Source organism: Sporofaciens sp. SGI.106 (genome assembly GCF_050314255.1).
Classification (GTDB): domain Bacteria; phylum Bacillota; class Clostridia; order Lachnospirales; family Lachnospiraceae; genus Claveliimonas.
The window spans coordinates 57,672-115,342 of record NZ_JBNPMZ010000010.1 but is presented as its reverse complement, the minus strand read 5'-3'; the positions used below and the strand labels follow the sequence as shown (position 1 = coordinate 115,342).

The window sequence follows — 57,671 nt, the reverse complement described above, 5'->3', positions numbered from 1 at the left end:
GTGAAGATTAAGGCCGTTGCCGGCACATCGGTGGGAGCACTGAACGGAGCTCTCGTGTGTATGGGTGATGTGGAAATGGCGGAGAAAATCTGGAGTGAGATGACATTTTCCACGGTAATGGATGTGGATGACAATCTTATGGAGCGGCTCTTTCAGAGGGAACTTTCCCTCAAAGAGGCCTTCGAGGAGGCAGTTCGTATTATAAAGGACGGGGGCGTGGATGTGACGCCGCTGCGCCAGCTGATTCACGACAGGATCGATGAGGATAAGATTCGCAATTCAGGAATCCTGTTCTGCCTGCTGACATTTTCTCTGACGGATTTTAAAGAGCTGGATCTGAGCATTGATGAGATACCGGAGGGACTTCTGGAGGACTTCCTTCTGGCCAGCGCCTATCTGATCGGATTTAAAAATGAAAAGCTTCATGGGAAGACCTACATCGATGGCGGTGTTGTGAATAACGTACCCCTCGGTTCTCTGGTGGAGAGGGGAATACAGAATATTATCGAAGTGCGCATTTACGGACCTGGCAGGGAGCCCAGAGTAAAGCTTCCTGACGGTGCGGTGAAATACGAGGTGGCACCGAGGGTAAAGCTTGGCAGTATTATTGAATTCAGTGCCAAAAGAAGCTGCCAGAATATGAAAATCGGATATTTTGATGCACTTCGGACAATATATGGGCTTTCCGGAACAATTTATTATATTGAAGAAACGCGGGAAGAGTGGTATTATGGAGAGAAAATGAGGGGTCTGACGGAATTTGAGAAGGCCGAAACGGTTCTGACTCTTAAGATTTCACCGGGCGTTTCAGACCGGGAACTGTACCTTGCCATGCTGGAGGCTGCAGCAAAATATCTGGAGGTGCAAAAATACCGGGTATATACTACCGATGAACTGGAAGATGCGGTTTATCAAAAATACGAGGCATGTGAGGAGAAGGAGGGGCTACCCCGGTTTATCCGCATGCTGATGAAGACAGGAAAGGGATACGAGATGGACTTAAAAGGACGCAGCTTTTTGAAACTGAAAGATTTTACACCGGCAGAGATTTTATATCTGGTGGATTTGGCACAGGAACTGAAGGAAAAGAGAAAACAGGGTATCAAGGGAAACAGCCTGGCAGGCAAGAATATTGCATTGATTTTTGAAAAACCGTCTACCAGAACCCGCTGTGCATTTACAATTGGTGCACAGGATGAGGGCGGAACAGCTACATACCTTGCAGGTTCTGAATTACAGCTTGGTGAAAAGGAAAGTATTGAAGATACCGCACGTGTATTGGGACGTATGTTTGACGGAATCGAATTCCGTGGATTTGATCATGAATTCGTAGAGGCACTCTCTGAGTACAGCGGTGTTCCGGTATGGAACGGACTGACCGATCAGTGGCATCCGACACAGGTGCTGGCTACATTCCTGACACTGAAAGAGAACTTCGGACACATTAAGGGACTGAATGTAGTATACCTGGGGGACGGACGTAATAACGTGGCAAACAGCCTTCTGGTTGGATGTGCGAAGGTGGGAGTAAATATTGCCGTTGCAGCACCGAAGCGTCTGTGGCCGGATGCAGAGCTTGTGAAGGAATGCGAGGAGTATGCAAAAGAGGCAGGATCTACGGTTACCATTACAGATAAGCTGGATGTCGTAGAGGGCGCAGATATGCTTTACACAGACGTATGGTTCTCCATGGGTGAGGAAAAGAAGGAGCAGGAGCGTACCAAGCTTGCACTTCCTTATCAGGTAAATGCAGAACTGATGAAGAAGACAGGAAAAGACACTACTATTTTCTCACACTGTCTGCCTGCAAACAAAGGAAAAGAAGTTACAGAGGATGTATTTGAAAGCGAAGCATCCAAGGTATTTGACGAGGCAGAGAACCGTCTGCACACAATCAAAGCAGTTATGGTAGCAACATTAGGTGAATATTAAAAAAATGAAAACAGAGATATTGTCCATACTCAGACAGAGGGATGGGTTTGTGTCCGGGCAGCAGCTGTGCGAGGAATTCCATGTTTCCCGTACTGCTGTCTGGAAGGTAATAGAACAGTTGAAATCAGAAGGGTATCAGATTGAGGCGGTCCGTAACAAGGGCTACCGCCTCACCTGCAGCCCGGATGTGATGTCAAAGGCAGAGATTGAAAGCCTGATGAGAACGAATTGGGCAGGGCACCCGGTCATTTACCATGATCAGGTAGATTCCACGAACACACAGGCAAAGCGATTGGGCGAAGAACTGGCAGCCGGCGGAAATATGGCCTCCGGCGGTAATGATACTTTCGACGGAAATAAGGTGAGGGCAGGTCATGGAACGTTAGTAGTAGCGGATCTTCAGACGGCCGGAAAAGGACGCCGGGGAAGAAGCTGGGAATCCCCTTCGGGAGCAAGCATTTATATGAGTATCCTGCTTAGACCGGAAATATTGCCGGATCAGGCACCGATGCTCACACTGGTCATGGCACAGAGCGTGGCAGAGGCGGTGCAGGAGCTTACAGGAGCAGAAGTGGGAATCAAATGGCCTAATGACATCGTATTAAATGGGAAAAAAATCTGCGGCATTCTGACAGAAATGAGTGCAGAGATTGATTATATAAATTATGTGGTTATCGGTGTGGGGGTGAATGTAAATACGCCGGATTTTCCGGAAGCACTCACAAAGACGGCAACTTCACTGAAAATAGAACTGGGGCAGAGTGTAAAACGCTCAGCGCTGATTGCTGCTGTCATGAAAAGATTTGAAGAAAATTATGAGACATTTACACGGACGGGAGATCTGTCCGGGATGCAGGAGCAGTATAACAGTCTTCTGGTAAACAGGGGTCGGGATGTGCGGGTCCTGGAGCCGGGACATGAGTATAATGGTCATGCGCTTGGAATCAACAGAACCGGAGAACTGCTGGTGGAAAAAGAGGATGGCACCACGGCGGAGATATTTGCCGGAGAAGTGTCTGTAAGAGGAATATATGGATATGTATGATGGAAAAATTGTGCTCTGCGGGGCAAACTCATATGAAGAAAAATATTATCTGAATCCGGATTTTGAACAGCTTCCGGATTCTGTGAAAGATGAACTGAAGATTATGTGCGTGTTATACGTACACGACGTGGGAGGAATCCTGACTCTTGTGTATGAAGAAAATGGGGACCTTTGTTTCGAAGTAACGGCGGAAGAGGGAGACCCAATGTTTGATGACATCGGAAGCCGGCTGAAGATCAAACAGCTGCAGCAGGAAAAAGCAGACCTTCTGGAGGCGCTGCAGATGTATTACAAAGTCTTCTTTCTTGGAGAAGAAATATAAAAAACGGGATTTGATCACAGACCCTGATGGGTAATAGACCAAAATGGAGGAAAGGTGCAATGTTATTAGCAATTGACGTTGGAAATACAAATATTACACTGGGCATTTTTAAGGGAACCGAGCTTGCGGGAAAATTCAGAATGACGGCAAAGCAGCCGCGGACCTCTGATGAATACGGCATTACCCTGAGGGACTTAATCCGTAATCAGGGAGAAAATCCGGCAGAGGTAGATGCAGTAATCATCGCATCCGTAGTTCCGGACATTATGCATTCACTGGGCAGCGCTATCATCAAATATTTCGGCCATAAGCCAATCGTAGTATCCGCGGGAATCAAAACCGGAATCCGGGTAGCCACGGAAAATCCGCGCCAGACCGGACCGGACCGCATCGTGGATGCAGTTGCTGCATATTATCTGTATGGAGGACCTGTCATCGTAGTAGACTTCGGAACCGCAACCACCTATGATCTGGTTGAACCGGACGGAACCTTCGGTGTCGGCGTAACAGCACCGGGAATCCGAACATCAGCCCGTGCTCTGTGGGGCGGCGCAGCCATGCTGCCCGAGATCGAGATCCGTAAACCGGCATCCATCCTTGCCAGAGAAACCGTCTCCAGTATGCAGGCCGGACTGGTATACGGATATATCGGACAGACAGAGTACATTATCAAGCATCTGAAAGAAGAATCCGGCTATACGGACGCCAAAGTAGTAGCAACCGGAGGCCTTGGAAATATCATTGTAAATGAGACAGACAGCATCGATATCTATGATCCGATATTGACGCTGGAAGGGTTGAGATTGATATATGAGAAAAACAAACGTTAGTTGGGGACGTAGCAAAATGCATTTTGCTACGTCCCCAACTAACGCAAAGGGTGTACCCAACCGCAATTTGTGGTGTACCCAATTAACCAGAGAGGTGTACCAAATTGAACATCGGAACATTACAGATTGAGAATCCATACATCCTGGCACCGATGGCGGGCGTTACAGACCTGCCGTTCCGGTTGTTATGCAAGGAACAGGGAGCCGGACTTTTGTGTATGGAGATGATTAGTGCAAAGGCACTGCAGTACGGAAATAAAAATACGAAAGCACTGCTTGCAATTCATCCGGATGAGTATCCGGTATCCTTGCAGCTGTTTGGAAGTGATCCGCAGATTATCAGTGAGCAGGCGAAACGAATTGAAGAACTTCCTTTTCAGATTCTGGATATCAATATGGGCTGTCCGGTTCCCAAGGTGGTGCGGAACGGAGAAGGTTCTGCGCTCATGAAGGAACCGAAGCTTGTATATGATATTGTATATGCAGTATCCCATGCCATTCAAAAACCGGTCACGGTAAAAATCCGAAAAGGATTTGATGACAACAGTGTTAACGCAGTGGAAATTGCGAAAATAGTAGAGGAAGCCGGAGGCGCAGCTGTGGCGGTTCACGGGCGAACCAGAGAACAGTACTATTCAGGCAAGGCAGACTGGGATATCATCCGCCAGGTTAAGGAGGCCGTGTCTATTCCAGTCATCGGAAATGGCGATGTAACTTCCGCGCAGAAAGCTGCAGACATGATGGAACAGACCGGATGCGACGGTGTAATGATAGGAAGAGGAGCACAGGGAAATCCGTGGATATTCCGGGAGTTGCTGGAATATAATGAGACAGGCATAATTCCCGGGAGACCGGATAAACTAACGATTCGGGATACCATGCTCCGTCATGCGGCGCTGCAGATAGAATTCAAAGGAGAATATCTGGGCATCCGGGAAATGCGCAAGCATGTGGCATGGTATACGAAAGGAATGCCGGGCTCGGCAAGGCTTCGGGATGCTATTAATAAAGTAGAAACATACAAAGAACTGGAAGCACTTTTCTATTGACACACAAAGCAGGGCTATGTATAATAATGAAATTGTGAAAGTATCTTTTGCATAAGGACTCCACAGGGCTTCTGTCCTGTAACGATAGAGACATAATGAAAGTAAGAAGAGGAGACGAAAGGGTATGGAAGAAAAGAAAAAAATTCTTACTTATACAGGTTTGAAAGCATTAGAAGATGAACTGGAGAACTTAAAGGTAGTAAGACGTAAAGAGGTTGCCGGAAAGATCAAAGAGGCAAGAGAACAGGGCGATTTGTCTGAAAATGCTGAGTATGATGCAGCAAAGGATGAACAGCGTGATATCGAAGCAAGAATTGAAGAGCTTGAGAAAATCCTGAAAAATGCAGAAGTAGTTGACGAAGACGAAGTAAATCTTGATAAAATCAGCGTCGGCTGTACTGTAACAGTATATGATGTAGAATTTGATGAGGAAATGGAGTTCAAGATCGTTGGTTCTACAGAGGCAAACAGTCTTCAGGGTAAGATTTCCAACGAGTCACCGGTAGGAAGAGCGCTGCTTGGCTGCGAGGTTGGGGAGACCGTAACCGTAGAGACACAGGCAGGAGATATCGCTTACAAAGTATTGAAAATTGAGCGCTCCGTATAACAGGACGCTGTCAAATTAGAGAATAGGAGTGGAAGAAAGTGTCTGAACAACAGAAAAATGTACAGGAACCGGATTTAAATCAGTTAAGAAAAGTTCGCCGTGAAAAACTGGCTGAATTGCAGGCAAATGGAAAAGATCCATATCAGGTCATGAAGTATGATGTGACATGCCATACGATGGATATTAAGAATAATTATGAGGAAATGGAAGGCAAGCATGTGTCTGTAGCCGGACGTATCATGCAGAAGCGTGTGATGGGTAAGGCTTCCTTCTGTAACATTCTGGATCAGTCCGGAAATATTCAGTCATATGTGGCAAGAGACAGTATTGGGGAAGAGTCTTATAAAGATTTTAAGAAAATGGACATCGGAGATATCGTAGGTATTGAAGGTGAAGTATTTAAAACAAAGACCGGCGAAATTTCCATTCATGCAAGTGCTGTAAAACTGTTGTCAAAGAGCCTTCAGATTCTTCCGGAGAAATTCCACGGACTGACCAATACAGATATCCGTTACCGTCAGAGATATGTGGATCTGATCATGAATCCTGAGGTTAGAGATACATTCATCAAACGTTCTCACATCATCAGTTCCATCAGAAGATATCTGGATGGACAGGGATTCCTGGAAGTTGAGACACCGATGCTGGTAAGCAATGCCGGCGGTGCTGCTGCAAGACCTTTCGAGACACATTTCAATGCACTGGGAGAGGACTTCAAGCTTCGTATCTCACTGGAGTTATACCTGAAACGTCTGATCGTAGGCGGTCTGGAGAAGGTATACGAAATTGGACGTGTATTCCGTAACGAAGGTCTGGATACCAGACACAATCCGGAATTCACACTGATGGAGCTCTATCAGGCATACACAGATTATAATGGAATGATGGATCTGACAGAGAACCTGTACCGCCATGTGGCACAGGAAGTTCTCGGAACCACTCAGATTGTATATAAAGGAATTGAAATCGACCTTGGAAAACCATTCGAGAGAATTACCATGGTAGATGCCGTTAAGAAATACGCAGGCGTTGACTGGAATGAAGTAGAAACATTAGAGCAGGCACGCGCACTTGCAGACGAGCATCATGTAGAATATGAAGAGAGACATAAGAAGGGTGATATCTTAAGCCTCTTCTTCGAAGAGTTTGCAGAGGAACACCTGATTCAGCCGACATTTGTTATGGATCATCCAATCGAAATTTCTCCGCTGACCAAGAAGAAACCGGAAAATCCGGACTACGTAGAGCGTTTCGAGTTCTTTATGAACGGATGGGAGATGGCAAATGCTTATTCCGAGCTTAATGACCCAATCGATCAGAGAGAGCGTTTCAAAGCACAGGAAGAACTGCTGGCACAGGGTGACGAGGAAGCTAACACCACAGATGAAGACTTCCTGAACGCACTGGAGATCGGTATGCCGCCAACAGGTGGAATCGGATTCGGAATCGACAGAATGTGTATGCTCCTGACAGGCGCAGAAGCGATTCGAGACGTGCTGCTCTTTCCAACAATGAAGACACAGGGCGCGGCAAAGAATGAGGCAAACAATGCAGCCCGTACTGCAAACGCAGCACAGGCACCAGCTGTAACAGAGAAATGCTGTCCGGAAGAGGGTATCACATGTTGCTGCGGAGAAGAAATTGATTTTTCCAAAGTAGAGATTGAGCCATTGTTCAAGGACGAGGTTGATTTTGATACATTCAGCAAGTCTGATTTCAGGGCTGTTAAAGTAAAAGAGTGTGTGGCAGTTCCGAAGAGCAAAAAGCTCCTTCAGTTCACACTGGATGACGGAACAGGTGAAGACCGCACAATATTAAGCGGAATTCATGCATATTATGAGCCGGAAGAGCTGGTTGGAAAGACATTGATTGCAATCACAAACCTGCCTCCGAGAAAAATGATGGGAATTGACTCCTGCGGTATGCTTCTGTCAGCACTGCACACAGAAGAGGGAGAAGAAAAACTTCACCTCCTGATGGTAGATAATCATATTCCGGCTGGTGCAAAGCTGTACTAGAAGATTGGAAAACTGGATAAAGAGAAATACAAACAACGGGATTGCTGCGGCAGTTTCGTTGTTTTTGTATTTGGGAGAGCAAAACCTATCAGCTTTTGTGATTCCTGAACAGAAGATATGATTATTGTATTTCTTTCTGAAAACCGCTATACTAAGAAAAGAATCTGGTAGAGCGGTTTTTGAATCAGGAGGTATTTTATGGCAAGAAGAGTGGCGATAGGAATACAGGATTTTGGTGATTTGATTCAGAAAAAGTACTTTTATATAGATAAAACATCATTTATCAAAGAATGGTGGGACAGTGGAGACAGCGTGACACTAATCAATCGTCCCCGGCGATTTGGAAAAACGCTCAATATGAGTATGGTAGAGCACTTCTTCTCGGTAGAATATGCCGGGAGGGGCGATTTGTTTGAGGGGCTCTCTATTTGGGAACATGAGGAGTATCGAAATATACAGGGAACTTGGCCGGTAATCAGTCTGTCTTTTGCGAATGTGAAAGAAAAGGATTATCGGACTACGCGCAAAAAAATCTGTCAGCTTCTGACAAAGTTATATGCGGAGAACTCTTTTTTGGTAGACAGCGGAGTGCTTTGCGAATCGGATTTGAGATATTTTAAGCGGGTATCAGAGGACATGGATGACAGTGATGCAACGCTGGCATTGTATCAGTTGTCTGATTTTCTTTCTCGTTATTATGGGAAAAAGGTCATCATTCTTCTTGACGAGTATGATACACCGATGCAGGAGGCTTATGTGGATGGATACTGGGATGAACTTGTGGCATTTACCAGAAGTCTCTTTAATGCCACATTTAAAACCAATCCATGGCTTGAGCGGGGAATCATGACTGGAATTACGAGAGTCAGCAAAGAGTCTGTTTTTTCAGATTTGAATAATCTGGAAGTGGTAACTACGACGTCTAACAAATATGCTGCTTCTTTTGGATTTACAGAGCAGGAAGTGTTTGAAGCTTTAGAAGAATGTGGGCTTGGACAGGAAAAAGCGTCTGTAAAAGAATGGTACGATGGATTTATTTTTGGGGATTATCAGGGTATTTATAATCCCTGGTCAATATTAAATTATCTGGATAAAAAATATTTTACAACCTATTGGGCAAACTCCAGTTCCAATAGTCTGGTGGGGAAACTGATTCGACAGGGCAGCCGCCAGATTAAGGGAAATTTTGAACGTCTTCTTGAAGGAGAATCAATACGAACTCCAATTGATGAGCAGATCGTGTATAATCAGCTGGACAATAATGAGGATGCAATCTGGAGCCTGTTATTGGCAAGTGGGTATTTAAAGGTGCTTTCTTATGACAGATTGGAGTTTTTGGAGCCGGGGGAAAAGCAGATGTATGAACTGGCGCTTACAAATTATGAAGTTAAGTGCATGTTTGAAGGAATGGTGCATGGCTGGTTCTCGGAAGCAATGGGGGATTATAATGACTTTATCAAAGCCATGCTTCAGGATGACCTGGAAGCTATGAATGCATATATGAATGAAATTACTTTGGAGATTTTCAGTTATTTCGATTCGGGGAAAAGGCCATCACGCAGTGCGGCAGAGCGTTTTTATCACGGGTTCGTCCTTGGACTTATTGTAGATCTCCGCGGGAAATATGTGATTACTTCCAATCGTGAAAGTGGATTCGGAAGATATGATGTAATGCTGGAGCCAAAGGATTCTAAAAATGATGCAATTATAATAGAGTTTAAGGTTTTCAATGCCAAGAAAGAGAACTCATTGGAAGAAACGGTTGAATCTGCATTAAAACAGATTGAAGAAAGGAAATATGAGGCAGTTCTGAATGCGAAAGGGATACCGGGAACCCGTATTCGGAAATATGGGTTTGCTTTTGAGGGAAAGAATGTACTGATAGGATAAGTCAATGAGGACAGGTTCCTCGACTCATTGAGTCGCGGAATCTGTCCTCGTTGGCTCTGTCGGCAAAATAGTCTGTCAATATAAAATAAAATTATAATTTATTAAAAAACATATTGACAAATGCAAAAAGATGAGATATTATAATATCAACAAAAGAAAAGAAGAGACAACTTCAAAAAACAGGAGGACGGTCCAATGAAATAATTATAATAATTGGACAAATTCAATAGAAAGAGGGGTTATACAGTGAAACTTCAAGAATATCATTAAAAGAGCTATTTGATTTGTAAAGAAAAATCAAATAGCTCTATTTTTTTGCGTTTTTTTAGATATATGAAATGTGGCAATAAATCAAAGACAGTTTGCTATCTCTCTGAATAAAGGTTATAATTTGCGATAAGAGAATGTGTTTATTGAGAAAGGGTTAAGAGATAAAGATGAATAAGAAAACGATAGAAGAAAAATATGAATTCAGAGAAATACATGCAGATGAAGCTGATCAGGTGGCGCAGATTGAGCTGGCATGTTTCCCATCAAATGAGGCATGTAAACCTGAAATAATGAAAGAGCGTGTAAAGATTTTTCCGGAGACGTTTCTTGTGGCAGTTAGTAAGGAAACCGGGGAAATTATCGGCTTTATTAATGGATTAGCAACGAATGAGATTAATTTGAGAGATGAATTTTATACAGATCCGGCGTTGCACGATCCTGCTGGAAGCAACATTATGATTCTGGGCGTTAATGTTCTCCCGAAATATAGAAAACAGGGGATTGCCAGAGAAATGATGTGTAACTATGTTTGCAGAGAAAATGATAAGGGTAGAAAATCAATCGTTCTCACTTGTCTGGAGGATAAGGTTCAGATGTATGAAAAATTTGGATACAGAGACTGTGGAGAATCTGATTCCGCATGGGGCGGAGAAAAGTGGCATGAGATGGTGTATGCGCTGAATTAGAGAAAGAAGCGGCGGGAAAATTGTATATAGCTGTTATCTATAGATTCTGTTGTTGTTTGAAAATATTAATTTGACAGTTCGTGATAAAAGTTTATATAATGTCTTTAGCATAATATGCAAGAAATTTTCAAAAAGACTAGACTTGAAATCAGGAGGCGATTAAGATGGGTCGATTGGATGGGAAAGTAGCAATCATCACCGGAGGTAATTCAGGTGTGGGTGCTGCAACAGCAAAGTTATTTGCAAAAGAGGGTGCAAAAGTTATTATTACAGCCAGAAGAGAAGGACCACTTGAAGATGTTGCGAAGGAAATTCGCGAAGCTGGCGGTGAGGTACTTCCGGTAGCAACAGACATTTCCAAAAAGGGAGATGCAGATAAACTGGTTGCAAAGGCAGTGGAAGTGTATGGGAAATTAGATATTCTCGTAAATAATGCGGGAGTATTGGAAGAAGGTCTGAAGCCGATTGACCGTTTCACAGACGAAGACCTGGATCGGATTGTTGAAATCAATGAAAAAGGAACCATGTATTGTATGCGTGCGGCATCCGCAGAGATGGCTAAGACAGGATATGGCTCTATTGTAAATGTTGCCTCTATTGCGGGAGTTATGGGCTGTGGAGGAGCTGCCTATGTTGCTTCCAAGGCGGCAATCATTGGTGTGACACGCCATACAGCACTTCGTTTTGCAGGAACAAATATCCGTTGTAATGCGGTATGTCCGGGAACAATTGTGACTCCTATGGTTATGGGAACAAATCCTGCAAGCCTGGATCCGGATATGATGGGACAGATGGCAAAACACAGTGATCTGAAAGTACAGCCTTGTATGCCGGATGATGTGGCAAACATTCTGTTGTTCCTCGCAAGTGATGAATCACGTGCAATTACCGGACAGGCACTTCAGACAGATTTCGGTGGAACATTATAAAAGAGATAATTGACGGGTAATATAGAGCCGTTGCAAAATAGATGCAGAGTTACATACATCTATGGAGCAGGGGCTCTTATTCATACAATCAGGAGGAGTTTTACATGGCATTTGAAGAGGCTTTTGCCTATTTGAAAAATCAGGGATATGGGGAACGGGTGCGGGTATTTGAAGTGTCCAGCGCAACAGTAGAACTTGCTGCGGTAGCAGTAGGTACAGAACCGGCCCGGATCGCCAAATCATTATCATTTATGGTTGATGAGCAGCCGATTATCATTATCTGCGCAGGAGATACAAAGATTAACAACAGTAAATATAAGGGTGTATTTCATAAGAAAGCCAGAATGCTGACGGCTGATGAAGTGCGTAGCCTGATCGGGCATGAGGTGGGAGGAGTATGTCCATTCGGTATTAAAGATGGAGTGGACGTCTATCTGGATGAATCATTGAAGCGATTTGAAAAGGTGTATCCGGCCTGCGGAAGTGCAAAAAGTGCAGTAGAATTAACACCGGAAGAATTGGAACAGCTTTCCGGAAGTAAGGCATGGATTGATGTGTGCAAGTAGTCGATGAGGGATATTTTTAATACAATATAGCTGGAACATTATTGTTTTATGTAAGTGTAAGCATTTATATCGGAGGTTAATATGAGTAACATTATTCTATATCATGGAAGTGCTGAAAGAATAGTAACGCCTACATTTGGATTGGGAGAGGACAGGCATGATTATGGTAGAGGCTTTTACTTAACTGAGAGTGATGAACTGGCGAAAGAGTGGGCAGTTTGCAGACCAGACGAAACAAATGGATGGGTGCATAAATTTGTACTGGACGATACAGAGCTTAAGATTTTGGATTTCCAAAAGGAAAGCGTGTTGTCATGGCTGGCAGAGCTTATGAAACATCGTGCGGCGGCAGATTCAAAAAGATACCGGGTTTTATCAGAAAAGTTTATTCAGAAATATGGAATCTCAACAGATGGATATGATGTAATCAAAGGGTGGAGAGCAAATGCGTCATATTTTTATATTGCAAAATCATTTGTAAGGGATGAGATTGATGTGGATATTTTAGAAGAATTACTTTCATTGGGCGGACTGGGAATCCAATACTGTGTGAAGACCGAAAAAGCATATGAACATTTGTCAGAGATAGATGAAGAATTACGACAAATTAATTTTGAACAGTATAATAAGAAATATAATGAGCGGGATATTACAGCGCGGGAAAATATGAAAAGTTTAATCGAGTCGGACAGAAATAAAGTTACAAAAGTATTCAGCACATTATTATAGGAGAGATGATACTATGCAAGCTTATTCAAAAGCATATTTAGACGAAATAGTAGAAAATCAGGGAAAATTATTTGATTATGTCGCAAACAGCTATCCTGATATGAATACAGAGGATTTTATTCAGAAATATATGAAGAGTAAAACGAGAAAATTCGTGGATGAAGCACAAGCGTATGTTTGTACAATGAATGCACAAGAACTTTGGGAATATTTTCAGAAAACAGATCAATATCAGTTGACAAAGGGGGAAGCTTTAAAAGGTTTCATGCCGGACTGGATTGGGGAGTTTTATGCATATTATCAGTGGAAGTATAATGTGTCAAGTGCAGAGTTGGTTGATAAAATCTCTTTGGAATATCTTGAAAAAGCGTATCATGGGTTGCATGATCTGGAATTAGATCTTGCAGTGGAGAAAGTAGGAAAAATAAAATGATAATATGTTTTCATAATCCTGACGAGGAAAATGGATATCTCAGTAATTGGTATATGTCAGATTTTGTTATAGATGGAGTAAAATTTTCATCTATGGAAAAGTACATGATGTATCAGAAAGCGCTGACGTTTCGGGATTTTGAGATTGCACAGAAGATTTTGAAATCGAATGATGTTGCGCAAATTAAAGCATATGGAAGACAAGTGTCAAACTATGAAGAAGTGATCTGGAATGGTATCAGGCAGCTTGTTGTGTACCGGGGGCTGACAGAGAAGTTTTCTCAAAACAGAGACCTGAGAAAACGGCTGGTAGAAACGGAAGATGCCGTTCTGGCAGAATGTGCGGTACAGGATAAAATTTGGGGTATTGGATTATCTATGAATGATCCCAACCGACTTGATATTCATAAGTGGAAAGGAAATAATCTTTTGGGATTTACTTTGATGAAAGTGCGGGAAGGTATTCAACATGGGAGTTGACATTCAAACCATTCAGGGCGATATCACGAAGGTAAATGACGTGGAGGCAATCGTGAATGCGGCGAACAACAGCCTCCTCGGCGGAGGCGGTGTTGACGGAGCGATTCACCGGGCAGCCGGGCCGGAATTATTAAAGGAATGCAGAACATTACACGGCTGTGAGACCGGAGAGGCGAAGATTACGGGAGCGTATCATCTTCCCTGCAAATATGTGATTCATACGGTCGGACCAATCTGGCGGGGCGGCGCTTATGGGGAACCGGAGCTTTTGAAAAATGCCTATTGGAATTCCCTGCAGTTGGCGATAGACAACGGTATCCGCAGCATTGCATTTCCTTCGATCTCAACGGGGGTGTACAGCTATCCGGTGGAGCAGGCGGCAGCCATTGCAGTGAAAACGGTGAAGGAGTTCTGTGTAGCTCACGCAGGTCGGATAGATACAGTGAGTTTTGTATTATTTGACAGGAATACGCTACACGTTTATGAGCATGCCGTTTCAGAGCTGCAGAGGAATGGGTAACGGTATGAAAGAGGATAAGAACGAAACAAGATGGGATAAGCTTCTTCGAATCCGGACGATGGGACGGGACGACTCCAATGCAGATCAGTATCGATATCCCTATGAACCGACCCCTTATTCTGTGCTGGAACGCCTGGCAAATACCGGGCTCATTCGGAAGGGCAATACGCTTTTGGATTATGGGTGCGGAAAAGGAAGAGTGGATTTTTTCCTGTCTTATCAGACTCGGTGTCAGTCTGTTGGAATTGAGTACGATGAACGGATTTATGAGAAGGCAGTGGAAAATAGAGAAACAGCGGCGGCTTCAGGCAGAGTTTCCTTTGAGCTTGCGAATGCAGAGAATTTTGTGGTCTCAGAGAAGGTTGACTGCATTTATTTCTTCAATCCTTTTTCTCTGGAGATTTTGCAGAAGGTAATTTCCCGAATTCTGGATTCATATTATGAAAAACCGAGAACGATACAGATGTTTTTTTATTATCCGTCCGATGAATATATTTCCTATCTGATGACGGTGGGGGAGCTGATGTTTACTGACGAAATTGACTGCAGGGATTTATTTCCGGGCAACGATCCGCGGGAACGGATCTTGATTTTTGAATTGCCAGTAGATGAATAAATGAAAATGTAGGCAAAACTGGCATGGACAAAACTTGCATAACTGGAGGTTTCTCCACTGCCATCTGAGTGATAGTATAATATGATATCAGGGTCAAAAGCACGGAACAATCCGTAAGTATCATCATCGGGAACTTTTGATCCCCAACATCATAATATCAGAAAGGCGGAATATAGTTATGGAAAATAGTAATACAAACAAGGCGTATGCAGGAACGGTGCAGGACCCTAAAGTAAAGACATTGGTAATTACTGCGTTTTTTGCCGCAATTACTTATCTTGGAATTCAAGTGTTCCGGATTCCGATGCCTGCAGTAATAGGTACACCATTTGTACATTTTGGACATATATTTGTAGTGATGGGAGTTCTTTTACAGGGAGGAAAAAGAGGTGCCATATCAGGAGCATTAGGACTGGTTATTTTCGATCTGTTAAATGGATATATTCAGGACATTCCGCAGGTTTTTGCAGAGACGGTAGTGAAGGCGCTGATCGTGGGTGCAATTTTCGTGTGGCTTAAGAAGAAAGCAGAAGATAACAGGACAAAAGAATATCAGTCAGCAGTGATTTGCTCTGTGATTTACGGGATTTTCAATGTAATCATCGAGCTGGCAGCAGGTACAGTTAAGATGGTAATCCTGGGAAGCGGTGTCTCCGCAGCATTTGCGGGTTCACTGGCATCTATCCCGGCAACGGTTATTAATGCGTTGTTTATGATTATTGCTATTGCGATACTGTATCGTCCGGTCAGTGCACTGTATAAGAAGATTGCGTAGTGAAGCGAAAAAGATTTCGCATATTATTCAGAAGAGGTGAGATGAAATGTTAGCAGTAGTAAAAGAGCACAAAGGACCGGGATTTGCGATAAAGGATGTCCCGATGCCGGTCTGTGGAGAAGAGGATGTAATTGTAAAAGTAAAATCTGTCGGTTTCTGTGGCTCAGATGGACCAATTCTCGCAGGGACAAGAGATGTTCCGTGGCCGTTGATTCCCGGTCATGAATTTGCGGGAGATATTGTAGAGACAGGTGCAAAAGTAAAGGGGTGGCAGATCGGGGATCGTGTCAGCGCCTGTATTGTAATCGGATGTGGAAACTGTAAATATTGTATTGAAGGAAATGAGCCTCTCTGTGACAATCTTGTGGAGACTGGTATCCATGTGAATGGAGCATTTGCGGAATATGTACGCGTTCCTGCAAAAGTACTTGTAAAATTAAAGGATTCCACAAGTTATGATTTTGGAGCGGCGATTGACCCGATTGCATCTGCTTATCGTACCGTAAAATCAATGCCAATAACATCGAAAGATACGGTTATGGTTCTTGGTCCGGGACCAATTGGCCTGTATGCAACACAGCTTTTGAAGCTTCGAGGTGCAAGAAAGGTCATTGTTCTTGGAGCAGATTGTGATAAGGAACGTCTGGAGATGGCTCTGAAGCTGGGAGCGGATTATGTTATTAATAATTCGGTAGAGGATCCAATTGAGAGAATTAAAGAGATTACGAACGGGGACATGTTAGATTATGTGCATGACTGTGCCGGGGCTGTTCCGTTGGTGGAGATAGCTATGAATACATTGAAAAAGACCGGGCATTACTATATTACTGGTCTCTTCCATGAGCTCGCACCTGTGAATCTTGGAAAAGTGGTTCGTTCGGAAATTGATATTCATGGAACTATCTGTTATACAAGGGAGGAATTCAGAGAATGTCTGGATCTGATCGAAGATGGAAGACTCCAGGTGGAACCTCTTATTACACATCATTATGCACTTCGGGATATGCAGGAGGCATTTGAAATGTTCCAGTCCAGACAGGCGATCAAGATTATGCTTCATCCGGAAGAATAAGAAGCAGAGAGGTTATAGTTGTTAAAATTTTTGGGGAAAAAGGAAATATAGAATTATGAAAAACTGGAAGAAGAGTCTGCGTACTTTGGCAGGAGTGCTGCTGGGAAATGTGGTTCTGGCACTGGCGGTTGGGGCGTTTGCTGTGCCACATGGAATCATTATGGGAGGTGCGACCGGTATCGGTCTTACGATTACCCATTACCTGCATGTGAATCTGTCAGCAGTTGTATTGGGGATTAATGCGATTCTTTTTGTTTTAGGAACTTTTGTGCTGGGGAAAAAATTTGCGCTTACAACGATTGTCAGTTCAATTGTATATCCGGTATTTCTGTCGATTGTACAGGCCATTCCCGGGATTGATTCGCTGACGGATAATATAATGCTGGCAACAGTTTATGCAGGAGCATTGCTGGGAATCGGGATTGGACTTGTGGTGCGTGTAGGGGCATCCACCGGAGGAACGGATATCCTTGCACTGGTTTTAAACAAATGGTTTCATGTATCCATTGCGGTCATGATGTATGTGGTGGATTTTATTGTTCTGGGATTTCAGGTGCTTTTTTCAAATTCGGAACAGATCCTGTATGGTATCTTTATGCTGGTACTTACCACACTGGTTATGAACCGTGTCATACTGATGGGACAGTCCCAGATTCAGCTCTTCGTTATTACTGAGAAATATGAAGAAGTTAAAGAAAAGATGCTGAAAGAAATTGACGCCGGAGTAACTATGGTTCACATTGAGACAGGATATGAGGGAAGGCAGCAAAAGGGTGTATTGTGTGTGATCCCGAACCGTAAATTATATTCCGTAAATCAGATGGTACAGGCAGTTGATCCAAAGGCATTTATAACGATTACGCAGATTAATGAAGTGCGTGGCGTAGGGTTCACTATAGAGAAAAATCCTTTATAAAAAAATCATTACGAAGCGGCTCCTTAACGGAGAGAATCTTCCTTTACATTTTTGTTGCGGATAATAACTGATTAAATAGAAATCTGAAAGTGTCTTTTCATTTACTTGAATTAGAGTCATTTTAATAGTATAATTTTTTTGTTAGATATTTTAGGCAACAAAATTATGAACAATGAGGAGGAATCTGGCATGATTACTTGGAATAACTTGGATACACTGGCTTCATTTAAAGAGCTTGCAGACGTGGAGCGTGTGAATCTTGTTGAGGCTATGTCCGGAGAAAATGGCGCAGAGCGTGTGAAAAAATACAGTGTGCCGATGGCAGAAGGACTTGCATTTAATTACGGAGCAAAACAGGTGGACGATAAGGTGCTGACAGCTCTTGCAAAATTGGCAGAAGAGGCACAGCTTACAGAAAAATATGAAGCACTCTATAATGGAGAGATGATCAATACCGGTGAAAAACGTCTGGTACTTCATCAGCTGACCCGCGGACAGTTGGGAGAGGCTGTTGTGGCAGATGGTGTGGATAAACGTGCTTTTTATGTGGAGCAGCAGGAGAAGATTGCAGAATTTGCAAATAAAGTACATGCCGGAGAAATCACAAACGAAGCAGGAGAGAAATTCACGACTGTAGTACAGATCGGAATCGGCGGAAGCGACCTTGGACCACGTGCAATGTATCTGGCACTTGAGAACTGGGCTAAGGTCAATGATACATTCAAAATGAAAGCAGAATTTATCAGCAATGTGGATCCGGATGATGCATCTGCAGTACTGTCAAATATTGACGTGGCACATTCCATCTTCGTGCTTGTTTCCAAATCAGGTACAACACTGGAGACATTGACCAACGAATCCTTCGTAAAGGACGCTCTGGCAAAAGCCGGATTAGATGCGTCTAAGCATATGATCGCTGTTACCAGTGAGACATCTCCGCTGGCAAAGAGTGATGACTATCTGGCGGCTTTCTTCATGGATGATTATATCGGAGGACGTTATTCCTCTACATCTGCTGTAGGCGGAGCAGTATTATCACTGGCATTCGGACCGGAGATCTTTGCTCAGTTCCTGGAAGGTGCAGCAGCAGAGGATGCACTGGCTAAGAATAAAGAGTTACTTGAGAATCCGGCAATGCTTGATGCAATGATCGGTGTATATGAGCGCAACGTACTGGGATATCAGAATACGGCAGTTCTTCCGTACTCTCAGGCATTAAGCCGTTTTCCGGCACATTTGCAGCAGCTTGATATGGAGTCAAACGGTAAATCAGTAAACCGCTTCGGAGAGCCGGTTAATTATCAGACAGGCCCTGTGATTTTCGGAGAGCCTGGAACGAACGGACAGCACTCCTTCTATCAGCTGCTTCACCAGGGAACAGATATTATTCCGCTGCAGTTCGTTGGATTTAAGAACAGCCAGATGGAAAATGATGTTGTGATTCAGGATAGTACAAGCCAGCAGAAGCTCTGTGCAAATGTAGCAGCTCAGATCGTAGCATTTGCATGTGGTAAAGAAGATGAGAACCGTAACAAGAACTTCGAGGGCGGACGTCCGTCAAGCATCATTATCGGTGAGAAGCTGGATCCGAAGGCACTTGGAGCACTGCTTTCACACTTTGAAAACAAAGTAATGTTCCAGGGATTCGTATGGAATCTGAACAGCTTTGACCAGGAAGGCGTACAGCTCGGTAAAGTTCTGGCAAAACGTGTACTTGCACATGATACAGACGGAGCACTCAAGGTATATAGCGATCTCTTAAACATTTAGTATCATTTAAATGAGTGTTGAAATCCCGGGATAGTCTGATAAAAAGGCTGTTTCGGGATTTTTGGTATATCAGATGGGGATTGAACATTTACAAAAGAAAGGTAGAAGAGTATGAAAAGAAGAAAGCTTGCGGGGGTTTTGAGTCTCATGATGGCATGCTCTCTGATTCCGCAGAATGTATTGGCGGAAGAGACGGCGTCGGCAGAAGAACAGGGAGCTGACTATGGAATTCCGGGCGAAGACTACGTGGAGGGTGAAGTCATTGTTCGTGTGAGAGGCGGTGAGGATGCACTTTATGCGAACGGCAGTAATGCCAGTACTTTTTCGAGAAGATCAGTGCCATCATTTTCAACGGAAGTGTTGATGGAACTGAACAGTGACGGTGAGGAGTCCGGGGGAAAAAATGACTATGCGGTATTCTCAGTGGCGGAATCAACAGATGACGATGAGGAAGAAACCAGTGAAATCGTGCTGGTGAAAGGTGATGACACGGAAGCGTTGATTCAGGAACTTATGGAGAATCCGAATGTGGAGTATGCCCTGCCAAACTATAAGGTAGAGCTGTGTGGAGACGATATCGAAGATCCAATGTACGATTATCAGTGGGGGCTTGATAATAAAATTGATCTGACGGGAACCTGGGCTGACATGGATGCAGAGGAGGCCTGGGCGTCAGGTGCAGGTTCTGAAACAGATGATAAGGTTGTTGTTGCGGTTATCGACAGCGGTGTAGATTATACACATCCGGACCTGGCGGGTGTTATGTGGGATGACGGAGAATCAATCCCGGCATTGCAGGCTCTTGGAGGAGGAAAATACGGTGCAAATTATGCTCTGGGAGAAGATACAACGGATCCCAGGGATACCGATGTGGGCCACGGAACACATTGTTCCTCCGTTATTGCATCTCAGTGGAATCAGGAAGGAGTCCGGGGAGTAAGCGGAAATGCAGAGATTATGGCAATCCGTTTTGCGGGAGCAAATAGCAGCAGTATGGCGAGCGCGGTAAAGGCGTTCCGCTACATGATTACGGCAAAGCAGAACGGTGTAAATGTAAAGGTTGCAAGTAATTCCTGGGGAGTTGACAGGAACTTCAGTCAGGCAGACGCGTTGATTGGTGATCTGACAATGGAGGCAGCCAGGGAAGGAATTATGGTATGCTTTGCATCGGGAAATTCCAATCTGGATCTGGATATGTGGCCGAATATCCAATATCAGAACCGGAATATTCTGGTTGTTGGTGCAATGGAAAGCTCCGGTACTCCGGCGTATTTTTCCAATTACGGACAAAGCAGTGTAGATGTATTTGCACCGGGAACACAGATTCTGGCAGCAACCAGCCTGTATGGCAAGGAGAACCCGAAAGCCAGTGTACAGATGGCACCGCAGTATATTCCGTGGATACAGGATGCAGATGATACTTTGATTTATAACCAATTCAATGGAGACAGCATAGACGATGAAACACCGATTACATATAGTGTATACAAAATAGTCAGTGATGAAGACGGTAATAATTACAGAGAGTATTTGGAAGAGTCGGATATTTCCATGGTGACGGGATTTAAACCGGAAAAAGATGGAGACAAAGCTGTCGGTATTTCGCTTGATGGTGTTCAGGCAGGGGATAAATTTGGCGTAGAGATTCAGATTCATCTTACAAAAGAAGAAAAAGAATTGTTGGCAGGACAGGAAAATCTTTACATAGCAATGGAAGGTGGACTTTCAGGTGCCGAACTGGTAAGTAATACTTTGACACTTAAGCAAAATGTGCCGGAGGGAAGCGGGGAAAAAGAACAGCTTAGTGCAAGGCTCCGTTTTGCGGATAATAACTGGGTTTGTTTAACCGGTAAAATTCCGGAAGATCAGAGGGGGTTCCTGAAAGTATCTGAGGAAGAGCCGGTACCTGAGGAAGAGGCAGTATCTGAGGAAGAGGAAACTCCGGGAATCCTCAGGTTAGAAGGAGAGATGACCGGCAATGCAGGAGATGCAATGCTTTATCTCGACAATATTGGATTCGGAACAAAGACCAGTAACTATTATTATTCGGATGGTACATCCATGGCCTGCCCGGCCGTAGCAGGTGTTGCTGCCCTGGTATCGGAGAAATACAGTGACCCGGAAGAAGTAAAAGCCCGCATTATGGGAAGTGTTGTGACGGATCAGAATTTCTATGACAAATGTGTTACGTCAGGTTATGTGAATGCAGACCAGGCATATAATTTTACGGATGAAGAGATGACTCCTGTAGTAGAATGTCTGGATCAGGAAGATGGCATTGGTATACTGAAAGGATGGTATTTTGGAGAGAATGCCGGAAAATTATATGTGGGAGAACAGGAAATTACAGCAATTGAAAGCTGGAGTGATCGTGAAATAAGATTTGTTCTTCCGGAGGGAGTGGAAGGAAAACAGAAAATAGCTGTTTTATCCTACGCGAATGGTAAGACAGGATATCAGTTCTTAACGGTTGGACAATCATCCAAAGGTTATGAGGAACTGGAAGCAGCGAACCTGGACTGGGGAGAAGAGGCAGGAGAAAAGGTGACATCACAGAATGGAACACCTCTGGCTATGGCTGCTGCGGGAAATAAGATTATGGTGGTAGGCACCATGGGAAGCGGCTCTCAAAATTATATGGAAATGTATGACATTGCAGCGGCACAATGGAATAAAGTAGAACTGCCCGATCAGAATATACTGCTGGATTCATATCCGGGAACTTTTTCCATTGCGGCGGCAAAGAGCAAGATCTATTTCATGTATGATACGGTAGGGGGAGAATCGGCTTACCGACACAAACTGGCTACTTATGATGTGGAGAAGGAAAAGTGGACATCAATTGTAGATATGACTGACAGGACAGAAACCTATTTTGGAATGATTACCGTATACAGGAATCAACTCCTTATCGTAGGAGGAGATAATCGTCGGGATAATAAAAATGATCCCGGCAGAGAACATATGGATGACTGGGAATCCCTGAAAGTTAGAGCGATCACCCCTGATACCGGAGAGGTGATTCAGGAATATCCCCGACTTCCGGATAATCGAATCGGCGGCACCATCGTATGTAATGGGGACAAACTCTATATTGTAGGCGGAGTATCCGACATTTATGAAGGATGGTATGGAAACGATAACGTATCAATCAACGAAGTGTGGGAATTCGATGGAGAAAGCTGGAAGACGGACGGAGGAGCATTATACGATTATAAGGATTACGAACAGTATCTGGTAATGGCAGCAGGCGCTACGAAAAGCGGCATCATTGCAGCGGGATATGTGAAGACGTCAGTGGAAGACGTAGATGCCTCCGGTGAAGAACAATTCCATGATACATGGGAATATGACGGAGAACAGAGTATATGGAACGCACGGAACGATGTGAGATTTCATGATTCGAAGACATCCGGCATTGTAGGAAGTACATGGGATGGATATTTCTATGTGCTGGGAAGAGATGTTGAGACCGGAAAGCAGATATTCCGCAGACTGGCAGTGGATACGGCGGATCCTTCCGAAAATCCGGCAGAGAAGGACGATCCGGGCAAAGACGATCCAGGCAAGGACGATCCGGGCAAGGATGATCCGGGCAAAGACGATCCGGGTAAGAATGATTCAGGTAAGACTACACCGGGAACCGGTGGAAACAGCGGAAAGAAAGTCACACCGAAAACCGGAGACAGCAGTCATTCTATGCTGTGGCTGGGAATTCTGCTTCTCAGCGGCGCTGGAGCAGTGGGAACCATCGGATATCGCAGAAGAAAAAGTAAATAAGTATTAGAAGTGCACCCGTTTGTTGAATTGACAGACGGGTGTTTTTAAAACCGTTAAAATAAAGGTAAGTATACTTTACAAACCATTAAAATAATGGTTTAATAGAAATGAGGTGATGGCATGAAGAAAAAAAGATTTGTATTACCGGAATATGTAACTGCAGAAGATATAAAGAATGTCAGAAAAAAGCTTGGGCTTACTCAAAAAAATTTTGCGGAATTAATCGGCTGTTCGAAATCAACGGTTGAACGGTGGGAGAGCGGCAATGAAACGGTGAGTGGTCCGGTCGTTCTTTTGCTTCGATATCTGGAACGTGAACCGGAATCCATTCAGCAATTAGAAATCCCGGAACAAGTATATCCACTCCGGCTCTGGTATATGCATAATCAGACCGTATGTACATTAATTGATGTGGATGAACTGAACCAGAAAGTACGTATTAAAAATTATGTAGAACATGTTATGTTTAAAGCGTTCGGTGTAATTGAAGAACCGGATTATCCTATGTATCTGGAGTTTCTGGAATCCAGGTGTTTTCCGAGAACCCGGGATAAGATGAAATTAATTTTAAAGGACCTGGACCTGCCATTTTATGATCCTTTTTTGATTATAGAGAAGACGGAAGGGCGGATGGCTGAGGATGATTTTTGGATTCGGATAGAGAGGTAGGACAAAAATGATCGAATTGTTTGAGCAGGACATCAGAACGAATGACAGGCAATCCTCCAAAGGGAATCAATTGAAGTGGGAAAATGAAGGTATGTGGTATAAGGCAGACTATGCCGGCTATGAGGGACTTGCAGAGTACATGATATCTCATTTGCTGGAACAGTCTTCATTATCACCATCAGAATATGCATTGTATAATCTGGAACAGATTAAGTATAAGTCAAGTATCTATTGTGGCGTAAAGAGCAGGAGCTTTTTGCAAAGAGGATGGCAGATTATCACACTGGAGAGATTATTTAAGAATTTTTCTGGTGAGAGTCTGTATAAATCCACATACAAAATAGGAAGTCATGAGGAAAGAATGATTTTTCTTGTAGAACAGGTGGAACGGATAACCGGGCTTACAGAGTTTGGGAAGTACCTTAATAAACTTTTTACTATTGACGCATTATTTTTAAATGAAGACAGGCATATGCACAATATTGCAGTTTTGATGAACGGAAAAGGCGAATTCGCGTATTGCCCGATTTTCGATAACGGGGCAGGACTCCTGTCAGATACCACTATGGATTATCCTATAAATGATGATATTTATCAATTAATGGACAATGTGCAGTCAAAGACTATATGCAGTGATTTTGATGAGCAGCTGGATATATCAGAAGCTCTGTACGGGGAGAACATCCGGTTTATGTTTTCTGAAAAAGATGTACAGCGTTTGCTGGAAAAAGCTGATATTTATCCGGAACAGCAAAAAAACAGGGTTGAGACGATTATAAGAATGCAGATGAGGAAGTACCGGTATTTATTTAGTATATAAAATAAATTGTTTTGTTGCACTTTTGTTGCACAAATGAGAGTATAATCATAGAAAATGGGAGACGATTCCTTCGTCAGGACTTGAGAGTGAGTCCTGCAAAGAAATTATCTACGAAAGAAAGGAAGAAGAGTATGAAAAGAAGAAAGCTTGCGGGTTTCCTGAGCCTGATGATGGCATGTTCGCTGATTCCGCAGAACGTACTGGCGGAAGAGACAACATCGGCAGAAGAACAGGAAGTTGATTATGGAATTCCGGGCGAAGACTACGTGGAAGGAGAGGTTATTGTCCGTGTTAAAGGCGGTGAGGATGCACTTTATGCGAACAGCAGTAATTCCAGTACTTTTTCGAGGAGATCAGCACCATCATTTTCCACAGAAGTATTGATGGAACTGGACGGGGACGGTGAGGCGCCTGATGAACAGAATGACTATGCGGTATTCTCAGTGGCGGAATCAGCAGATGACGGTGAGGAAGAGACCAGTGAAATTGTGCTGGTTAAGGGCGATGATACGGAAGCTCTGATTCAGGCGCTGGAGGAGAATCCCAATGTTGAGTATGCTCTGCCAAATTATAAGGTGGAAATGTACGAAGAAGGTATTGATGATCCAATGTACGATTATCAGTGGGGACTCAATAATAAGATTGACCTGACTGGAACCTGGGCAGACATGGATGCAGAAGAAGCCTGGGCATCAGGTGCTGGTTCTGAAACGAGTGATAAGATTGTAGTGGCAGTAATTGACTCAGGTGTGGATTATACACATCCCGATCTGCAAAATATCATGTGGAAAGGCGGACAAGATATTTCGGCGTTGACTGCTCTTGGCGGTGGAACATATGGTATAAATACCGTACCGGGCGAAGATTCTACTGATCCAATGGATACGGATGTAGGCCATGGAACTCACTGCGCATCTGTAATTGCGTCCCAGTGGAATAATGATGAAGGTGTCCGGGGTGTGACCGGAAATGCGGAGATTATGGCTCTTCGTTTCCTCGGAGCCAATGGAGGAGATATGGCGGGTGCAGCAAAGGCGTTCCGCTATATGATTACTGCTAAGAAGAATGGTGTGAATATAAGGGTTTCCAGCAATTCCTGGGGAGTTGGAAAAGATTTTGCGCAGTCGGACCGGTTGATTGCGGATATGGCAACAGAAGCGACAAATGCAGGAATTATGGTTTGCTTTGCGGCAGGAAACTCCGGACTGGACACAGAGATGTGGCCGAATGTCATCTATCTGAACAATGATATCCTGTATGTCGGTGCAATGGAAAGCTCCGGTATTCCAACCGCATTCTCTAACTATGGACAAAGTACTGTGGATGTATTTGCGCCGGGATCACAGATTCTGGCAGCAACGACCTTATATGGTAAGAAGCAGGATCCGGAAGTTGGCGTAGTGATGACACCACAGTATATCCCGTGGGTTCAGGATGCGGGTGATACATTAATTTACAATCAGTTTAATGCAGACAGCATGGACAATGAGAAGTTGATTACTTATAGAGTGTATAAAAAAACAGAAGATGAAGAAGGTAATTATACAAGGGAATATCTGACTGATCCGGCCATTTCCATGGTGACGGGATTTAAACCGGAAAAGGATGGAGACTATGCGGTCGGCATTCCGATTGATAATATTCCGGATGGGGAGGAGTTTGGTGTAGAACTCCAGATTCATCTTACAAACGAAGAAAAGGCGATGCTGGCAGGACAGGAAAATCTTTACATAGCAATGGAAGGCGGACTGCGAGGTGCTAAACTGGATGGCAACACACTGAATCTTTGTGAAAATGTACCGGAGGGTAGCGAGGAATTCGAGCAGCTTAATGCAAGACTTCGCTTTTATGATAATAACTGGGTATGTTTAAGTGGGGAAATTCCAGAAGATCAGAGAGGTTTCCTGAAAGATGCTGAGGCAGAATCCCCGGCAATTCTTCGATTGGAAGGAACGATGATCAGTAACTCAGAGGATGCAATGCTTTATCTCGATAATATTGGATTCGGAACTGAGACCAGTGACTATTATTATGCGGATGGTACATCCATGGCCTGCCCGGCGGCGGCAGGGGTTGCTGCTCTGGTATCAGAGAAGTACAGCGATCCGAGGGAAGTGAAAGCACGCATTAAGGGAAGTGTTACATCTGATCAGGATTTCTATGATAAATGCGTCACCTCTGGTTATGTAAATGCAGATAATGCATATAACTATTCAGCTGAAGATATGACTCCTGTAGTAGAAAGCCTGGAACAAAACAATGGAACTGCGATTCTGAAAGGCTGGTTTTTCGGAGATAATGCAGGAAAGTTATGTGTAGGTGATCAGGAAATTACGACGATTGAAAGCTGGAGTGATCAGGAAATAAAATTCACCCTTCCTGAAGGAGTGGAAGGAAAACAGAAGATATCCATTGAATCTCCAGTATCTGGAAAAACGGGTTATAATTTCTTCACAGTCGGAAAGGCGTCAAAGGATTATGAGGAATTAGAGGCACCGAATCTGGATTGGGGAGAAGAGGAAGGCGTAGCCTTAACATCACAGAATGGAATGCCATTAGCCATGGCTGCCGCAGGTGGCAAGATTATGGTGGCAGGCCTTATGGGAAGCGGTTCTGCAAATTATATGGAAATATACGACATTGCGTCAGGAGAATGGGATAAGGTGGAGCAGCCGGAAGAGAATATGCTATTATTTGATTTTCCGGGAGCATTTTCCATGACAGCGGCGAAGAGCAAGATATATATGCTATATCTTACGGGGGCATCGGAGAATGACAAGAAAAAACTTGCAACTTATGATACGGAGCAGGGAAAGTGGACATCCGTTGTGGACGTATCAGAGGTGACAAAATCCGGCTATGAGATGCTTGCCGTATATAAGAATCAGCTTCTTCTTATAGGCGGTGACGGCACTGCAGATGGAATGGCAGATCCGACCGAGGAACATAAGAAGGACTGGCATTCTCTCAAAGTCCGGGCAATCGTGCCTAATACAGGAGAAGTCATCAAAGAATATCCTGGCCTTCCGGATAATCGTATGGGTGGTACTGTTATCTGTAACGGTGATAAGCTCTATATCCTGGGAGGAATTCATAGCGTTCTAGAACCGGTGCTTGGAGGAATGTATACGACGATTAATGAAGTTTGGGAGTTTGACGGAGAGAACTGGAAGGCTGACGGAGAAGCATTGTATGATTTCGACGACAAGGATCAGCTGTTGAAGGTGGCAGCAGGTGCTACAAACAATGGATTCATTGCAGCAGGTTACGTACAGACCGGATCCGATCAGGAGCGTGCTGTCTCGAATGAAGGAGAATTCCACGATACATGGATGTATAATGGGGAACAGCATGCATGGGAAACGTTGGATGCAAGATTCAATTCCGTGAAGACAATGAATACTGTAGGAAGTTCATGGGATGGATATTTCTATGTATTAGGAAGAGACAGCGAGAGCAACCAGCTTGTATTCCGAAGACTGGCAGCAGATACCTTTAATCCATCGGAAAATCCGGCAGAAAAGGTTGATCCGGGTAAGGATGATCCTGGAAAAGATGATCCTGGTAAGGATAATCCGGGAACCGGTGGAAACAGCGCAAAGAAAGTTACACCGAAAACCGGAGACAGCAGTCATTCTATGCTGTGGCTGGGAATTCTGCTTCTCAGCGGCGCCGGAGCCGTAGGAACCATCGGATACCGCAGAAGAAAAAGTAAATAAGTATTAGAAGTACCGGTATTTATTTGGCGTTGACAGAAAATAAGGATTGTAGTAATATACTACCATATTCATAAGAGAAAGCGAAGGCGCTCGAAACATTTGTTTCGAGTGCCTTTTTCTTTTTAAAAACTGAGGAGGTGGCGGCAGATATGAGAGAATTAATTGACCACACAGAAGGAATTAACCGCCTTCTGGCAAGGTATGGCGTGAAGTTTGGGTTATATAAGAATGGAACTTTCCATGAGCAGTTGTTTCCATTTGATGCGATCCCAAGAGTAATACCGCATGAGGATTTTCTGTATCTGGAAAAGGGACTGATTCAGAGGGTGGATGCCCTGAATCTGTTTCTGAAAGATGTATATGGAGACAAGAAAATTGTAAAAGATGGTGTGATTCCGGAAGAGTTTGTGTTTTCATCCTCCGGTTATCTTCCGGAGTGTGAGGGAATCGTTCCGCCCAAAGGAATTTACAGCCATATCTCGGGAATTGATCTGGTTCTCGGAAAGGACGGGGAGTGGTACATACTGGAGGATAACCTCCGGATTCCATCCGGGGCATCTTATCCGATGATCGCAAGGGAGATCTGTCGTCAGGCATCACCGCAGACATTCCGGAAAAATCAGATTGTGGATAACAGGAATTATGCAGTCATGCTGAAGAAAATGATGGATTACGTGAATGTAGGCGGTATTTCCGTTATCATGACTCCCGGACGATATAATGCGGCCTATTTTGAACACTCTTTCCTGGCAGAGAGGACAGGCTGTGAACTGGCTATGTGCTCGGATCTCTTTGTAGAGAAGAATTTCCTGTATTACAGGGACTACAGAGGTGAAAAGAAGCGGGTAGGAGCCATCTACCGCAGGATCTCGGATGAATATCTGGATCCGATGACATTCCTTCCGGAATCTTTGATTGGTGTTCCGAACATTATGGATGTATATAGAAACGGAAATGTTTCTATTGTAAATGCACCGGGAAATGGAGTGGCCGATGACAAGGGTATTTACTATTTCGTGCCAAAGATGATCAAGTATTATCTGGATCAGGAGCCGATTCTGAAAAATGCACCGACCTATCTTCCGTTTTATGAGGAAGACCGGAAATATGTGCTGGAACATCTGGATAAACTGGTGGTCAAGGATGTGGCGGAAGCCGGTGGATACGGTGTTATCTTTGGAAACGAACTGAGCAAAGAAAAGCTGGAAGACATGAAAAAGTTGATTGAGAAAGAATCCAGACGCTTTATTGCACAGGAAGTAATAGATTTTCAGGATCTGGACATTATGGAGGGAGACAAGAAGGTTCCAAGAAAAGCAGACCTGCGTGCTTTTGTTCTTTCGGGAGAGACTACGAAGGTGTGGGCAAGCGGCCTGACCAGATTTTCAAGAAATGCAGATTCGTTCGTCGTGAATTCATCACAGGGAGGAGGATTTAAAGACACATGGGTATTATCTCAATAGAAAAAATGGACCATTTATACTGGCTGGGAAGATACACAGAACGGGTGTATACGACCCTGAGAAAATTTTATGATATTTATGATCAGATGATCGAAAGCCCGGAAGGTGCTTATGAGAAATATTGTGAGCGTTTGAACATTCCCAATATTTACACTTCCAATAAACAGTTTATCGATTCCTATCTGTTTGATATGAGGAATCCGGATTCCATATTTGCCAATATGGGACGTGCTTTTGACAATGCCATTGTGCTGAGGGATGAGCTGAGCAGTAATGTATTATCCTATGTACAGCTTTCCCTGGATACTCTGGGCGGAAGTGCCCATACGACAGCGCCCCTTCTGGAATTGCAGCAGGTGATAGACTATCTGCTGGCGTTCTGGGGCTGTGTAGATGATTACGTTGAGGAAGAGGAATGCAGAAATATTTTAAAATGTGGAAAATACATAGAGCGTCTGGATCTTTATATCCGTCTGGACTATAACAGGAAGGACATTGAAAAAGAATACTGCAAGCTGCTAAAACGCATTAAGGGATCCTATATGTGCTATGATGAAAAGAATCTGGAATGTCTGGGAAACATGATTGAGAAACAGACAGACTGGAAAACAGGATATCAGGAGGCATTGGGCTATCTGGGAGGAATTATCAGAGGATAGCCGGATACAGAAATCATGAAAAAATTGAGATTTATATATCGAATGTCACTTCGTTTTTCCGAACCCGTGTGGGATCATTATTTCGCACTCCGGTGTATACCCAGGGATGATGACAATCAGAAGGTAACAATTACCAGCCGTTATGTGAGACCGACCAACTGTCTGAATCGGGTAATGGATGGATTTGGAAATGAAAAGTATGTGGGGCATTATGAGAATCCGCACAAAAAATTCGAGTACGAAGTGGAGGGCACTGCGCTGGTAGAAGGGATGAAAGTCCGCAGGGAACCACTGCATCCTATGTATAAATATTTTTCAGAGTATACAAAATGGGGGCCGCATCTTGAAGCATTTGCATCGAAGATGGAGATTTCCGGAGAAAATAATCTGGATCGGGCAATTGCAATCATGGGCTGGCTTTATCAGCACTTTGAGTATAAAAGCGGCGTGACGAATATCTACACGACAGCGGAAGAAGCTGTCCGGACAGGACAGGGCGTATGTCAGGATTATGCGCATATTATGATTGCACTTTTACGACATGCGGGAATTCCGGCCCGCTATGTCAATGGATTGATGATTGGGGAAGGATATACCCATGCCTGGGTGGAAATCTACACCGGAGAAGGCTGGTATGGCCTTGATCCCACCAATAATCTCCATGTGGATGATTACTATATCAAGCTTGCACATGGACGGGATTATAAAGACTGTATTCTGGATAAGGGAAGATTTCTGGGAATCGCACAGCAGAAGCAGGAAATATATGTGAAGGTGGAGGAAATACAATGATAGAGACAGTGGTATCGATGGAGCTTCCGGTAGCGGAACATCTGAGGGTTCAGAAGAACCGGATTCTGCCGGTACATCCTACCGGAAAAGAAAAAAGATTTGCCGTTGTGACAGGAATCCACGGAGATGAGCTGGAGGGACAGTTTGTCTGCTATGAGCTGCAGAGAAGACTGAAAGCGGCTCCGGAGCAGTTAAAGGGAATCGTGGATATTTATCCGGCGATGAATCCTCTGGGAATTGATTCCATATCCAGAGGAATCCCCATGTTCGATCTGGACATGAACCGGATTTTTCCGGGCACGGAAGAGGGACCCATGATGGAAACGCTGGTAAAGCGGTTAATGGATGATCTGGATGGGGCGGATATGTGTGTGGATATTCACGCCAGCAATATTTTCCTGATGGAGCTTCCTCAGGTACGGGTAAATGAAGAGACAGAAGAACTTCTGGTTCCCTATGCGAAGAAACTGAATGTAGATTTCGTGTGGGTGCACAGTGCTGCTACGGTTCTGGAATCTACCCTTGCCTACAGCCTGAACAAGATCGGGGTTCCGGCACTGGTGGTGGAAATGGGTGTGGGCATGAGGATTACCCGCTCCTACGGCTATCAGCTGGTGGAGGGCATCCTGAATGTGATGAAAGAGATGGGGATCTGGGAGGGACCGATAGGTGAAGTCCGGGAGCCCATCGTATCTTCTGACCGTGCCGTGGGCTATATGAATGCGGATAAGGCGGGAATATTTGTCCCGAAAACAGAAATAGGAAACGAAGTGAAAGTAGGAGAAGTTCTGGGTGAGATTCTGAATCCTTTGACGGGAGATGTGGAGCAGGAAATCACGGCGCCCATCGACGGCATGGTCTTTACCGTGCGGGAATATCCGGTAGTATACAGTGGCTCTTTGCTGGGACGTGTTCTGGGAGGTAAGAAGAAATGAGAAAAGAAATATTATATTCCATGGCATCCCCCTACCGCGAGGATCTGGAGATTACCGGATATAAGTTCGGACACGGGAAAAAAGCAGCGTGTATCGTAGGCAGTATCCGTGGAAATGAAGTGCAGCAGCTCTACATCTGTTCTCAGCTTATTAAAAAGCTGTCAGAGCTGGAGGCGGCAGGAAATATTGTCTCCGGAAATGAAATCATGGTAGTGCCCAGTGTCAATCACCATTCCATGAATATCGGGAAACGCTTCTGGGCGGTGGACAATACAGACATCAACCGGATGTTCCCGGGGTATAATCTGGGAGAGACTACCCAGAGGATTGCAGCGGGACTGTTTGAACAGGTCAAGGATTATGAATATGGTATCCAGTTCGCAAGCTTCTACATGCCCGGGGATTTCGTGCCCCATGTGCGCATGATGGATACGGGCAACCAGAGCCCGAGCCTCGCCAGCCTTTTCGGGCTTCCCTATGTTGTGGTAAGAAAGCCAAAACCGATTGACACCACCACACTGAACTATAACTGGCAGATATGGGAGACCAATGCATTTTCCGTATACACGAACGAGACCGATATGACCGATGAGAAATCCGCAAAGCAGGCTGTATCCGCGGTGCTACGTTTCCTGACCCGAATGGGAATCCTGAAGTATCACAATCACGGAGGATACATTTCCACCGTATTCGGGGAGGAAGAGCTGACCCAGATCAAGACCAATGCGGGAGGACTATACCGGCGGCTGAAGAGCGCGGGAGAAGAGGTGCACATGGGCGAAGTCATCGCCGAAATTCTGCATCCGTATGAGGGCGAAATCATATCCAGAATCCTGGCTCCGACGGAGGGAATCATCTTTTTCGCTCACAGGAAACCTCTGGTGACGGAGAGCGAAGTAGTTTATAAGATTATCAGAAGATTGTATGAGTAAAAGGAAAAGAAGTGTTTATCACTTGTAAATAATTGTCCCTGTCTGCTATAATAAGCTCAATGTTGCAAATATGCCCCGGCGTATTTGAATGGGTGGAATATTATAAGATATGGAAAGTGATGACACATGGAAAATAATAAATTGTTTGCGCAGCTGCCGAAGGGATCGATTTCCGAGATCATTGTGCAGAGAATTACAGATGCTCTGATCAGCGGCGAGCTGAAGCCCGGAGATCAGATTCCTACAGAAGTAGAATTCAGTGAGAAATTAGGCGTCAGCCGCAATGGAGTGCGGGAGGCCATCAAGGTACTGGTGGCATTTGGCGTGCTGGAGATCCGGCGCTCGGAAGGAACCTTTGTGGTAGAAGAATATAATCATAAATTGCTGGACCCGCTGTTATACGGACTGATTTTATCCGAGCATTCCATGGAGGAGCTTTTGGAGGTGAAGATTGCAATTGCCAATTCGGTGCTGTATCTGGCAATTTTAAATGCCTCTGACGAGGAAATAAAACAGCTGCGGGAATATGGTTTGGAATTTAAAGAAATCATGAATGCAAAGCCTGCGGACATCGAGAAAATGTACCAGGCCAGCAAACGGTTTAACGAGTACTTAAGCGAGATATCCCGGAACCGGATGCTCTATCAGCTGGACAATATTATTCGTAAGATTGCATCCTTTACCAGACACAAGGCAATCGAAGTCTCTGTGGAGCGAGGTATGGTAAATGCACTTCCGGACAACTATCTGAAAGAAGTGGATATCCTGGAGGCGAGAGATAAGCGGGCAATTGCAGACTTTATGGATGAGCGTCTAAAATTATGGCAGGAGCTGTTGCTTTAAGAGATAATTGTTAAAAAATAAACAAAATTAAGGCTATATTTTTGTGCAATGCGCATAAAAATATAGCCTGTTTTTTTGAACTAATGCCGATTGAAATAGAATGTATAATGTAGTACATTAAACATATGATGTTGATGTGAATAAAAGGAGGAAATAAAAATGGAGGCAAAAGAATACGTACTGGATCTGATTCAGAAAGGAAGAGCAGCGCAGCAGGAATTTGAAAAATATTCACAGGAGGATGTGGATAAGGCAGTGCGCGCCATCGGAAAGATTATTTATGACAATGGCGAGATGCTGGCAAAGATGGCTGTGGAAGAGACACGTATGGGTGTCTATGAAGACAAGATCAAGAAGAATAAAGGTAAGGCAAAAGCTGTCTGGAACAAATTAAAGGGAGTGAGGAGCCGCGGAATTATCGAGTATGTTGAGGAAGAGGGAATCGTAAAGGTGGCAAAGCCAATCGGCGTGATCGGAGCTGTTTCCCCGACAACCAATCCGACCATGACACCGATGCAGAATGCCATGATCGCATTAAAGGGTGCCAATGCGATTATCGTAGGACCACATCCGCGTGCAAAGAAGACAGGAGTTGAAACGGTAAGACTGATGCGCGAGGCATTGAAATCCGTGGGTGCTCCGGAAGACCTGATCCAGATTATCCCGGAACCTACCGTAGAGCTTTCCGGACTGCTGATGTCTGAGTGTGACGCATGTATTTCCACAGGAGGCCCGGGAATGGTAAAGGCTGCTTATAAGAGCGGTAAGCCGGCATTCGGTGTGGGTGCGGGAAATGTGCAGACTCTGGTAGACCTGGATGTGGATCTGGCAGAGGTGGCTAAGAAAGTGGCAACCAGCCGTACCTATGATAACGGTGTGCTCTGCACCTGCGAGCAGTGCGTACATGTACCGGCATCCAAACATGATGAGCTGGTAGAGGAGCTGGTAAAACAGGGCGCATACTATATCAGCAAACCGGAGGATGTAGAGACTCTGAGAAAAGGGTTATTCCCGGATGGCGTGATTAATAAAGATGCAGTAGGAAATTCTGCCGTATTTATCGCAAAACTGGTGGGACTGGAAGTGCCGGAGGATACCAGGTTCTTACTGGTAGAGATTGAGAAGTCCGGCAAAGAAGAAGTACTGGCGAAAGAAAAACTGTGCCCGGTTCTGGCAATCAACAGCTATGAGACATGGGAAGAGGCAGTGGAGAAGGCAGTTACAAACTTAAAGAACGAAGGCGCAGGCCACAGCTCTGTGGTTCATTCCAATACCAAAGAACATGTGGAATATGCGGCAGACCTTCTCCCGGTATCCCGTGTAGGTGTTAACATGATCGGATCATCCGGACTTGGCGGTGGATTTGACAATGGCCTGAATCCGACAGCAACTCTGGGATGCGGAACCTGGGGAAATAACTCCCTGAGCGAGAACTTATGGTGGAATCACCTGGTAAATATTGCAAGAATCGCATACGTAATTCCGGGCAAACCGATTCCGACAGATGAGGAAATCTGGGCGGAATAGTTGATGAGGAGAGTAAGATGATGATTCGCAGCTTTAAAGAATTAATTGAAAAAGTACAGAATGGGGAGCCACAGACATTGTCTGTGGCTGTTGCCCAGGATGCGGATGTGCTGTTATCCGTCTGGCACGCATACCAGAACCGGATCATCAAGGGTGCATATCTGGTAGGAAATGAGAAAGAGATTCGCGAGATCGCGGGGAATCTGGACATTGATCTGTCCAAATTTGAAATCGTAAATGAAGTAGAGAAGGAAGATGCCTGTGCTGCAGCCATCCGTCTTGTGAAGGAAGGGAAAGCTTCTCTTCCCATGAAGGGATTTGTGGATACTTCGGTTGCATTGAAGGCTCTGTTAAATAAAGAATACGGTCTTCGCACCGGCAATCTTATCTGTCATGTGGGCTTAATGGAAATCCCGGGATTTGACCGGATGTTTCTCCTGAGCGATTCCGCCATGACCATCGCTCCGACCCTGGAGCAGAAGGTGGACCTGATTAAAGCCTGTACGGAAATTGCCCATGCCATGGGAAATGAGAACCCGAAGGTTGCGGTTCTCTGTGCGGTAGAGAAGGTGAATCCAAAGATGCCGGCTACTCTGGATGCGGCAGAGCTTACCAGAATGAATGAAGCAGGCGAGATTACCGGCTGTATGGTAAAGGGTCCCCTTGCCATGGACAATGCGGTGTCCGTGGAGGCGGCTCGTCATAAGGGCATCGACCATCCGGTAGCCGGTCATGCAGACATCCTGATCACACCGGATATTGAGGCCGGAAATATACTGAACAAGTCCATGGAATATTTCGCAAGATGCGAAAAAGCAGGATGCATCATGGGAGCGGCCAAGCCGATGGTACTGACCTCCCGGGCAAGCTCCGATACATCCAAGATGAATTCCATTGCCCTGGCAGTGCTGGCAGCACAGTCCGCAGGAAAACAATAAGGAGAGCAGACATATGTATCGAGTGATTGTACTGAATCCGGGTTCAACCTCTACGAAGGTAGCCCTGTATGAGGGAGAACAGCGGATTTTTTCGGAAAATATTAATCATCCCGCCAGCGACCTGGCTGTATTTCCCAATATCGTAGACCAGCTTCCCTACCGGAAGGAGATTATTACAAAAACCCTGAAGGAAAAAGGAGTAGATCCGGGGGAAGCGGATGCATTTTCTGCCATCTGCACAGGGCTTATGCCGATGGCCGGCGGTGTGTATGAAGTCAATGAGAAAATGTATGCACACGGTCAGATCGGACCGGGAAGCAGACATCCCGGCAATCTGGGACCGCTTCTTGCCAAAGATTTTGCAGAAGAATTCGGCGGACGGGCATTTATCGTAGATGCCAGCAGCGTGGATGAATTTGAAGAAGAGGCGCGCATGACCGGCTTTGCCGAGCTTCTGCGCACCAGCCGCGGTCATCCGCTGAATCAGCGCGCGGCGGCCAGAAAATATGCTGCGGACTGCGGCAGAGCATATGAAGAACTGAATCTGGTGGTGGCACATCTGGGCGGAGGTATTTCCGTCAGTGCACATTGTCAGGGGAAAATGGTGGACACCGTAGACAGCACCCGGGGAGAGGGGCGTATGGCCCCGACCAGAAGCGGAACGGCTCCCCTGGCGGACGTGGTAGGACTGTGCTACTCCGGAAAATATACGGAAAAAGAAATGCTTACCAAGATCATGAAAACGGGCGGATGGGTGGCACATCTGGGCACATCGGATGCCCGTGAGGTGGAAAAACGCATCGCGGAAGGTGACAAGTTCGCAGAACTGGTCTACCGGACAACGGCATACCAGATCGCGAAAGACATTGCGGCAATGGCTTCGGTCATGAAAGGAAAGGTGGATGCCATCATTCTCACCGGAGGCGTAGCATATTCGGAAATGATGACCGGAATGATCGGAGAGCGCGTAAGCTTCATTGCACCGGTGAAAATATATCCGGGAGAATTCGAGATGGATGCCCTGGCAGCGGGAGCCATCCGTGTGCTTGACGGAAAAGAAGAACCGCGATATTATACCGGAGAACCGGTTTTTCCGGGATTTATAAAAGAAACAAAGTGAGGAATGAATTGTGGACATTGGAATATGGAATCTGTTAGGAATCATACTGATTATCGCCCTCATCATAGGAGTAGGCATTTATTCGGGGAAAATGGTATCGGATGCGTCGGATTTTGATACCGGCGGCGGAAAGGCAGGCCCCTGGATCGTGTGTGGAGCGATTATGGGAAGTCTGGTAAGCGGGCAGGCCACCATCGGTACGGCTCAGCTTGCATTTGAATACGGAATGTCAGCCTGGTGGTTTACGCTTGGATCCGGAATCGGCTGTCTGATCCTTGCAATCGGTTATGTGATTCCGCTGCGGCACAGTGGCAGCATTACTCTTCTGGAGGTCATCGGAAAAGAATATGGCGCAAAAGCAGAGTATGCGGGATCGGTACTGTGTTCCATCGGAATCTTCATCAGTGTGATCGCACAGGTTCTCTCAAGCTGTGCGCTCCTGACGGTCATTTTCCATATGAATTTTCTGACGGCTGCAATTTTATCCATTACAGTCATGGTGGCTTATGTGGTCTTCGGCGGAGCCTGGGGAGCCGGTCTGGGTGGCGTGGTGAAATTAATCCTGCTCTACGGCGCTTCCATTCTGGGACTGGGAATCGTATTGACGAACAGCCACGGACCGATGGCACTGATAGAACAGCTTCAGACCACTCTGGCAGGAACCGATGTGGGAAGTCTGGCAGGTCTTGCAGCTGCTGAAGAAGTATCCGGGCGTTACTTAAGCCTTTTCTCCAGAGGATTTCTAAAAGACATGGGCTCCGGCCTGTCACTGCTTCTGGGGGTTCTGGCGACCCAGACCTATGCCCAGGCAATCTGGTCGGCAAAGAGTGACAGCAAGGCAAGAAAGGGAGCCATGCTGAGCGCAGTACTGATTCCGCCAATCGGAATCGCCTGCATCTTCATTGGAATGTTCATGAGGAATCACTGCCTGACAACTGCGGAGATTACAGCGCTGACGGAAGCCGGAAAGAGCATCCCGGAAGGCATGCTGGAAATCGCAAGCTCCTCCCAGGTATTTCCCGCATTTGTCATCAATTACATGCCGAAGTTTGTAGCGGGAATCGTTCTGGGAACCCTCCTGATCACGGTCATCGCCGGAGGAGCAGGCCTCTCCCTCGGAGTGGCATCCATTCTGGTAAATGACATCTTCTGCAAGATATCAAAAGGACTGGCAGACGTGAAGAAGAAACTGTACACCACACGAGTTACCATCGTTGTGACCCTCTGCGCGGCAGCAGCAATTGCCCTGATCGTGCCGGGAGCAATCATCAACGACTTCGGTTTCCTCTCCATGGGAATCCGCGGAACCGTAGTATTCATCCCGCTTACCTGCGCACTGTTTGCAAAAGGCAAGGTAGCACCATGGGCTGTACTGGTATCCATGGCAGCAGGCCCGGCAGCCGTGCTGGGCGGAAATCTGCTTGGTCTTCCATTTGATTCCCTGTTCCTGGGAATTGCAGTCTGTCTGGTAATCATCGGGGCAGGAACGGCATTTGGGAAACGACAATAGGATATATGCTCCGCGAGGGGGTATCGCAAATGATTGGTGGTTTGCTTGCGATGCCCCCTCGTTTTTTTAAGTAAAATGTCATGCAAAATTACATGTAAATTCCATAAAAATAGCACGGATTGGTTGAATATGAAGCCTCTATCTGTTATGATGAGAAAAATAGGAATGATTTCTGATTTGTTGCGCGAAACGCATATGAAACGTGTTGGGAGAAATAAGATGAGAAAATACATAAGAGGAATCTGGCTGGCAGTAGCATTATGTGTGATTGTATGTGGCCTGCCCGTTTGTGCAAAGGAAAATGACAACCTGAAGACGGTTCGTGTGGGGTATCTGCTCTATGAAGGATATCAGGAAGGGGAAGGCGACCAGCATAAGACTGGCTACGGTTATGATTATCTGCAGCAGATTGCATATTATGCGGGTTGGGAATATGAGTATGTCAATGGAAGCTTCAGTGATCTCATTCAGATGCTGAAGGATGGAGAAATAGACATTATGGGAAATATCTCCTATACGGAGGAGCGTGCGAAGGAGATAGACTATGGAACAGAGGAGCAGGGCAAGGAGTACTATTATCTGTTTGTCCGCGAAGACCGGACAGATATTGTGGCAACGGATCCTTCCAGCTTCAATGGTACCCGTGTGGGAATTAATAAAGGCAGTGTGCAGGTAGAGATTTTCAAAGACTGGTGTGAAGAAAACGGCGTGAACTGCGAGGTGCTTCTGTATGAGAGCAGTGCGGACCGATACAGAGATATGAACGAAGGAAATCTGGATGCCATTGTGTCCACCGATCTTGCGGGAGACAACGTAAAGAATTACAAATGGCATTCTGTCGTAAAGGTCGGATCCTCCCCATATTATTTTGCCGTAAATAAGCGAAGACCGGACATTTTGCAGGAATTGAATGAAGCAACAACCCAGCTTCTCCAGTCAGATTGGTATTATAATGAAAAGATTTATTTAAAATATTATGGAAAGGAAACAGTTTCTTCTTCCGGGCTTTCCGCGGAAGAAATGGCATGGTTAGAGGAAAAAGAGGTGTTGAAGATAGGCTATATGGATAACTGTCTGCCTTATTCGGAGCGGGATAGTGAGACAGGCGAAATCATTGGTCTTCTCCCGGCATTTGTCGAGCATATAGAAAAACAGTATGGACAGTATGGAATCCGTATAGAAATGCAGGAATTCGACAGTTATGTGGAAATGCAGGATGCATTGTTCCGTGGAGATATTGATACTGCGTTCCCGATGTATGGGGATTACTGGGTAGCTGAGGAAAATGATTTCATGGTTACGGATCCACTGACAACCAGCTATCTGATGATTGCATTTTCGGGAGTGTATAATGAAGATACATCTTCTGTCATTGCTGTTACAGATGCGAATCCGATGCAGCAGTTCTATGTGAAGGAACATTATCCGGATTCCCAAATTGTGAAATGCGGCAGCATGAAGGAATGTATTCAGGCGGTAGTTTCCGGAAAAGCAACCTGTACGCTGATATGTTCAGATACATATTATGCATACCGCAATGAGCTGGAGGGTATGGCGGATTTTGGGATTAATAACACCGGCTATGATACGGCAGTCAGCTTTGCAGTGCGCAGAGACGATATTGGAACCCTTACATTTTTGAAAAAGGGAATTGCCGGTATGGATGACACGATGGTGAACGAGGCTCTGATTGCAGGTGGTCAGGTGAATTCGGAAATGAGTGTGGAACAGTTCCTGAAAAAGCATGTCATGTTGGTACTGGGAGTGATCGGAACCATATTCGTGCTTATTATCGGATTCTTCCTATATTATATACATGCCAGCCGCAAGACCCTTACTCTGACAAAGAGCAACAGTGAATTAAGCGAGAAGGCTTACATTGATTTGTCAACGGGGCTTCCTAATAAGAATAAATGTAAGGAAATGCTGGCTTCACCGTTGTCCGTTACGGTACCGACTGCTGTTTATATGCTGGATCTGAACGATCTGAAGTTAGTCAATGATACTATGGGTCACGAAATGGGCGATCTGATGATTATGAATTTTGCAAAACTGCTGAGACAGAGTGTGCCAAATCGACATTTCGTAGGGCGATTCGGAGGGGATGAATTTATCGTCATTGCCGAGAACATTGCCGATAAAAGAGAGGCCGAAAAATTGCTGGCGGCAATTCATAACATTGTCCTGAAATTCAATACTGCTGATGGAGAAGTGAATCTGGGATATGCCTGCGGATATGCATTTTCCGGGGATTACGAAGGCAGGATGAATTTGATGATGCTTCTGGGTATCGCTGACAGGAATATGTACGTGGATAAAGAGCGTGTAAAGAGGAACAGAGACAGTCAAAAATCTTGACATTACTTTTGCGGCATTATATATTCTATTATATAATCAGGAAAAATATACCGTTTTTTAAAAAAGAAATAATAAGAAAAGGGTAGAGAGTAGTAATGGCAGGAGCAATAACAATCAAAAGCGGAACAAAACTCAGGATGGCATTCGATGCACCAATCGGCCAGGAGCCGGATTTTAATATGATGTGTACATTTGCAAAGGCACTGGATGAGTCGGCATTTCTGGTGTCCATCCCCATGAAAGACGGCAAAGCGCTGGTAATTAATGAGCGCCAGAAGCTTCTCTTCCGTTATGGTACGGATAATAATGTAATGATTCTGGCGGGCTATGCGGATGATATTATCAAGGAAGGAATACGCCGTTACTGGAAGATTCGACGAGTGTCTGAACAGCGTCAGTTCTTCCAGCGTGCAGACGAACGTCTGAAAGTAGCTCTTCCTATTCGATATAAGCAGGAAACGTGGATGCCCAATGAGGACGGCGAGATCGAGACAGAGGGAGGAATGACTCTGGATATCTCAGCAGGTGGTCTGGCGGCATACATGAATGACCGGTTTGAAGTCGGGGAGATCTGCGAGCTGTCACTGCCGAATGTTGGTATAGAACAGGAAGGCCGGGGAATTGCAGATATCGTGTCTGTAGTCTGCTGGATGCGCGAGGCGCCAAAGGGAAGCATTTACCGCAATGTATGCGGTTTTCAGTTCCGTTTCGCGGATGGATCAGAGAAAGAACGGGCGCAGGAATATGTAGCGCATGTGAAGAAAAAGTATAAATTATGATGAAGCGTAAATCAGGCAGAAAAAATGATAACCATATAGAAACAAATGATAATTATATAGAAACAAACGAAGAAGAGTTTCAGGATTCTGCTAAATGGGTAGATGATGAGCCGGATGACGGACCTCAGATACCGGAGGATGAAGAAGAAACAGTAAAGGAAAAGGGCAGAAAAAAACGCAGGAAAAGCAAACGGCGTAAACGGAAAGAAGCGGCACAGGTTGTCCGTATCGAGGAGCTTGAGAAGATTATGGGAGAGATGGGAGACGATGTAGATCCCGAAGCCATAGTCAGTATGTACATGCCTCGCCGCAGGGCAAAGAAATTCGGTGCGGCACTGCTTCGTCTGGACAAGCTGCATCTGTGGCTTCTGGGCATGCTGCTTCTGGTGGCAGTACTGTTCATCATCGCATTTATGCAGGAGAAAATGGGTAACTTCACCATCAACCTGAACCGACTGGAGCTGTACCGAAAAGGTATCGCCATATCGGCGGACGGAGATTTTACCGATCCGACAGCCCGACTTACGGCCAGTGCCGTACAGGATGCCACCAACATTGCAATGGAAGATCTGCCGGAGAATCTGGACGAGATCGACGGTGACCATAACGGTCGAAATTACATGGCGTATACCTATTACGTCCGCAATGCGGGTAAGGAGGATGTGGGATACAAAGCAGTCGTAACCTTAGACTCCGCTGCAAAAGGCGCAGAAGAGGCAGTTCGTGTAGCAGTATGGAAAAATGGAAAGCGTACCGTATATGCAGAACCAGCCACAGGCGGCGGAAAGGAAACCGGCTGTGAGAACTTCGTAAAACACGATGTCGTATGCGAATACACAGAAGAAGAATTTCTTGTAGGAAATGTAGATAAATATACCATCGTTATCTGGATGGAAGGGGATGACCCGGAGTGTGTAGACTCTATCGTAGGAGGATCGGTAGAATTCAGTATGAATATCGATGCCCTCAGCGACGATAACACAAGCCTGCTCGCAAAATTCGTGCAGGATATTAAGGATGCACTCACGGGCAACAAACCAATCAACGCGGCAGGAACCGAAGCACCGAACTATTATCAGGGCGGTGACGTAACATGGAAGAACCGCCGTAACCAGTAAACCATCCGGGCAGGACATTTCGTAGAAGCCTGCCCATGGATGTGCAGGGATTCAGATTAGTAATCCACCTGCTTCGCAGGTCGAATCCCGCATCAGGACTCGCAGGCGAGTCCCTAATGATAAGGTAGGAACAGTGCCACAACCACTGTGAATACTCAGATGTGAGGGGAAGCTCGCATCTGATATAAACAATCGGGCCTGAAACCCGCAAAGCAAGTTCAGACAAAAGATGATTCTCTCGCTGGAAAAGCATGGGGGGAGACACTCTTTGAGCTGGGCCCAGCGGGGGGGTGATCTATTGACTGAAACGTAATGCGAAAAAAGGTTCGAACTTCGCGCATGTGGAGATGCCAGCCACACAGCGGAAGTGAAATGGGATTTCCTGAAATAGGGGAATCCACTGGCAAATACATAAAAAGGAGAGAAAAATATGAATGTAAAAGCATTAAGAAAACAACTTATGGCTGCAATCGCTATGGTTGTAGTCGCAGCGGTAGCATTGAGTAGTGCGACATATGCGTGGTTTGTGAGCAATAATAAGGTGACAGCTCAGACAACAAACATTAAAGCACAGTCCAATGCTGCATTTATGAGTATTGAATATGGTGCAACCGCAGTTGGTTCTACTACTGTTGCTGAAACTGACTGGACCGGAGAAATTGCACTATATCCTGCAGAGGTTCAGAAAGGCGATGCCGATGCACCTAAGTTTGTTACAGCTTATGGTACAGCAGTAAATGACGGAACCAAGAAAGGTGACTATATCGAAGTTGGTGATGCAGCAAAGGCTGTCACAGATAGCTATGCAGTAGGCGCAGCTAATAACTTTAATATTAGTTCTGCAGGTATTGATCTGTCCAACCTTGTCATTGATAAGGTGGAGGTTACTACTGGATCAGATAAGGCTTTGGCATCTGCCGTACGCGTATTAGTAGTTGGTTCTAATAGCTGGCAGGTATGGGGCGCTGATGGTAAGAAACTTGAAAAGACAACTGATGCACCTCTCGTAACAACCATCACAAAAGATGCGGATACACCGATCAGCGTATATGTCTACTATGATGGTAATAACAGCGAGATTTATACCACAAACTTGAATGCACTGGCAAATCCTGTAGGTGTTACAATCAGCTTCTCTGCAACACAGCCAGATACTATTAGCTAATTAGTTAGTAACATAATTTACAATAAGGTTAATGCCTTTATCCTCTCTACGGTTGTGGCGTGGAGAGGATATCAAAGTACAGAACTACTGCAAGGTTCTGTGCTTTGATATCCTAAAAAGGAGTAAAGGAGGCATGCATCATTGGAAGTTAGAAAATTAAAAAGAGAGTTGCTTGCGGCTGCATTGTCCGTGGTGGTTGCTTTCGTTGCATTGGGTTCTTCAACGTACGCATGGTATGTTACGAATACATCGGTTAAAGCATCTACAAGTACGATTTCTGCGATGGCAAATGGAATGACATTGCAAATTGTAGCAGGAACAACACCTGACCATGGAAAAGATTCTGAAACAGTTGCATTTGATTCAACCAGTGGACATGAGATTAGTCCTTCCTCAACAAATGACATTAAAAAATGGTACATTCCGTCAGCATGGTCTGACGGAGCAATGGTATCTGGTTATTCAGAGGTTAACTTTTCGGATGCTACTACTGGCGAATATAAAGTTAGTGAAGGTAGTGAAAAAAAGTTTTATGCCTATAATGTAAGTACATATTCTGTGTATACGATTCGTGACACCGGTATTGCGGATATCTACTTGGACGGTTCGCAAACAGGAGGAGCAATCACAGTAACTTCTGGAGGCGCACCACTGGCCGACAAAATCGCAAAGAGTCTGAGAATCGGTATTTCAACCGTTGACAAAAATGGAGTCGAAACGCTGAAAGTTGTTTATGCTCCTATGGAGCCAACAGGACATGGAAACGATGTTTACTCCAGAGATAATAATATCACAGGTTGGATTACAGTTTCAGATGCAACGAGTACGAAGAATGCAACGTATAGCCATATTTATGGAACGAATTATGTGGATCAAGACTCCGGTAACTGGGCAGCAACAAAAACAGGTGATAATTATTTGAGACCTACCGGAACAGCGAAGGCACTGGCAGAAGGTATTGATTACAACGGCATCATTATGAAAGTCTATGTATGGCTTGAAGGAACCGATACAGATTGCGTGAATACTTCAGCTGAAGGAGTTAATGAAGATTTGACTTTTGATGTTACGCTTTACATGGTCGGAATTGATTCACAGACATAAGGACAGGTTTCGAGACTCCTTTATTGATTAGTCAGAAGCGTCAAACTACTTTCATTGTGATTGGAACATGGGAATTGAGTAAAACTAATAACTTAATGTGGTAAGTACCTCGCCAAAGGGAATAGATAAATAAACAAACTATTCGACGGGGTATTGGTTGCATTAAGTTATTTTCTATTTCAACATCCTAAGATTGAAATCTCGCTAGTCCAATGCTACGCTTTTTTTAGTAAAAGAGAGCCCTCGTGCAGAACACGAGGGCTCAGAAATCTTATTTAGATACACCAGCCAACTGTACAGATACCGTATAGGTTGCATTGGTAATACTCTCGGAACTGTTCACACAATCGGAATCCGTGCCTTCCATCCAGATGTAAACCCGCATAATTACACCATCATAATCGACATCAGGAGCAACCGCTTTTGCTTTTGTGGCTGGTTTTACATAATTATCTCCAGATTTTGTAACACCGTAATTGTTTCCATTCTGATCTATGTAGGTCTTTTCATAGACATAGGGATACGTAGCGGCTTTTGTAGAAGTGGCATCAGCTACAGTTCTCCAACCAGTCTGGGCATCTGCATCGTTGCCAACTTCTGTTTTTCCGTCTTCATTAGATGGTGCATAGACGAGGGATAGCTGTTCGCCTTCTCCATCACCATAATCGAAAGTTAGTCCGACACGCATGGAGGCAACGATCTTATCAGCTTCATCACTTCCATCAACGGTAACAGTAATCGCAGGAGATGTTGCATCTGATCCATCCAGATATACATCACAATAACCTGTCTCCGACACGGTATACAAAGTATAAGTACTTACTACATAAGCATAATTGTAAGTATCTGTACCAATCCTGTACTTTCCAGTAGACAAATCAAGAGTAGATGGAATTACATAACTGTTTGCTTTCATGTCGGAATTTATTGAATTTAATACATACCAGTTCTTTAAATCATCTGTAGAAGCAGGTGCAATCTCATGTCCTTCCTGAGAAACAGAAATACTGGCGCCACCATTACTATGGTCTACTGTAGTACCACCAACAATCTGAAGGATAAAGCCATTTGTCTGAGCTGCAACTGAAGATGTATCTGCGGTAACAGTGTGATTCGTTACAAACCACGCATATGTTGAAGAGGCTAAAGCTATTGCAGCCACCAAAACCATACATATAGCCACTACAAGCTGTCGCTTCAGCAATTTTGTTGAATACCTCATAAGTCATTCTCCTTTCTTTCAATAATCAACGCCCAATTTGCCAAAGCAAAGAGCTTTTCTATAAAAAATCTCAATATTTTAATCTTATACGTAGGTATTACAAAAAGCAGAATCCCTTTCTGCTCATTGTAATACCCTCCATGCCACAACCATGGAGAGTATCATTAGTTCTTAAAACAAGAAATAATTACTATAGTTAACTAAGCGCCATAAGTTACAGGTGTTGCATCAAATGTAATAGTGATACCGCACTCTGTCAAATCAGCAAGATTGTCAGAGAATACATTGGTGTCTGCACCATCATAATATACATATACTTTAACAGTCTGGTCCGTTCCCTTTTCCACTGTAGCTGCAATCACGCTGTCATCAGCGTAGTTAGTGCCCGAAAGATTCTGTGCACCCGCAGTTGTTGTATAAGTTGAAACTTTAGCTCCGTTGCCCCATACGCACCACTTGTCTCCGCAGACAATCAAAACTCGAACTGCACTAACCAATTCACTGGAAGCACCTGATACTTCTACATTCTTTACTGTAAGGTTTGCAAATTTACCATCATATGTACCTGTACCAATATAAAATGTGTTTTCAATTGCATAATCCTCTGCTACAGCAGCAGCAGCAGATCCATCAGTTTTACCTGAAGATTTAATTGTAAATCTTGTGTCAGCTGCTTCAGTTGCCGCATCTGTAGCAGAAGCATACGCTGACTGCCATACTCCATCAGCAATAACCTGTGAAGGATAAACCTTCTTATCTGCTGGAGTTTCACTAGCTGTTGTGGATGAAGTAGAACTTGTGGATGTTGCACCAGCTGCTGCATTATCAATTACAAGATAAGCAGCATTAGACTGAGCTGAAATGCTACTGGTAGTCGCAGTAACAGTATTATTACTCACAAACCATGCATATGTCGCACTACTCAATGCTACCGCTGCGACTACAACCATAGCGACGGTTGTTTGGCGAAATTGATACAAGATTCTGAACATGTCCCACGCCCATGCTTCGCACCCCAGATGCCCCCACGCCACACTCGAACATTTTGACTTTGCCGGGGGAGTATTGCAAGATGAACACAGGAGGTGTTGATCATGCGTACACAGAGACTTATTGACTTTGAAAATGTTCCGCAGGATGCGGGGGCGCGTAAGCGGGTTGCTGCCTATGTCCGGGTTTCTATGGACACGGAGAGGCTCAGGCATTCTTTTGCGCAGCAGGTCAGTTACTACGATGCCCTGATCCGGAATCATACGAATTGGGAATATGCCGGAATCTATGCGGATGAGTTTGTTTCCGGGACTGGCATGGAGAAAAGGACGGAGTTCCGGCGGCTTGTGGAGGATTGTGATGCAGGAAAGATTGATATGATTCTGGTCAAGTCTATCAGCCGATTTGCCAGAAATACGGTGGATCTTCTGAATACAGTCCGGCATCTGAAGGAGCTGGGGGTTGAAGTCCGTTTTGAAGAGCAGAATATCAATTCCCTTTCGGGCGAGGGCGAGCTGATGCTTACCTTGCTGGCATCTTTCGCGCAGGCAGAGAGTGAGTCTATATCCGAAAATCTGAAATGGGCCATACGCAAAGGCTTTGAGCAGGGGCGACCCAATACGCACAGGAGAATGCTGGGATACCGGTGGGAGGAGGGGCAGCTTGTGGTCGTGCCGGAAGAGGCGGAGGTAATCCGAAAGATATTTACGGATTTTCTGGATGGAAAGTCGCGGAGACAGTGCTCGTGCGAGCTGAAAGAGCAGGGCTATACAATGATTAATGGAAATGATATTCTTGCAGGCAGTATTTCTTTTATTTTGACGAATCCCGTATATACAGGGGGCATGCTTTTGCAGAAAACATTCGTAAAGGATCCATTTTCCAGGAAGAAATGCTTCAATAAAGGGGAATTGCCGCAGTATTTTGTGGAGGAAAGCCACGAGGCTATTATCGACAGAGAAATGTTTGTGCGGGTGCAGGAGAGACTCGATGACAACAGGCGTAAAGGGGTGTTTCCGTATAATCGTAAGGGGGAGCGGTATCCATTTTCGGGGAAAATCGTGTGTGGAAAATGTGGGCGGAATTACCGGCGGCAGTTATGGAAGAATGGAGACAGAGAGCGCCCTACCTGGAGCTGCAGCCGGAAAAATAATGTGGATTTGGAGGGGTGTGACTCGCAGAATATCACGGAGATGAAACTCGTGGAAGTGACGGCTGAGGTGCTGGGACTGGAAAGATTTGAAGAAACGGTATTTCTGGAAAGAATTGAAAGAATCGTGGTAGATGGCAGGCACAATCTGATTTACTGTTTCAAGGACGGAAAAGTGGTCAATCAGTTCTGGCAGAAGGATGGTCTGAAGAAATGTTTTGATGACCCGGCATTTCGTTTGGAGAGGGAACAGAGACTTGTACGGGCCAGAGCTTCCAGGAAGGGAGTGAGCCCATTTACAGGCAGAATCATATGTGAGTGCTGTGGAAGGAATTACAGAAAACAGACGAGGATGGTGTCCGGGAAGAAAGAGGCTATTTGGCTGTGTGGGGCAAATGGTGACTGTGACAATGGATTTATTTTGAACAGCAGAGTGGAAGAATTTTTAAATGAAGTGTTGGGAACGGCGAAATTTGACAGGGAGATATATGAGGCAGGAGTTGATCATATGGGCATGCCGGGAAGCGGACGCCTGAATATTTATCTGAAAAATGGTGCTGTCATAGAGCGGAGGTTCAGCCCCATACGGCAGGAGATGAGACAGAGAGCATTTCAGAAGAAAACGAGGAAGAAAGTAAGGGAGAAAGTACGGAGGAAAGGGGAGAATTCAGATGGCAGTAGGTTTTAATCAGGAAGAGAAGAAGGTGATCACCATTCCCGCATCCCTGCAGAAATATACCGGAGCTTCGATGAAGGGGGCGGAAAAACGAAGAGTGGCGGCGTATGCCAGGGTCAGCACCTGCAATGAGGATCAGCAGACCAGTTATGAAACACAGATTCATTATTACACGAACTATATAAAAAGCAGGGAAGACTGGGAATTTGTCAATATGTATTCGGATGAGGGCATTTCCGGCACATCAACCATACACAGGGAGGGATTCCGGCAGATGGTCGAGGATGCTCTGGCGGGTAAGATCGACCTTATCATTACAAAATCCGTCAGCAGGTTTGCGCGAAATACGGTGGATAGTCTGACCACCATACGCAGTCTGAAAGAGCGGGGAGTTGAATGCTATTTCGAAAAGGAAAATATATGGACATTTGACTCTAAGGGGGAGTTGCTGATTACAATTATGAGTTCTCTGGCACAGGAAGAGAGCAGGAGTATTTCGGAAAATACCAGATGGGGAATGCGAAAGGCATTTCAGGATGGCAAAGTATTTGTTCCCTTTAAGCATTTTCTCGGATATGACAGGGGATCCAATGGAGAACTGGTCATAAATGAGGAGCAGGCAGAGACGGTGAGGCTGATTTACCGGCTTTTCCTGGAGGGACGGTCCTATTATGCGATTGCATCGGAACTGACCAGGCGGGGGATCAAAACGCCCTATGGTTATGACGTGTGGAACGGAACAACGGTCAGCAATATTTTAAAGAACGAGAAATATAAGGGAGATGCGCTGCTGCAGAAACGGTATTCCAAAGATTTTCTTACCAAAAAGATGCTGGTAAATACGGGGGAAGTGCCGCAGTACTATGTGGAGGAAAACCACAAGGCAATTATAGAGCCGCAGTTATTCGATCGGGTGCAGGAAGAAATACTGAGGCGCTCCGGAATGGACGGGAAGTACAGTGGCAGCACGATATTTTCCAATAAGATCAAATGCGGAGAGTGTGGCGGGTGGTACGGGCCGGTCGTGTGGCACTCCAACGACAAGTACCGCAAGGTCGTGTGGCAATGCCGGAATAAATACAAGGCGAAGGGCGGAAAGAGATGCTCGGCGCCATATGTCACCGAGGAGATGATCAGGCAGGCGTTCATTTCCGAAGTAAACAAACGGGGAGATTGTGAAGAAGAACTGGAAGAATTCGATGAAAAACTTTGGCTGGAGATGGTAGAATACGTGGTTGTAAATGGGGACAGGTTTTGTGACTCATGGTTGTGGCACGATAACCGGTATTAATACATATTTATAGCACTTGATCTGAAGCTGATAGAAACCTATCCCAAATTCGAGTCATTATACAGAGAGGTCTATGAAATATGCCGGAATACAGAGAAGGTGATGGGTATGTTTTCAAAAGAACTACAGGAACTGGATGAGAATACTGTGCAGTATATGATAGACGAGATGCAGGATCAGATAGAGGAAAAAGATAAGCAAATCGAATAGGGGATTGAAAAATAACGCAAAGGGGAACTCTTCAAACAGTGCCTCAATCCTTGGCATGAATTCATTATTCCATTTTTCCGAAGATGGATATAACGCTTTCACAGAGAGTATTGCACCCCAGAGCCTTCTCTTGGCTGCTTCAGATATCTCAAAACCGGAAGGCATCGCTGTGAATATTCTGAAATAGAGTCTGCCATAGTGCGCACATATATTTCTAAGGTCAGTGCAGCAACGCATCCAACTAATCATGTCCTTATAGTGATTTCCTGCAAACGCTTTCTTATCCGATGTTGACTAAAATACTTTCACAAAAAGAGTCATCAGCTATTATGCATCCTTTTTCACGCAGCTTATTAATTTGTCCTTCATAAGAAAGGTGTGGTTTTACTTCGCTCATAAAATATCTCCGTATAAAAAAATGTCTCCCCTGGGGCACATCGTTGAGAGGTGCGGGGAGTCCTGTTGTTAATATTATATGCACAAAGGGCAAAAAAATCAATACACAAAATGACCAAAGATAATGTATTTCAGGGAGTCATGGGGACAGGTTCCCACGTCAAAAAAGAGACTATTTGACAGGGAGATATATGAGGCAGGGGGTGATCATATGGGCATGCCGGGAAGCGGACGCCTAAATATTTATCTGAAAAATGGTGCTGTCATAGAGCGGAGGTTCAGCCCCATACGGCAGGAGATGAGACAGAGAGCATTTCAGAAGAAAACGAGGAAGAAAGTAAGGGAGAAAGTACGGAGGAAAGGGGAGAATTCAGATGGCAGTAGGTTGTAATCAGGAAGAGAAGAAGGTGATCACCATTCCCGCATCCCTGCAGAAATATACCGGAGCTTTGATGAGGAAGACGGAAAAACGAAGGGTGGCGGCGTATGCCAGGGTCAGCACCTGCAATGAGGATCAGCAGACCAGTTATGAGACGCAGATTCATTATTACACGAACTATATAAAAAGCAGGGAGGATTGGGAATTTGTCAATATGTATTCGGATGAGGGCATTTCCGGCACATCGACCAGACACAGGGAGGGGTTCCGGCAGATGGTCAAGGATGCTCTGGCGGGTAAGATCGATCTTATCATTACAAAATCCGTCAGCAGGTTTGCGCGAAATACCGTGGATAGTCTGACCACCATACGCAGTCTGAAAGAGCGGGGAGTTGAATGTTATTTCGAGAAAGAAAATATATGGACATTTGACTCTAAGGGGAGTTGCTGATTACAATTATGAGTTCTCTGGCACAGGAAGAGAGCAGGAGCATTTCGGAAAATACCAGATGGGGACGGAATGGACGGAAAGAGATGCTCGGCGCCATATGTCACCGAGGAGATGATCAGGCAGGCGTTCATTTCCGAAGTAAACAAACGGGGAGATCGTGAAGAAAAACTGGAAGAATTCGATGAAAAACTTTGGCTGGAGCTGGTAGAATACGTGGTTGTAAACAGGGACAGGGTGTGTGAAATTCAAAAGATGTGAGGCAATGATTTTTATATCAATACTTTACATCTTTTATTTCATAAACAAAAAGTTGACATATTCATGGCTGCGTGATACAGTATGTCTACCAATATTTATATCTATAATCTATACCTGCATAAGAGCAGGGTCTTATGTGTGTCCTTGAATTTTCTTTCGAGAATACCAGATGACTACAGAATTTAGTACTATTACACAGGAGGGCTGCCTATGGCAAACAAATTAAAACAACATTTCCCTATGATTCGTGACAGGGAAGAAATCATAGCAGAAATTCACAGTAAACAGGAACTTCTGACTATTTTCAACGATTGGAATGATGAGGGACAGAAACAATTTCTGGATTTCTGTACAGGCGTTCGTGGAGTGAAGCTTTTGTATGACCAATTTTTTAAGGAGATTATTAATCCGGACAGCACACCGGAGCGGTTAGAGGAATTGCTTTCGCTTCTGCTTCAGGAGAAGGTGACAATACTAAAAGTGTTGCCAACTGATTCGGCGCGAATTGCCGCGGAAAGTTCGCTATTGATTCTGGACATTGTAGTTCAGTTGGAGGATGGAAGCATCGCCAATGTAGAAGCACAGAAGATTGGCTATGCATTTCCGGGTCAGAGAAGCGCTTGCTATTCTGCAGATTTGCTTATGCGCCAGTATAAGCGGGTAAAAGGCGAAAAGGGGAAGAAATTCAGTTGCCAGAGTGAAGCTGGAATTATTGCAGGAATATATATTTATAGCACTTGACATTTTTGGAAAGAAATTTGATAATATAGGTGAAGGTATCAATAATGAGTTGGAGGCATGGCTGACTTTTCTGAGTGTGGACAAACCGGAAGTGATTCTGAAGCTGATAAAAAGCTATCCTAAATTCGAGCCATTATACAGAGAGGTCTATGAAATATGCCGGAATACAGAGAAGGTGATGGGTATGTTTTCAAAAGAACTACAGGAACTGGATGAGAATACTGTGCAGTATATGATAGACGAAATGCAGGATCAGATAGAGGAGAAAGATAATCAGTTACAGGAAAAAGATAAGCAAATCGAACAGGGGATTCAGTTGTATCTTTCCCTTTGCCAAGCTCAGGGAGTGTCTCGGGAAATCGCGATAAAAGGATTAATACAAACCTATTAATTGTCAGAGGAACAGTTGGAATTCTATTTAGAAAAGTATTGGGATGAAGATTGATATTAAAATTGCCTGATGGCAAAAGGAAGACATTGGAAGTAGGATTTGGAAATCAAAGTGTATGATATAGTATTGGGGAAAAATAAGGATTATCTATGTGGTCTGCCGGGAGGGAAATAAAAATAATGTGTTGATTTTTACTTAATCCTGCATATCATATAAATAAGCGTGGAAGATGATGCACCGCTAAAAATTTTAAAGGGATTGAACTCTGAAGATTTTGTGATACAATGGTTTTAGAGGATAGCGGCGATGATCAGCTATCGCGGTGATGAAGCAATTGACTGGTTCGGTTTCAGCCGATTGTGGAGCCTGACCGTGGGTTATGCGAAAACCACAAGCCGAATAGATTTTATAAATCGAATGAAAACGCTTAATGAGAGTCTTTGGTTAAAAAAATAAGAATTGAGTATAATAGAAATAAACACAAAAAAGTCATAGGAAAGGAGGAACAGACTATGGCAACAAGTACATTTGAAAGAAAGATTGTCATTAGCAATCCAGAATCATTACAACGCCTGGAGCGTGTCATGGCTGATCAAACACCGAAAAAACCAATTTCGGAACATCCTTTTTCCAGCGAAGAAAGAAAACGGGGTGAAGCATTATTAAAGCGATGCCAATTGCGCTCTCCTCGTTAATGATGATGACTGGGGAAGACAATGAACTGTTAATGCAGATCTTGTCTTCTTTTTCATGTGAGCAGGATGAGGATATCGAAAACTTTTTACATAATAAGGCAGTTGAATTTGAATTATTATCAAAGGCACGTACTTATTTAATCTGTGATGAAGAACAATTATCCGGTAAAGATTTTTATCTTGATCAGTTGCAGATTTATGGGTATGTTGCTATTGCATTGAAGATTTTGTCAGTTCCAGAGGAATGGTCAAATAGAAAGAGGAAAGAACTTGATGGGTTAAGTGCAAAAATTCATGGAGAACCGATAAAAGACTTTTCTTGTTATCTGATTGGCCAGCTCTCTAGAAACTCAAAGGTTCCACATGACAGCATTTCGGGGAGTGATTTGCTCCAGGTGGCATATGATGTCATTGCAGCTGCTGTGGATGCGGTCGGCGGCAGATATATGATGATAGAGTGTCGTGAGGAAAAGAAACTGGTTGACTTTTATTTGACAAATGGATTTGAGGAAATTCAGAGAAGCTCAGATGGAAACCATATAATGGTTCAGATGATCAGAAAAATTTCAATTTAATAACTATTAGCCCGTAGAGGTATTATGTAGTGCATACATGATATATCAACGGGCTGTTTTTTTTTGACAAAACAACATCTAAGCCTAATTGCTAATGTAGAAGCTCAGAAGATAGGCTATACAGTTCCGGGTCAGAGAAGCGCCTGCTATTCTGCGGATCTGCTTATGTGCCAGTATAAGCGGGTGAAAGGCGAACAGGGGATTCAGTTGTATCTTTCCCTTTGCCAAGCTCAGGGAGTGTCTCGGGAAATCGCGATAAAAGGATTAATGCAAACCTATCAATTGTCAGAGGGACAAATTGAAAGTCAATGGGAGCAGTTTTGTGATATTTAGCAGGACAGAGAACCGTCCCCAAACTGTCTCACTTAAGTAGAAAATTTTTCAAAATCCGTTGATAAAGCCCCTATATTTGAGTAGAATATAAGTGAAGCAGAAAAGGTTTCCGTGTGGCGACACGTTAAAGCTGTACTCCGGCTGGGGAGGTTAATTACCGGCACATTGTGATGCTCGGCAGGGTATCGAGCCCACACCTGGGATATACGGTGAGTCCGCGTCGGGGACTTAAATTTCCGACGACTGGTGATACTCGGCAGGGTATCGAGGCTGACGGCCAGCATAAAACACGCATTATTAAAAGAATACGTCGGATGACAGTTTGTTATCCGGCGTTTTTGTTGCTAAAATATGGGACGATAAGGGAAATCCGAATGAGTAAAAAGAGTGACAAGGAAAAGATTGTAAAGGAAATATGTAAGGCAGCAAAACTATATAAGCAACATCTTGCTGGAAGACGATTTGTTTATGTCTTTGATGGTAGATACCAGTGCCAGTAATGGTACAGATGAATGCAGTGCAAGAGGTTGTGGAACGAAAGATTAGTGTCTTACCATTCTTGAGATTGGTATCTATTCTTGCATATACAACGGATGTGTTTGCCACGGAATCTGTCACCGTGGTTAGAGGAAAAAGATAAATAAAAGTATTGGGATGAAGATTGATATTAAAATTGCCTGATGGTAAAATGAAGATGTTGGAAGTAGAATTTGGAAAGGAACATGTGATTGTATACCAAAAGTATTTACTATTAACAAGGCACAGCACGGCAGTATGGAAAGACGACAACTCTCATGGCGCTTAGTCAGCATTTGAAAGAGGATTATTGTGTTGTTTCTGATAAAACAATCGTGTTGATAATTGATGAAGTAGACAGTGTGGCAAATAATCAGGTGTTATAATAGTCCCTGGAATATTGCGACTGACTTTGAATTGGAAGAGAAGAATATGAAAAAGGAAATTACGGAAGAACGAAAAGCGATTTTGGACAAGTTATATCAGGCTTTTGAAATTGTCTCAGAGGGCTCCTATGTTTATTTGTGTGATATTAAATATGATTATTCCAGGTGGTCGGAGACGGCGGTTCAGTACTTTGGCCTTCCGGGAGAATACATGTACCATGCCGGTGATATCTGGGAGCAGCATATCCATCCGGAGGATCAGAAAAGCTATCATGAGAGTATTCAGGATATTTTCTCCGGTAAAAATCAAGGACATGATATGCAGTACCGGGCAAGAGACCGGATGGGAAGGTATGTCGTATGTACATGTCGTGGTACGGTGATGTGGGATGAGAACGGAGCACCGGACTATTTTGCCGGGACTATACGTAATCACGGGGTAGTCAACAATATCGATCCGCTGACAGGGTTCCAGAACCAATATGGACTATTTGAGCATCTGAATGTACTCTACGACAAGCAGGTAAAGGCCAGTATTATGATGATCGGAATCGGACATTTTTCGATCATCAACGAAATGTGGGGATATGATTTCGGAAATATGGTCATCCACAAGCTGGTTCAGCTGTTAAAAGAAGAGTTCAGAAATGAAGGTGTGCTTTACAGAACCGACGGGGTAAGATTTGTCCTTCTCACCCGTACACTCTCCATAGAAGAAATGAGCAGACGGTATGAGACCCTGACAAAAGAAATCTGTGAAAAAATAGAGATAGACGACTACCATCCGAATCTGCTGGTCCATGGAAGTGCGTTGGAGATAAAGACCTTTGACATTAATCCGCAGGCTATGTATTCGTGTCTCAGTTATGCCTATAATGTGTCAAAGGAAAAAAGAAACGGCCAGTTGCATATTTTCCGGGATGAGGTGGATGAGCGCAGACACAATCTGCTGGAATTGATCAATACCATTCGAAAAAGTATCGAAGACGACTGCAGAGGATTTCTGTTGCATTATCAGCCCATCGTGGATGCCAAAACACAAAGTCTCAAAGGCAGCGAAGCGCTGCTGCGCTGGGAAAATCCGGAATACGGTATGGTGCCGCCAAATCAGTTTATCCCGATTATAGAGAATGATCCGGCATTTGTTCGGCTGGGAGAGTGGATATTGAAAAAAGCAATGGAAGACACGAAGCCTTTCCTGGAAAAATACCCGGAATTTCAGCTCAACGTCAATGTGGCATATGAGCAGATGAGGCAGGATACCTTTGTGGACATGGTGAAAAGATGCCTGGAGGACACCGGTTACCCGCCGGAGAATCTTTGCCT

50 protein-coding genes and 3 pseudogenes (2 of these 53 cut by a window edge) are annotated in these 57,671 nt (G+C 44.6%); 50 read left to right on the top strand and 3 right to left on the bottom strand.

Going from position 1 to position 57,671, the window contains the following annotated elements; all coding sequences use genetic code 11:
• The 39 genes from argF to ACQRCC_RS09065 all read left to right on the top strand — a co-directional run.
• Positions 1-1,932: the 3' portion of an ornithine carbamoyltransferase gene (argF, locus tag ACQRCC_RS09255; RefSeq protein ID WP_427850528.1), read on the top strand. The gene continues 108 nt to the left of window position 1, outside the view; the window shows 1,932 of its 2,040 coding nt (coding positions 109-2,040); its start codon lies off the left edge, out of view; its stop codon occupies positions 1,930-1,932.
• Between the two features lie 4 nt (positions 1,933-1,936).
• On the top strand, positions 1,937-2,977 hold the full coding sequence (locus ACQRCC_RS09250; protein ID WP_427850527.1) for a biotin--[acetyl-CoA-carboxylase] ligase: 1,041 nt from the start codon (positions 1,937-1,939) through the stop codon (positions 2,975-2,977).
• Positions 2,970-3,299 (top strand): DUF6145 family protein, encoded by a 330-nt coding sequence (locus ACQRCC_RS09245; RefSeq protein ID WP_427850530.1) that lies wholly within the window; start codon positions 2,970-2,972, stop codon positions 3,297-3,299. The genes ACQRCC_RS09250 and ACQRCC_RS09245 overlap by 8 nt, the downstream gene beginning before the upstream one ends.
• A gap of 59 nt (positions 3,300-3,358) precedes the next feature.
• The gene (locus ACQRCC_RS09240) at positions 3,359-4,129 is read left to right on the top strand and encodes a type III pantothenate kinase (protein WP_427850526.1); all 771 of its coding nucleotides are present in this window, start codon (positions 3,359-3,361) and stop codon (positions 4,127-4,129) included.
• 104 nt (positions 4,130-4,233) lie between these two features.
• Entirely contained in the window at positions 4,234-5,178 is a 945-nt protein-coding gene (gene dusB, locus ACQRCC_RS09235; RefSeq protein WP_427850525.1) for a tRNA dihydrouridine synthase DusB, read from the top strand.
• A gap of 124 nt (positions 5,179-5,302) precedes the next feature.
• Positions 5,303-5,785, top strand: coding sequence for a transcription elongation factor GreA (greA, locus tag ACQRCC_RS09230; RefSeq protein ID WP_427850524.1), 483 nt, complete (start codon positions 5,303-5,305; stop codon positions 5,783-5,785).
• A gap of 38 nt (positions 5,786-5,823) precedes the next feature.
• Entirely contained in the window at positions 5,824-7,803 is a 1,980-nt protein-coding gene (gene lysS / locus ACQRCC_RS09225) for a lysine--tRNA ligase (protein ID WP_427850523.1), read from the top strand.
• A gap of 198 nt (positions 7,804-8,001) precedes the next feature.
• Positions 8,002-9,693, top strand: coding sequence for an AAA family ATPase (locus ACQRCC_RS09220; RefSeq protein ID WP_427850522.1), 1,692 nt, complete (start codon positions 8,002-8,004; stop codon positions 9,691-9,693).
• 437 nt (positions 9,694-10,130) lie between these two features.
• Complete coding sequence (locus ACQRCC_RS09215) at positions 10,131-10,649, top strand: GNAT family N-acetyltransferase (RefSeq protein WP_427850521.1); 519 nt, start codon at positions 10,131-10,133, stop codon at positions 10,647-10,649.
• A gap of 164 nt (positions 10,650-10,813) precedes the next feature.
• Positions 10,814-11,578 (top strand): SDR family NAD(P)-dependent oxidoreductase, encoded by a 765-nt coding sequence (locus ACQRCC_RS09210; protein ID WP_427850520.1) that lies wholly within the window; start codon positions 10,814-10,816, stop codon positions 11,576-11,578.
• A 104-nt stretch (positions 11,579-11,682) separates the two neighbouring features.
• Positions 11,683-12,144 (top strand): YbaK/EbsC family protein, encoded by a 462-nt coding sequence (locus tag ACQRCC_RS09205; protein ID WP_427850519.1) that lies wholly within the window; start codon positions 11,683-11,685, stop codon positions 12,142-12,144.
• A gap of 81 nt (positions 12,145-12,225) precedes the next feature.
• Positions 12,226-12,873 (top strand): DUF3990 domain-containing protein, encoded by a 648-nt coding sequence (locus ACQRCC_RS09200; RefSeq protein ID WP_427850518.1) that lies wholly within the window; start codon positions 12,226-12,228, stop codon positions 12,871-12,873.
• A 13-nt stretch (positions 12,874-12,886) separates the two neighbouring features.
• Entirely contained in the window at positions 12,887-13,306 is a 420-nt protein-coding gene (locus ACQRCC_RS09195) for a hypothetical protein (protein ID WP_427850517.1), read from the top strand.
• The gene (locus ACQRCC_RS09190) at positions 13,303-13,785 is read left to right on the top strand and encodes an NADAR family protein (RefSeq protein WP_427850516.1); all 483 of its coding nucleotides are present in this window, start codon (positions 13,303-13,305) and stop codon (positions 13,783-13,785) included. The genes ACQRCC_RS09195 and ACQRCC_RS09190 overlap by 4 nt, the downstream gene beginning before the upstream one ends.
• Positions 13,775-14,305, top strand: coding sequence for an O-acetyl-ADP-ribose deacetylase (locus tag ACQRCC_RS09185; RefSeq protein WP_427850515.1), 531 nt, complete (start codon positions 13,775-13,777; stop codon positions 14,303-14,305). The genes ACQRCC_RS09190 and ACQRCC_RS09185 overlap by 11 nt, the downstream gene beginning before the upstream one ends.
• Positions 14,306-14,309: 4 nt before the next feature.
• The gene (locus ACQRCC_RS09180; RefSeq protein WP_427850514.1) at positions 14,310-14,921 is read left to right on the top strand and encodes an SAM-dependent methyltransferase; all 612 of its coding nucleotides are present in this window, start codon (positions 14,310-14,312) and stop codon (positions 14,919-14,921) included.
• 178 nt (positions 14,922-15,099) lie between these two features.
• On the top strand, positions 15,100-15,696 hold the full coding sequence (locus ACQRCC_RS09175; RefSeq protein WP_427850513.1) for an ECF transporter S component: 597 nt from the start codon (positions 15,100-15,102) through the stop codon (positions 15,694-15,696).
• A gap of 46 nt (positions 15,697-15,742) precedes the next feature.
• Complete coding sequence (locus tag ACQRCC_RS09170; RefSeq protein WP_427850512.1) at positions 15,743-16,768, top strand: zinc-dependent alcohol dehydrogenase; 1,026 nt, start codon at positions 15,743-15,745, stop codon at positions 16,766-16,768.
• A gap of 55 nt (positions 16,769-16,823) precedes the next feature.
• Positions 16,824-17,684 (top strand): YitT family protein, encoded by an 861-nt coding sequence (locus ACQRCC_RS09165; RefSeq protein ID WP_427850511.1) that lies wholly within the window; start codon positions 16,824-16,826, stop codon positions 17,682-17,684.
• A 189-nt stretch (positions 17,685-17,873) separates the two neighbouring features.
• Positions 17,874-19,454, top strand: coding sequence for a glucose-6-phosphate isomerase (locus ACQRCC_RS09160; protein ID WP_427850510.1), 1,581 nt, complete (start codon positions 17,874-17,876; stop codon positions 19,452-19,454).
• A 111-nt stretch (positions 19,455-19,565) separates the two neighbouring features.
• On the top strand, positions 19,566-23,234 hold the full coding sequence (locus tag ACQRCC_RS09155) for a S8 family serine peptidase (RefSeq protein WP_427850509.1): 3,669 nt from the start codon (positions 19,566-19,568) through the stop codon (positions 23,232-23,234).
• Between the two features lie 120 nt (positions 23,235-23,354).
• Positions 23,355-23,903: a helix-turn-helix domain-containing protein gene (locus ACQRCC_RS09150; RefSeq protein WP_427850508.1), complete on the top strand. Its 549-nt coding sequence runs from the start codon at positions 23,355-23,357 to the stop codon at positions 23,901-23,903.
• A 7-nt stretch (positions 23,904-23,910) separates the two neighbouring features.
• Positions 23,911-24,723 carry a hypothetical protein gene (locus ACQRCC_RS09145; RefSeq protein WP_427850507.1) on the top strand — a complete coding sequence of 271 codons (813 nt, stop codon included), beginning with the start codon at positions 23,911-23,913 and terminating at the stop codon, positions 24,721-24,723.
• Between the two features lie 131 nt (positions 24,724-24,854).
• Positions 24,855-28,442 carry a S8 family serine peptidase gene (locus ACQRCC_RS09140; RefSeq protein ID WP_427850506.1) on the top strand — a complete coding sequence of 1,196 codons (3,588 nt, stop codon included), beginning with the start codon at positions 24,855-24,857 and terminating at the stop codon, positions 28,440-28,442.
• Positions 28,443-28,591: 149 nt separating this feature from the next.
• Positions 28,592-29,905 (top strand): circularly permuted type 2 ATP-grasp protein, encoded by a 1,314-nt coding sequence (locus tag ACQRCC_RS09135; protein ID WP_427850505.1) that lies wholly within the window; start codon positions 28,592-28,594, stop codon positions 29,903-29,905.
• On the top strand, positions 29,887-30,564 hold the full coding sequence (locus tag ACQRCC_RS09130) for an alpha-E domain-containing protein (RefSeq protein ID WP_427850504.1): 678 nt from the start codon (positions 29,887-29,889) through the stop codon (positions 30,562-30,564). The genes ACQRCC_RS09135 and ACQRCC_RS09130 overlap by 19 nt, the downstream gene beginning before the upstream one ends.
• Before the next feature lie 15 nt (positions 30,565-30,579).
• Complete coding sequence (locus ACQRCC_RS09125; RefSeq protein ID WP_427850503.1) at positions 30,580-31,356, top strand: transglutaminase family protein; 777 nt, start codon at positions 30,580-30,582, stop codon at positions 31,354-31,356.
• A complete protein-coding gene (locus tag ACQRCC_RS09120) occupies positions 31,353-32,291 on the top strand; it encodes a M14 family metallopeptidase (protein WP_427850502.1) in 939 nt (312 codons plus the stop codon). Before ACQRCC_RS09125 ends, ACQRCC_RS09120 begins: the two co-directional genes overlap by 4 nt.
• Positions 32,288-33,223: a M14 family metallopeptidase gene (locus ACQRCC_RS09115; protein WP_427850501.1), complete on the top strand. Its 936-nt coding sequence runs from the start codon at positions 32,288-32,290 to the stop codon at positions 33,221-33,223. The genes ACQRCC_RS09120 and ACQRCC_RS09115 overlap by 4 nt, the downstream gene beginning before the upstream one ends.
• Before the next feature lie 126 nt (positions 33,224-33,349).
• On the top strand, positions 33,350-34,066 hold the full coding sequence (locus ACQRCC_RS09110) for a FadR/GntR family transcriptional regulator (protein WP_427850500.1): 717 nt from the start codon (positions 33,350-33,352) through the stop codon (positions 34,064-34,066).
• 159 nt (positions 34,067-34,225) lie between these two features.
• Positions 34,226-35,593 (top strand): aldehyde dehydrogenase family protein, encoded by a 1,368-nt coding sequence (locus ACQRCC_RS09105; protein WP_427850499.1) that lies wholly within the window; start codon positions 34,226-34,228, stop codon positions 35,591-35,593.
• A gap of 17 nt (positions 35,594-35,610) precedes the next feature.
• Entirely contained in the window at positions 35,611-36,531 is a 921-nt protein-coding gene (locus ACQRCC_RS09100; RefSeq protein WP_427850498.1) for a phosphate butyryltransferase, read from the top strand.
• A gap of 13 nt (positions 36,532-36,544) precedes the next feature.
• Positions 36,545-37,651, top strand: coding sequence for a butyrate kinase (buk, locus tag ACQRCC_RS09095; protein ID WP_427850497.1), 1,107 nt, complete (start codon positions 36,545-36,547; stop codon positions 37,649-37,651).
• Between the two features lie 10 nt (positions 37,652-37,661).
• Positions 37,662-39,161 carry a sodium:solute symporter family protein gene (locus tag ACQRCC_RS09090; protein ID WP_427850496.1) on the top strand — a complete coding sequence of 500 codons (1,500 nt, stop codon included), beginning with the start codon at positions 37,662-37,664 and terminating at the stop codon, positions 39,159-39,161.
• 219 nt (positions 39,162-39,380) lie between these two features.
• Positions 39,381-41,519: a transporter substrate-binding domain-containing diguanylate cyclase gene (locus ACQRCC_RS09085; RefSeq protein ID WP_427850495.1), complete on the top strand. Its 2,139-nt coding sequence runs from the start codon at positions 39,381-39,383 to the stop codon at positions 41,517-41,519.
• Positions 41,520-41,614: 95 nt separating this feature from the next.
• Positions 41,615-42,298 (top strand): PilZ domain-containing protein, encoded by a 684-nt coding sequence (locus tag ACQRCC_RS09080; protein WP_427850494.1) that lies wholly within the window; start codon positions 41,615-41,617, stop codon positions 42,296-42,298.
• Positions 42,295-43,416 carry a hypothetical protein gene (locus ACQRCC_RS09075; protein ID WP_427850493.1) on the top strand — a complete coding sequence of 374 codons (1,122 nt, stop codon included), beginning with the start codon at positions 42,295-42,297 and terminating at the stop codon, positions 43,414-43,416. The genes ACQRCC_RS09080 and ACQRCC_RS09075 overlap by 4 nt, the downstream gene beginning before the upstream one ends.
• Before the next feature lie 460 nt (positions 43,417-43,876).
• Positions 43,877-44,581 carry a hypothetical protein gene (locus tag ACQRCC_RS09070; protein ID WP_427850492.1) on the top strand — a complete coding sequence of 235 codons (705 nt, stop codon included), beginning with the start codon at positions 43,877-43,879 and terminating at the stop codon, positions 44,579-44,581.
• A gap of 141 nt (positions 44,582-44,722) precedes the next feature.
• On the top strand, positions 44,723-45,685 hold the full coding sequence (locus ACQRCC_RS09065) for a hypothetical protein (protein WP_427850491.1): 963 nt from the start codon (positions 44,723-44,725) through the stop codon (positions 45,683-45,685).
• A gap of 271 nt (positions 45,686-45,956) precedes the next feature.
• On the opposite strand, the gene ACQRCC_RS09060 is transcribed toward ACQRCC_RS09065, so the two are convergent.
• Positions 45,957-46,907, bottom strand: a complete 951-nt coding sequence (locus ACQRCC_RS09060; protein ID WP_427850490.1) for a hypothetical protein — start codon at positions 46,905-46,907, stop codon at positions 45,957-45,959.
• Between the two features lie 200 nt (positions 46,908-47,107).
• Positions 47,108-47,833 (bottom strand): hypothetical protein, encoded by a 726-nt coding sequence (locus ACQRCC_RS09055; RefSeq protein ID WP_427850489.1) that lies wholly within the window; start codon positions 47,831-47,833, stop codon positions 47,108-47,110.
• Between the two features lie 168 nt (positions 47,834-48,001).
• Between ACQRCC_RS09055 and ACQRCC_RS09050 the strand changes: the two genes are divergently transcribed.
• The gene (locus tag ACQRCC_RS09050) at positions 48,002-49,735 is read left to right on the top strand and encodes a recombinase family protein (RefSeq protein ID WP_427850488.1); all 1,734 of its coding nucleotides are present in this window, start codon (positions 48,002-48,004) and stop codon (positions 49,733-49,735) included.
• Positions 49,719-51,014 (top strand): recombinase family protein, encoded by a 1,296-nt coding sequence (locus ACQRCC_RS09045; RefSeq protein ID WP_427850487.1) that lies wholly within the window; start codon positions 49,719-49,721, stop codon positions 51,012-51,014. The genes ACQRCC_RS09050 and ACQRCC_RS09045 overlap by 17 nt, the downstream gene beginning before the upstream one ends.
• 405 nt (positions 51,015-51,419) lie before the next feature.
• Here ACQRCC_RS09045 and ACQRCC_RS09040 read toward each other — a convergent pair.
• Positions 51,420-51,491 (bottom strand): annotated as a pseudogene (locus tag ACQRCC_RS09040) (hypothetical protein); the annotation flags it as partial.
• Between the two features lie 503 nt (positions 51,492-51,994).
• Here ACQRCC_RS09040 and ACQRCC_RS09035 point away from each other — a divergent pair.
• The 9 genes and pseudogenes from ACQRCC_RS09035 to ACQRCC_RS08995 form a co-directional block, all read left to right on the top strand.
• Positions 51,995-52,527 (top strand): annotated as a pseudogene (locus tag ACQRCC_RS09035) (recombinase family protein); the annotation flags it as partial.
• Positions 52,520-52,708 (top strand): hypothetical protein, encoded by a 189-nt coding sequence (locus tag ACQRCC_RS09030; protein WP_427850531.1) that lies wholly within the window; start codon positions 52,520-52,522, stop codon positions 52,706-52,708. The pseudogene ACQRCC_RS09035 and the gene ACQRCC_RS09030, both read left to right, overlap by 8 nt.
• 210 nt (positions 52,709-52,918) lie before the next feature.
• Entirely contained in the window at positions 52,919-53,449 is a 531-nt protein-coding gene (locus tag ACQRCC_RS09025; protein ID WP_427850486.1) for a PD-(D/E)XK nuclease family transposase, read from the top strand.
• Positions 53,421-53,840, top strand: coding sequence for a hypothetical protein (locus ACQRCC_RS09020; RefSeq protein WP_427850485.1), 420 nt, complete (start codon positions 53,421-53,423; stop codon positions 53,838-53,840). The genes ACQRCC_RS09025 and ACQRCC_RS09020 overlap by 29 nt, the downstream gene beginning before the upstream one ends.
• 512 nt (positions 53,841-54,352) lie before the next feature.
• On the top strand, positions 54,353-54,535 hold the full coding sequence (locus tag ACQRCC_RS09015) for a hypothetical protein (RefSeq protein ID WP_427850484.1): 183 nt from the start codon (positions 54,353-54,355) through the stop codon (positions 54,533-54,535).
• A 32-nt stretch (positions 54,536-54,567) separates the two neighbouring features.
• Positions 54,568-55,110 carry a hypothetical protein gene (locus ACQRCC_RS09010; RefSeq protein ID WP_427850483.1) on the top strand — a complete coding sequence of 181 codons (543 nt, stop codon included), beginning with the start codon at positions 54,568-54,570 and terminating at the stop codon, positions 55,108-55,110.
• 87 nt (positions 55,111-55,197) lie between these two features.
• A pseudogene (locus ACQRCC_RS09005) lies at positions 55,198-55,311 on the top strand (PD-(D/E)XK nuclease family transposase); the annotation flags it as partial.
• Positions 55,312-55,817: 506 nt separating this feature from the next.
• Positions 55,818-55,943: a hypothetical protein gene (locus tag ACQRCC_RS09000; RefSeq protein WP_427850482.1), complete on the top strand. Its 126-nt coding sequence runs from the start codon at positions 55,818-55,820 to the stop codon at positions 55,941-55,943.
• 448 nt (positions 55,944-56,391) lie between these two features.
• A protein-coding gene (locus ACQRCC_RS08995; RefSeq protein ID WP_427850481.1) for a bifunctional diguanylate cyclase/phosphodiesterase crosses the window boundary here: on the top strand, positions 56,392-57,671 show its 5' portion. The gene runs 385 nt beyond the window's last position; only the first 1,280 of its 1,665 coding nucleotides appear in the window; the start codon lies at positions 56,392-56,394; the stop codon falls past the right edge of the window.

Bases quoted from the DNA above. Each gene is read 5' to 3' on its own strand.
- ACQRCC_RS09190 (WP_427850516.1), top strand. From the start codon at position 13,303: ATGATAATATGTTTTCATAATCCTGACGAGGAAAATGGATATCTCAGT.
- ACQRCC_RS09140 (WP_427850506.1), top strand. From the start codon at position 24,855: ATGAAAAGAAGAAAGCTTGCGGGTTTCCTGAGCCTGATGATGGCATGT.
- buk (WP_427850497.1), top strand. From the start codon at position 36,545: ATGTATCGAGTGATTGTACTGAATCCGGGTTCAACCTCTACGAAGGTA.
- ACQRCC_RS09000 (WP_427850482.1), top strand. From the start codon at position 55,818: ATGAGTAAAAAGAGTGACAAGGAAAAGATTGTAAAGGAAATATGTAAG.
- ACQRCC_RS09200 (WP_427850518.1), top strand. From the start codon at position 12,226: ATGAGTAACATTATTCTATATCATGGAAGTGCTGAAAGAATAGTAACG.
- ACQRCC_RS09150 (WP_427850508.1), top strand. From the start codon at position 23,355: ATGAAGAAAAAAAGATTTGTATTACCGGAATATGTAACTGCAGAAGAT.
- ACQRCC_RS09025 (WP_427850486.1), top strand. From the start codon at position 52,919: ATGGCAAACAAATTAAAACAACATTTCCCTATGATTCGTGACAGGGAA.
- ACQRCC_RS09220 (WP_427850522.1), top strand. From the start codon at position 8,002: ATGGCAAGAAGAGTGGCGATAGGAATACAGGATTTTGGTGATTTGATT.
- ACQRCC_RS09170 (WP_427850512.1), top strand. From the start codon at position 15,743: ATGTTAGCAGTAGTAAAAGAGCACAAAGGACCGGGATTTGCGATAAAG.
- ACQRCC_RS09205 (WP_427850519.1), top strand. From the start codon at position 11,683: ATGGCATTTGAAGAGGCTTTTGCCTATTTGAAAAATCAGGGATATGGG.
- ACQRCC_RS09110 (WP_427850500.1), top strand. From the start codon at position 33,350: ATGGAAAATAATAAATTGTTTGCGCAGCTGCCGAAGGGATCGATTTCC.
- ACQRCC_RS09250 (WP_427850527.1), top strand. From the start codon at position 1,937: ATGAAAACAGAGATATTGTCCATACTCAGACAGAGGGATGGGTTTGTG.
- ACQRCC_RS09165 (WP_427850511.1), top strand. From the start codon at position 16,824: ATGAAAAACTGGAAGAAGAGTCTGCGTACTTTGGCAGGAGTGCTGCTG.
- ACQRCC_RS09070 (WP_427850492.1), top strand. From the start codon at position 43,877: ATGGCTGCAATCGCTATGGTTGTAGTCGCAGCGGTAGCATTGAGTAGT.
- ACQRCC_RS09145 (WP_427850507.1), top strand. From the start codon at position 23,911: ATGATCGAATTGTTTGAGCAGGACATCAGAACGAATGACAGGCAATCC.
- ACQRCC_RS09155 (WP_427850509.1), top strand. From the start codon at position 19,566: ATGAAAAGAAGAAAGCTTGCGGGGGTTTTGAGTCTCATGATGGCATGC.
- ACQRCC_RS09015 (WP_427850484.1), top strand. From the start codon at position 54,353: ATGGCAACAAGTACATTTGAAAGAAAGATTGTCATTAGCAATCCAGAA.
- ACQRCC_RS09060 (WP_427850490.1), bottom strand. From the start codon at position 46,907: ATGAGGTATTCAACAAAATTGCTGAAGCGACAGCTTGTAGTGGCTATA.
- ACQRCC_RS09085 (WP_427850495.1), top strand. From the start codon at position 39,381: ATGAGAAAATACATAAGAGGAATCTGGCTGGCAGTAGCATTATGTGTG.
- ACQRCC_RS09240 (WP_427850526.1), top strand. From the start codon at position 3,359: ATGTTATTAGCAATTGACGTTGGAAATACAAATATTACACTGGGCATT.
- ACQRCC_RS09175 (WP_427850513.1), top strand. From the start codon at position 15,100: ATGGAAAATAGTAATACAAACAAGGCGTATGCAGGAACGGTGCAGGAC.
- ACQRCC_RS09045 (WP_427850487.1), top strand. From the start codon at position 49,719: ATGGCAGTAGGTTTTAATCAGGAAGAGAAGAAGGTGATCACCATTCCC.
- ACQRCC_RS09030 (WP_427850531.1), top strand. From the start codon at position 52,520: ATGGACGGAAAGAGATGCTCGGCGCCATATGTCACCGAGGAGATGATC.
- ACQRCC_RS09125 (WP_427850503.1), top strand. From the start codon at position 30,580: ATGAAAAAATTGAGATTTATATATCGAATGTCACTTCGTTTTTCCGAA.
- ACQRCC_RS09105 (WP_427850499.1), top strand. From the start codon at position 34,226: ATGGAGGCAAAAGAATACGTACTGGATCTGATTCAGAAAGGAAGAGCA.
- greA (WP_427850524.1), top strand. From the start codon at position 5,303: ATGGAAGAAAAGAAAAAAATTCTTACTTATACAGGTTTGAAAGCATTA.
- ACQRCC_RS09115 (WP_427850501.1), top strand. From the start codon at position 32,288: ATGAGAAAAGAAATATTATATTCCATGGCATCCCCCTACCGCGAGGAT.
- ACQRCC_RS09210 (WP_427850520.1), top strand. From the start codon at position 10,814: ATGGGTCGATTGGATGGGAAAGTAGCAATCATCACCGGAGGTAATTCA.
- ACQRCC_RS09185 (WP_427850515.1), top strand. From the start codon at position 13,775: ATGGGAGTTGACATTCAAACCATTCAGGGCGATATCACGAAGGTAAAT.
- ACQRCC_RS09120 (WP_427850502.1), top strand. From the start codon at position 31,353: ATGATAGAGACAGTGGTATCGATGGAGCTTCCGGTAGCGGAACATCTG.
- ACQRCC_RS09195 (WP_427850517.1), top strand. From the start codon at position 12,887: ATGCAAGCTTATTCAAAAGCATATTTAGACGAAATAGTAGAAAATCAG.
- ACQRCC_RS09100 (WP_427850498.1), top strand. From the start codon at position 35,611: ATGATGATTCGCAGCTTTAAAGAATTAATTGAAAAAGTACAGAATGGG.
- ACQRCC_RS09010 (WP_427850483.1), top strand. From the start codon at position 54,568: ATGCAGATCTTGTCTTCTTTTTCATGTGAGCAGGATGAGGATATCGAA.
- ACQRCC_RS09180 (WP_427850514.1), top strand. From the start codon at position 14,310: ATGAAAGAGGATAAGAACGAAACAAGATGGGATAAGCTTCTTCGAATC.
- ACQRCC_RS09135 (WP_427850505.1), top strand. From the start codon at position 28,592: ATGAGAGAATTAATTGACCACACAGAAGGAATTAACCGCCTTCTGGCA.
- ACQRCC_RS09080 (WP_427850494.1), top strand. From the start codon at position 41,615: ATGGCAGGAGCAATAACAATCAAAAGCGGAACAAAACTCAGGATGGCA.
- ACQRCC_RS09130 (WP_427850504.1), top strand. From the start codon at position 29,887: ATGGGTATTATCTCAATAGAAAAAATGGACCATTTATACTGGCTGGGA.
- ACQRCC_RS09160 (WP_427850510.1), top strand. From the start codon at position 17,874: ATGATTACTTGGAATAACTTGGATACACTGGCTTCATTTAAAGAGCTT.
- ACQRCC_RS09245 (WP_427850530.1), top strand. From the start codon at position 2,970: ATGTATGATGGAAAAATTGTGCTCTGCGGGGCAAACTCATATGAAGAA.
- ACQRCC_RS09215 (WP_427850521.1), top strand. From the start codon at position 10,131: ATGAATAAGAAAACGATAGAAGAAAAATATGAATTCAGAGAAATACAT.
- ACQRCC_RS09050 (WP_427850488.1), top strand. From the start codon at position 48,002: ATGCGTACACAGAGACTTATTGACTTTGAAAATGTTCCGCAGGATGCG.
- ACQRCC_RS09075 (WP_427850493.1), top strand. From the start codon at position 42,295: ATGATGAAGCGTAAATCAGGCAGAAAAAATGATAACCATATAGAAACA.